This window comes from Desulfocurvus vexinensis DSM 17965, from assembly GCF_000519125.1.
GTDB lineage: Bacteria > Desulfobacterota > Desulfovibrionia > Desulfovibrionales > Desulfovibrionaceae > Desulfocurvus > Desulfocurvus vexinensis.
The window spans coordinates 1-56,439 of sequence record NZ_JAEX01000014.1; the positions used below are offsets into that span (position 1 = coordinate 1).

The following is a 56,439-nucleotide window of genomic DNA, read 5'->3' on the forward strand; positions in this document are numbered from 1 at the left end:
TACTCCACGATCTCGGAGACGACGCCCGCGCCCACGGTACGGCCACCCTCACGGATGGCGAAGCGCAGGCCGAGCTCCATGGCGATGGGAGCGATCAGCTCGACGTTGAACGTCGCGTTGTCGCCGGGCATGACCATCTCGACGCCCTCTTCCAGGGTCACCACGCCGGTCACGTCGGTGGTGCGGAAGTAGAACTGCGGACGGTACCCGCTGAAGAACGGGGTATGGCGGCCGCCCTCGTCCTTGGACAGCACGTACACCTCGGCCTTGAACTTCGTGTGCGGGGTGATCGACCCGGGGGCCGCCAGCACCTGGCCGCGCTCCACTTCGTCGCGCTTCACGCCGCGAAGCAGCGCGCCGATGTTGTCGCCAGCCTGGCCCTGGTCCAGCAGCTTGCGGAACATCTCAACGCCCGTGCAGGTCGTCTTCACCGTCGGCTTGATGCCGATGATCGCCACTTCCTCGCCCACCTTGATCACGCCGCGCTCAACGCGACCCGTGACCACGGTGCCGCGGCCCGAGATCGAGAACACGTCCTCGATGGGCATCAGGAACGGCTTGTCGATGTCGCGCTGCGGCTCGGGGATGTAGGAGTCGCACGCGGCCAGCAGGTCCAGGATCGGCTTGACCGCCGCGTCGTCCACGCTCTCGGCCTCCAGGGCCTTGAGGGCGGAGCCCTGGATCACCGGGATGTCGTCGCCCGGGAACTCGTACTTGGACAGCAGCTCGCGGACCTCGAGCTCCACCAGCTCCAGAAGCTCCGCGTCGTCCACCATGTCGCACTTGTTCAGGAACACCACCATGGACGGAACGCCCACCTGGCGCGCCAGCAGGATGTGCTCGCGGGTCTGCGGCATGGGGCCGTCGGTGGCCGCGACCACCAGGATGGCGCCGTCCATCTGGGCCGCGCCGGTGATCATGTTCTTGATATAGTCGGCGTGACCGGGGCAGTCCACGTGCGCGTAGTGACGGTTGTCCGTCTCGTACTCCACGTGCGCCGTGGCGATGGTGATGCCGCGCTCCTTCTCCTCGGGGGCCTTGTCGATCTCGTCGAAGGCCACGAAGGCGCCGCCGCCACGCATGGCGGCGATCTTGGTGATCGCAGCGGTCAGAGTGGTCTTGCCGTGGTCGATGTGACCAATGGTGCCAACGTTGACGTGAGGCTTCTTGCGCTCAAACTTCGCCTTACCCATTTCGGTCTACCCCCGTACGGTTACGGTTCGAAATAGTTACATGTTGAAATATGGAGCCCACGAGCAGAATTGAACTGCTGACCTCGTCCTTACCAAGGACGCGCTCTACCTACTGAGCTACGTGGGCCGACTCAAAAAAACTGGAGGTGGGTCTGGACGGCGGGAAATGGAGCGGGAAACGGGACTCGAACCCGCAACCCTCAGCTTGGAAGGCTGATGCTCTAGCCAATTGAGCTATTCCCGCGATGATGCAGTCCAGCGGCAGGCCCAGGGCCCGCCTCCTACAGTCTCTTTCGCGTCGCTAGTGGTGGTGGGGGGAGGATTTGAACCTCCGAAGGCGTTCGCCGACAGATTTACAGTCTGTTCCCTTTGGCCACTCGGGAACCCCACCATCGTTCATGTCAAATTGGAGCTGGCGATGGGACTCGAACCCGCAACCGGCTGATTACAAATCAGCTGCTCTGCCATTTGAGCTACGCCAGCCAGCTCGCTGCGACGACGCCGAGCGCCGCCGGGATTCGGGTAACTATACGCCCGGGATTGAAACGTCAAGCAAAAATTCCGCGGGGCGCATCCCGTCGCACCCTGGGCCGCTCCGGGCACCAGGGCCGAGGGGGAGGCTTACGCCATTTCGCAGGCCTGGGCAAGGACAATCCGCGCCCGCGCCCGGGTTTTTCCGCGCCGCGCCGCGCGGCGGGGGGTGCCACCTGCCCCATGCGCGCGGCCCTCGCGCCGGGGGCCCCAAAAACGCAGCCGCCCGCCCTCCCCTGGGGGAAGGCGGGCGGCCAGGAGCGGGCGCGCCGGGGCTCAGGCCGTGGCGACGGCGGCGGCCACGGCGCGGGCGGGCGAGGCCTCGCGCAGGCCCGCAGCCTCGGCGCCGGCCGGGGTCATGGTCCGCAGGCAGGTGGCCGCGTTGTCCATGAGCAGGCGCAGGAACTCGTTGTTGAAGGCGTGTCCCGAGCAGCGGACCTCGAAGTGCCCCCACAGGGGCAGCGGGGCCACGGCCATGTCGCCGATGAAGTCCAGCACCTTGTGGCGCACGAATTCGTCCTTGTAGCGCAGGCCTTCCTGGTTGACCACGCCGTACTCGTCCAGGACCACGGCGTTCTCCAGCGAGCCGCCCAGGGCCAGGCCGTTGCGGCGCAGGGCCTCGACGTCGGACAGGAAGCCGAAGGTCCGGGCCTTGGCCACGCGGCGCACGAAGTTCTCGGGGGTCAGGTCCAGGCGCATGGTCTGGCGCCCGATGAGCGGATGGTCGAACTCGATGAGGTAGTCCACCCGGAAGCCGTCGTGGGGCTCGACCCGGATGCGCTTGTCGCCGTCCTTGTGCTCGAAGGCCCGGGTCACGGCCAGCACGCGGCGCGGGCGGTTCTGCTCGGCCAGACCCGCCGAGCGCAGCAGATACACGAAGGACCCGGCGCTGCCGTCCATGATCGGCACCTCGCTGCCCTCGGCCTCGACCACGATGTTGTCGATGCCCAGGCCGCGGATGGCGGCCAGCAGGTGCTCCACGGTGGAGACGTTGCCGTCGCCGTTGCCCAGGGTGGTGGCCAGCCCGGTGCCGACCACATGGCCCGGGTCGGGCACCAGGCGCTTGACGCCCTGGGCGGTGTGCAAATGGAAAACGATGCCCGTGTCGGGCCCGGCGGGATGCAGCACGAGGCCGACCTTGCCCCCGCCGTGGAGGCCGACGCCGGAGCAGCGGACGGATTTTGCGATGGTGGTCTGGTTCATGCGGCCCCATAAGCAAGATATGTGCCGCACAGCAAATGTCGATAACCCATTGAAAATACGTGTTGTTAAAAAATCTCTAGAGTCCGTTTTTGTTTTCTATGCACAACAGGCGTTGTTTTCGGCCCACGTTTCGGGCCCCTGCTCTTGCGTCCGCCCCGCCAGCCTTCAGACCCGGCGGGCGGCCACCACGCGGTCCAGCCCGGCCAGGTCGGGCAGCACGCGCACTTCGGCGAAGGCCCCGGTGCCCAGCACCACGGCGCGCACCGCCGCGCCCTGCCCGCAGCCGATCTCGGCCAGCAGCGCGCCGCCGGGGCGCAGGGCCTCGGCAGCCCGGGGCGCCAGGGCCCGGTAGCACTCCAGCCCGTCGGCCCGGCCCGGGGCCTCGGGCACCAGGGCCGTGCGCGGCTCGAAATCGCGGACCTCGCGCGAGGTGTCCTGGTATTCGTCCTGGCTGACGTAGGGCGGGTTGGCCAGCACCAGGTCCAGGGACCCGGGGGCCGCGAAGGGGCGCCCGAAATCGGCGCGCAGCAGTTGCAGCCGCGCGGCCACGCCGTGCCTGCGGGCATTGGCCCGGGCCACGGCCAGGGCCGGGGCGCTGGCGTCCAGGGCCAGCCCGCGCGCCCGGGCGAAGCGGTGGGCCAGGGCCACGGCCAGGCAGCCGCTGCCCGTGCCCAGGTCGGCGAAGACCAGGGGCGCATCGCGCGCGAAAAGGGCCTCGGCCTGCTCCAGCAGATGTTCGGTTTCCGGGCGCGGCACCAAAACGGCGGGCCCCACGGCGAACTCCAGCCCGTAGAACTCGCGCACGCCGGTGATGTAGGCCACGGGCTCGCCCCCGGCCCGGCGCCGCACCAGGGCGCGCACCCGGGCGGCCTCGGCGGGTTCCAGGGGCCGCGAGCGGGCCAGCAGCAGCGCGTGGCGCTCCAGCCCCAGGGCGTGGGCGGCCAGAACCTGCGCCGACAGGCGCGGGCTGTCCACCCCCGCCGCCGCGAGCAGGTCCTCGCATTCGTGCAGCAGACGGCCCACGGTGGGGCCGCAGGAGGTCATGCGTCGGCCTGGAGCTTCAGGGCCTCGGCCTGGAAATGGGCGACCAGCGCCTCCACGAGTTCTTCCAGGTCGCCCTGGAGAATCTCGTCCAGGCAGTGCAGGGTCAGGTTGATGCGGTGGTCCGACACGCGGCTCTGGGGGAAGTTATAGGTCCGGATGCGCCCGGAACGGTCGCCGCTGCCCACCTGGGCCCGGCGCGCGTCGGACATCTCCTTGTCCGCCTTGTCCTGCTCGATCTGGAACAGGCGCGAGCGCAGCACCTTGAGGGCCTTGGCCTTGTTCTTGTGCTGGGATTTCTCGTCCTGGCAGATGACCACCAGCCCCGAAGGCATGTGGGTCACGCGGATGGCGGAGTCGGTGGTGTTCACGCTCTGGCCGCCGGGGCCCGAGGAGCGGAACACGTCGATGCGCAGATCCTCGGGGCGCAACTCCACCTCGACCTCCTCGGCCTCGGGCAGGATGGCCACGGTGACGGCGGAGGTATGGATGCGGCCCTGGGACTCGGTGGCCGGCACGCGCTGCACGCGGTGGATGCCCGACTCGTACTTGAGCTGGCTGTAGACCTTGTTGCCCGAGATGTTGGCGATGATTTCCTTGAAACCGCCGGTGCCGGTATCGCTGGAGCTCAGGACCTCCAGACGCCAGCCCTTGGTCTCGGCGAAGCGCGAATACATGCGGAACAGGTCCGCCGCGAAGAGCGCGGCCTCTTCGCCGCCGGTGCCCGCACGGATTTCGAGGATGATGTTCTTGTCGTCCAGGGGGTCCTTGGGCAGCAGCAGGATGCGCAGTTGCTCTTCGAGCCGGGGCAGGCTCGCGCGCAGTTCGTCAGCCTCGGCCCGGGCCATCTGGCGGATCTCCGGGTCGGGGTCGTCGAACATCTCGCGGTTCTCGGCGAGGTTGCGGTCCATGGTCCGGTATTCGCGGAACACGCGCACGATCTCGCCCAGATCGGCGTGGGTCTTGGTGAGCTTGCGGTAGCGCTCCTGGTCGTCGAACACCGAGGGGTCGGCGAGCTGGGCCTCCAGCTCCTCGTACTTCTTCTCGATGCTTTCCAGCTTGGCGAACATGGGTGCCCTCCGGGGCGGACTTATTTGTCCACCGCGCCCCGCAGGGCCGCGATGGCGACCTCGAGCTGCTCGTCGTCGGGCTCGAAGGTGGTCAGGCGCTGGAGCATGAGCCCGGGCCAGCACAACGCGCGGCACACCGTGCCCTCGCTGCGCCGCGCGGTGAACTTGATCAGCTCGAAGGACACCGCCGCCACGGGCACCAGCATCAGGAACTTGGCCCCGATGACGTAGGCCTGCTTGAGCACTTCGCCCTGGGGCGCGTAGAGCATGAGCAGCCCCGGGATGAGCACGGCGTGCAGCACGATGGACAGGGACAGCACGAAAAGCAGAAACGCCGTGCCGCAGCGCGGGTGCAGGCGGCTGTAGCCCCGGGCCCGCTCGGGGGTCAGCTCGCAGCCGCTCTCGTAGGCCCAGATGACCTTGTGCTCCGCGCCGTGGTACTGGAACACCCGGCGGATGTCGGGCAGCAGCGAAATGGCGCTGATGTAGGCCAGGAAGACCCCGAGCTTGAAGAAGCCGTCCCAGGCATGGAAGCTCAGGGACTCGGTGCCCCCGCCCAGGCCCAGGTAGGCCACGCCCAGGGAGAACAGGTGCGGCAGCACCACGAACAGCCCCAGGGCCAGGGCGATGGACACGCCCACCGTGAGCGCCAGGGCCCACGGCTTGATCTCGTCCTCGCCCTCGTCCAGGCTGACCTGGGCCGACCAGTTCAGGGACTTGATGCCGTTGACCAGCGTCTCCAGCAGCACCGGGAAGCCGCGCAAAAACGGGCGCTGCAACAGCGGCGCCGAGGTCAGGGAGAACCAGGGCCGCGTTTCCAGGTGGATGGAGCCGTCGGGCTTGCGCACGGCGATGGCCAGCCGTTCGCGGTTGCGGATCATGACCCCTTCCATCACCGCCTGCCCGCCCACGGCGGGTGCGGCGGCCAGGACGGGACCAAGGGCCCGCAGGGCCGCGCGGCGCAGTGCGCCGGGTCTGCCTTGGGTGGACGTATGTGCCATGGCTGTGCTTTCCTGCCCGGTCCGGGCGCGGGGCGCCCACGAAAAAACGCCCCCGCGGGACACGGGTCCGCAGGGGCGGAAATCGTGCGGGAAGGCCCCGCCGAAGGGGCTACTCGCCCTTGTCGAACTTGGCGTACTTCTTGCGGAACCGGTCGATGCGCCCGGCGGTGTCCACGAAGCGCTGCTTGCCCGTGAAGTAGGGGTGGCAGTTGGAGCAGATTTCGACCTCCACCAGGTTGCCCTTGGTGGATTTGGCCTGGATCTCGAAGCCGCACGCGCAGCGGATGGTGGACTCGAACGTCTTGGGATGGATATCGTTTTTCATGATCGTGCCTCCAAAGTATCGGAAAAGGGGGGTTACATACCCCGGTCGCCTGCCCTTGGCAAGTGTTTTCACCCGGGACCGCCCGCAAGCGGCTTTTCATGCCCGGGCAACTCGTGTACATACTGGTTCATGGCCCCTCTGGCAAGGGGCCGCTGGCCGCCCGCCGGGCGGCACATCCCGGAGGTGCCCATGCATACCCTCGTCCTCGTGCGCCACGGCCAGAGCCGCTGGAACCTCGAAAACCGCTTCACCGGCTGGACCGACGTGGACCTGACCGACCAGGGCGCCGAGGAGGCCCGGGCCGGGGCCCGGCTGCTGCTGGCCGCAGGCCTGGACTTCGACATCTGCCACACCTCGCTGCTGCGCCGGGCCATCGACACGCTGTGGATCATCCAGCGCGAGATGGACCGCATGTGGCTGCCCACGCAGCTCTGCTGGCGGCTGAACGAGCGCCACTACGGCGCCCTGCAGGGCCTGGACAAGGCCGAGACCGCCGCGCGCTACGGCAAGGAGCAGGTCTTCGCCTGGCGGCGCAGCTACGACGTGCCCCCGCCGCCGCTGGACCCCGGCGACCCGCGCGACCCCGGGCGCGACCGGCGCTACGCGGACCTCGCCCCCGGCGAGCTGCCGCGCGGCGAAAGCCTGAAGGACACCGTGGCCCGCGTGCTGCCCTACTGGGAGCAGGTCATGGCGCCGCAGGTGCGCCAGGGCCGCCGACTGCTGGTGGCGGCCCACGGCAACAGCCTGCGCGCCCTGGTCAAGCACCTGGACGGCATGGGCGAGGACGAGGTGGCGGGGCTGAACATCCCCACGGGCATTCCCCTGGTCTACGAGCTGGACGCGAACCTGGCCTCCCTGGGGCGGCGCTACCTGGGCGACCCCGAAGCGGCCCGCCGGGCGGCCCAGGCCGTGGCCGACCAGGCCGGGGGGGGCTGACGCCTTCCCTTTGGACTTCGGCGGCGTTTTCTGTATGCTGCCCGCCGACACGGGCCACTGCCCGCCCCCTCAACCCGACGTGCGACGCGCATGACAGCTTCTTCCACGCCATCCTCCCCGCCCGGCGGCGAGGCCGCAGGCCTGCTGCGCCGCCTGGGCGACATGACCGGCCGCGCCCCCCGCGAGCGCGAACGCGAGGAGATCGCGCGGCTGGCGGACGCCCTGGCGGCCCTGCCCGGCCCCGGGGGCGACGCCGCGCGCGCCGAGGCCGCCCTGCTGCTGGCCGCGCGCCACGCCGGGGCCGAGCCCGGCGCGGCGGCCCTGTATGCCGCGCTGCTGCCGCGCCTGGGCCCGGGGGCGGCGCCGCTGCTGGTCGCCGTGCTGCTGCGGTCCATGGAGGCCGACCCGCGCCACAAGCCCGACCTGCCCGAGGCCGCCGGGCCGCTGCTGCCCCACGTCCTGAACCTGCTGCTGGACGACCAGCACCCGCTGACCGAGCCCCTGCGCGGCCCCGCCCTGGCCGCCCTGCCCCTGCTGGCCGACCTGCCCGCCGAGCGGGCCGCAGCCTTCTTGGACGACATGGACGCTGCGGGCCGGGAGGTGGCCTGCGGCGTGGCCGAGATGCTGCTGGCCGGGCCGTGGGGGACGCTGGTGCGCGCCGCCCTGGACGACGGCGCCGCGCGCATCGCCCGCGGCGAACGCCCCGCCCGCGAGCTGGCGACGATCATCGCCCGCCACGCCGTGCTGGGCCGGGCCGCCTTCGCCCGCGAGCTGCTGCCCCTGCTGGACACCCGCCACGCCCCGACCCTGCTGGCGGCCCTGCCCGCCGTGCTGCGCTGCCGCCCCGGGGCCGACGCGCGCCTGGCCGTGGCCGCCGCGCGCACGGCCCTGCACCCCGACCGCCGGGTCAAGGCCTGGGCCCTGGCCGTGCTGGCCGTCTGCGCGCCCAAGGACCAGGGCAAGATCCTGGTCAGCCTGTGCGCCAAGGACGGCGCGGCGGCCACCGCCGCCCCCGCCCTGCTGCCCCTGCTGCCCCGGCGCGAATATCTGGCCTGGGCCAAGGCCGCAGGCGGCGTCCGCCAGACCGCCCCTGTGGTTTTCGCCGCCCTGGCGGCGCTGGACCCGCAGGGCGTGCGGGCGTGCCTGGGCCTGCTGGCGGGGGGCGCCCACGGCCCGGGGGCGGCCCGTCTGGCCGCCCGCCTGCCCGTGCCCGGGCCCGAGGCCGGATGCGACGCCCGGGCCGCCGCCGCCGCGTGGAAGCCTGCGGCGCCCGCCGCCGGGGGCGGCGCCAGGGCCGGGCGCGACAAGGACTCCCTGCTTGCCCGCCTGGGCGGCGGCCCGGGCCTGAGCGTGCAGTTCGACGGCCCCGGAGGCGGCGAGACGCTGCGCGGGGCCAAGGGCTCGCCCGTCTACCGCGACCGGACCCTGCGCGGGGCCGATTTTTCCGGGGCCTTCCTGGAAGGCGCGGTCTTCGAGGGCTGCACCCTGGAAGGCGTCCTGTTCACGGGCGCCCTGCTCCAGGGGGTGCGCTTCACGCGCTGCACCTTCAAAGGCGGCGACCTCGCGGGCTGCCGCCTGGACGGCTGCGAACTGCGCGACCTGCGCCTGGACCACGCCAGCCTGCGCGGCGCCCTGCTGTGCGGCTGCACCGTGGCCGGGGCCGATCTCCACGCCTGCGACCTGCGCGGGCTGACCCTGCACGACACGGCCATGAGCACCGCGCGCTTCACGGCCTGCGACCTGTCGGGCCTCGCGGTGCGCCAGGGCGCCCTGGCCGGGGTGGAGCTGGTGCTGGCGCGCATGGTCGGGGCGCGCCTGACCGGCGCCCGGCTGACCGGGCTGACCCTGGCCGCCCTGGCCGTGGCCGACACCCGGGCCGAAGGCCTGGACACCGACCACCCGGCCCTGCTGCGCCTGGAAAGCCGCCGCCTCCTGGCCCAGGCCACGGCCCTGGCCGCCCAGGACCCGCCCCCGGCGCCGGACCTGGACCCCCAGGAGGCCGTCGCCGCCGCCGCCATGGCCGAGGCCTGGTTCCAGGCCCGCGACCAGCGCGCCGCCCTGGCGGCCTTTTTGGAGAACAACCTGCGCCGCGAGGCCTGGTGCCGCCACAAGCTCGGGCCCGAGCGCTCGCGCTTCTACCGCCTGGCGCCGCTGGTGCTGCACGCCGACCTTTTCGCCCCGCCCGCCGCCCCCGCCGCAGAGGACGGGCCGCCCCCGGCCCCCGGCCCGGCGCCCTTCCGCCTGGCGGACTACGCCCCGGACTACACCACCCTGCAGGACGCCCGGGCCCTGTTCCCCGGCGCCGCCCTGGCGCAACCCGAGGCCGGGGGCGCCCCCGCCCCGGTGTCCATCGAGGGCCTGTACACCATCGGCAGCACGGGCACCGCCGCCCAGACCCCGACCTCGGACCTGGACTACTGGGTCTGCCACGACGCCCGGGGCATGACCCCGGCCCTGGCCGCCGCCCTGGCCGGGCGCCTGGAGCGCATCGAGGCCTGGGCCGCGCGGACCTTCGGCCTGGAAGTCCATTTCTTCGCCATGGACCTGGAGCGCGTGCGCCAGAACAACTTCGGGTTCAGCGACCAGGAAAGCTCGGGCTCGGCCCAGGCCATGCTGCTCAAGGAGGAGTTCTACCGCACGGCGGTGCGCGTGGCGGGCAAGGCGCCCCTGTGGTGGCTCACGCCCCCGGGCGCCGACGACCGGGCCTACGCCGCCGCCCGGCGCTTCGCCGGGGCCGGGCCCCTGGGCAGGCGGCTCATCGATCTGGGCAACCTGGTGGACATCCCGCCCGGCGAGTTCTTCGGCGCCTCCCTGTGGCAGATCGTCAAGGCCCTGAAGAGCCCCTTCAAGTCGATCATGAAATTCGGCCTGCTGGAGAAGTACATCGCCTCGGGCGCCTCGGGCCAGGGCGCCCTGCTGTGCGACCGCATCAAGGCCGGGCTGCTGGCGGGGCGCACCGCCCTGGCCGACGCCGACCCCTACGTGCTGCTGCTGCGCGAGGTCAGCGAGCACTACGCCAGGGCCGGGGAAAAGGACTCCCTGACCCTGGTGCGCCTGTCGTTCCTGCTCAAGAGCAAGGTGGCCGAGGTCTGCGCGCCGGGCGCCGTGCCCCTGCGCGAGGAGGACGCCCAGCTGCGCGAGATGTTCCAGGGCGAGCAGGCTAGGTTCGGCACGGGCGGGGGCTGGTCCTTCCGGCGCCTGGAGCACGTGGGCGGGCTGGTCAACGCCTTCATCGTGCGCACCTACACCCGCGTGCGCGAGCTGCGGCCCCAGGGCGGCGACGTGTCCATCACCCCCGAGGACCTGACCAGGCTCGGACGCAAGATCTCCTCCAGCTTCTCGCGCCGCAAGCACAAGGTCGAGCACACGCCCTTCCTGGCCATCGGCGGCAACACGTTCCGCATCCTGCACTTCCAGGCCAAGGACAGGAAGCTGGGCCGCCCCACGGACTGGGAGATCCAGGGCGCCCAGGAGGTGGCCAGCCGCGACAGGCTCCAGCTGGCGGACCTGCGCAAGGGCCCCGGGCTGGCCGAGCTGCTCGTCTGGCTGGCCTGCAACCGTCTCTTCACGCCCGGGGTGGAGGTGCGCGGCGACTATTCCATCTCCCCGGTGACGGCGCGCGACCTGGACACCCTGCTGCACCGCCTGACGGAATTCTTCCCGCCGGGGCCGACCTTCAACACCAGCATCGACGAGATGCTGCGCCCCGAGCGTATCGTGCGCGCCTTCTTCATCCTGAACCTCGTCCAGCCCCGCGAGCAGGACACCGTGCGCGAGGTCAGCCTGGTCTACAGCACCAACTGGGGCGAGCTGTTCTGCCGCACCGTGGCCGTGGACCGCGCCGACACGCTCTTCGCCGACCCGGGGCGCTTCCTGCTGCGCCATGTGGAGCAGCGCTTCGACACGCCCCCGGTCATGGACAGCTTCGTACCCGACCGCGCCAGCTGCCCGCGTCTGGCGCTGTAGCCGCCTCCGGGCCCGGCCCGGGCCGGGTTTTCCGGGCGTTGCGCGCGGGCGCCATTGCGGCTATGCGAAACCATCACCCCACCTGCACCCAGGAGGCACCATGACCCTCAAACGCGTCGGCATCCTCACCGGCGGCGGCGACTGCTCCGGGCTGAACGCCGTCATCCGCGCCGTGACCCGGGCCGCCGTCATCCAGCACGGCGCCCAGGTCGTGGGCATCCACAACGGCTTCGACGGCCTGGTCACCGGGCGGACCATGACCCTGGACACCGCCGTGACCCGCGACATCCTGACCCTGGGCGGCACCATCATCGGCACCACCAACAAGGGCAACCCCTTTGCCTACCGCGAGCTGAACGACGACGGGACCATCCGCGTGAGCGACCTCTCGGACAAGGCCGTGCAGACCGTGCGCGAGCTGGGGCTGGACTGCCTGTTCGTGGTCGGCGGCGAGGGCACCCTGGAGATCGGCTACAAGCTCCAGCAAAAGGGCGTGCCCATGATCGGCATCCCCAAGACCATCGACAACGACCTGGAAGGCACGGACTACACCTTCGGCTTCCAGACCGCCGTGCAGGTCGCCTGCGACGCCCTGGACCGCCTGCACACCACCGGGCGCAGCCACCACCGGGTGATGATCCTGGAAGTCATGGGCCGCACCGCAGGCTGGATCGCCCTGGAAGCGGGCATCGCCGGGGGCGCGCACATCATCCTGATCCCCGAGATTCCCTACGACATCCGCCACGTGGTGCGCAAAATCACCCTGCGCGCCAAGGGCGGCAGCCCGTTCACCATCCTCATGGCCGCCGAGGGCGCCGTGGCCGTGGGCGGCAGCGCCATCACCCAGGAGTCCGCCACCACGCGCCTGCAGGGCGTGCCGCAGCTGGGCGGCGTGGGCAACCACCTGGCCGGGCTCATCAAGCAGGACATCGACCTGGAGGTGCGCACCACGGTGCTCGGGCACATCCAGCGCGGCGGCTCGCCCTGCGCCTTCGACCGCGTGCTGGGCACGCGCCTGGGCGCGGCGGCGGTCAAGGCCGCAGCCGAGGGCAAGTTCGGACACATGGTCGCCCTGCGCACCCCCGACATCGTGCTCGTACCCATCGCCGAGCTGGCCGGAGTGGTGCGCACGGTGCCGCCCACCTCGCAGCTCATCGAAGCCGCCGAGGCCATCGGCATCAACATGGGCCGGGAGCGCATGTAGGCGGGCCGGGGCGAGGGCGGCAGAACCGGCACGAGACGCACAGGGGGCGGGGCCTGCGGGCCCGCGCCCCCGTGCCGTTTCCGCCCCGTCCACTTGCCGCCCCCTTGCCTTCCGGGCCGCGCCGTGTTCTTCTGCCCTGGTCCGCCCGCGCCCACCGCAACCCGCACCCCACGCCATGCCACGCACCACAGCCTCCGCCCCGGCCTTGTCCGCCTCCGCCTCCGCCGCCGCAACCCCGACTCCGGAAGCCCCCGCCGCCGCCCTGGCCGCCCTGCTGCCCTGGTTCGCCGCCCACCAGCGGCCCCTGCCCTGGCGACGCGGCTACCGGCCCTACCATGTCTGGATTTCCGAGGTCATGCTCCAGCAGACGCAGATGGACCGCGCCGTGGACTATTTCCTGCGCTGGACCGCCCGCCTGCCCGACGTGGCCGCCGTGGCCGCCGCCCGCGAGGACGAGGTGCTCAAGCTCTGGGAGGGCCTGGGCTACTACAGCCGCGCGCGCAACCTGCACGCCGCCGCCCGGGCCATGGTCGAGGGCCACGGCGCCCGGGTGCCCGAGGCCATGGACGCCCTGCTGGCCCTGCCCGGGGTGGGCCGCTACACCGCCGCCGCCGTGCGCTCCATCGCCTACGGCCACGACGAACCCCTGGTGGACGCCAACGTGGCCCGGGTCTTCTGCCGCCTGTTCGACCTCGACGCGCCCGTGGGCGAGGCCGCCACCCAGCGCGAGCTGTGGCGCCTGGCCGGGGCGCTTTTGCCCCCGGGCCGGGCCCGGGAGCACAACCAGGCGCTCATGGAGCTGGGCGCTTTGGTCTGCACGCCGCGCGGGCCGCGCTGCGCCGCCTGCCCCCTGGCCCCGGCCTGCGAGGCCCGCAGGCTGGACATCGCGCCCCACCGCCCCGTGCCCGGCAAGAAGAAGGACATCACGCCCCTGGCCCTGGCCACGGGCGTGCTGGTGCACCGGGGCCGGGTGTTCGTGCAAAAGCGCGCCCCCGGCGACGTGTGGGGCGGGCTGTGGGAGTTCCCGGGCGGCTGCGTGGAGCCCGGCGAAACGCCCGCCCAGGCCGTGGTCCGCGAGTTCATGGAGGAGACGGGCTTCGCCGTGCGCGTGGCCGCGCCGCTCACGGTCATCCGCCACGGCTACACGCGCTTTCGCGTCACCCTGCACTGCTTCGCCCTGGCCCTGGACGCCGACCCGCCCGCGCCCGTGCTCACCGAGGCCGTGGACTGGCAATGGGCCGGGGCGCGAGAGCTGGCGGCCCTGGCCTTCCCCGCCGGGCACCGCAAGCTGCTGGACTGGCTGGCCGCCGGGGGCCACCTGGAGGACCTGGCGCCCTGAGCCGCGCCCCGCGCCGCCAGCCCGCAGGCCCGGCCAGTGCGTCCGGCCAGAACAAAGGCGCCGCCCCCGGCCGGGGGCGGCGCCTTGTGCATGGCGCGGGCGGGCGCGGGTCAGCGCACGCCGCGGTCGTTCAGGTGCTTGGTGTAGCCCCGGTCCGTGCCCTGGATGTGTTCCACCAGCCAGTCCTTGAGGAACTGCATGACCTCCATGGTCAGGGCGGCCTTGCCCGAGGCGAAGCCCTTCTCGAAGTCCACCACCTGCTTCACGAAGTCGCGGTGGCGCGCCTTGTGGGCCAGCAGCCCCGGGAAGTCGTGGCTGGCCATGAGCTTCTCCTCGTGGCCGAAGTGGAAGGCCGCGTAGTCCTTGAGGCCGCGGATCATGTCTTCCAGGGCGTCCTTGCCCCGGCCCGTGCGCATGGCCTCGTTGAGGTCGTTGATCATGGCCACCAGGATCTTGTGCTGCTCGTCGATCTCGGTGACGCCGACGGACATGGCCGCGTCGCTCCACTGGATGGGGAAGCCGCCCTTGGCGGCGGGGCGGGGCGCGGCGGCGGGCTTGGCGGCGGGCCGGGGCGCGGCCTTGGCCGCAGGACGCGCAGGGGCCGGGGCCGGGCGCCGGGCGCGGGCCGGGGCGGGGGCGGCGCCGGTCATGGCACGCACGGTGGCCGACAGCTCGTCCAGCAGTTGCGCGAACTCGCGCAGCACGGTCCCGGACTCGTCCATGCCCCCGGCGGTGTCCTCGGCGATGCGCGAAACCTCGTCCACGGCGGCGGCGATCTCCTCGCTGGCGGCGGACTGCTCCTCGCTGGCCGTGGCGATGGCCTCCACGCTGCCCGAGGTCTCCACGGCCCTGGCCCGGATGCGCTCCAGGGCCTCGCGGGCCTCGCCGCTGCGGGTGTTGGCGTCGGTCACGCCGTCGATCATCTGCTCGGAAACCTCCACCCCCCGGGCGACCCCGGCCTGGATGGAGCCGATCTGGGCCTCGACCTCCTTGGTGGCGTGCATGGTCTTCTCGGCCAGCTTGCGCACCTCGTCGGCCACCACGGCGAACCCGCGCCCGGCGTCGCCCGCCCGCGCCGCCTCGATGGCCGCGTTGAGCGCGAGCAGGTTCGTCTGGTCGGCGATGTCGTTGATGGTGCTGATGACGCCGCCGATGGTCCGGGCCTGATCGCCGAGCTGCTGCATGGTCATCTGCAGGGCCGAGGTGTGGTCGGTGACGGTGGCGATAGAGGCGCGCACGCCTTCCATGACCCCGGCGCCCTCCTCGGACAGGCGCATGGTCTCCGAGGCCTTGTCGGAGGTGTCGCCCGCGTTGCGGGCCACGTCCAGGACCGTGGCGGTCATCTGCTCCATGGCCGTGGCCGTGTCGCGCATGCGGTCCTTCTGGGTTCCGGCCCCGGCGGTGGCGGCGGCGATGATCCCCTCCAGGCGCTCCATGGCCTGGGCCATGGCCCCGGCCACGTCGGTGGCCTGATGGGCGGCCTGGGTGATGGCCTCGTTGCGCGCGGCGAGGTCCTTTTCGCGGGCCTGGGCCTCGCGGTGGGCGGCCTCGGCCTCGCGGGCGCTGGCCAGGGCCTCGGCGTGGGCCTGCTCGCTCTCGGCGCAGCGGGTGGCGATGGCGGCGGTCAGGGCCTTCAGGCTCTGCTCCAGGCCCGCCAGCTCGTCGGGGGCCTGGGGGGCCTGGGCCGCGCGGGCGTCCAGCCCCCTGGCGGCGCTGTCGGCCTGCGCGGCCAGGGCCTCGATGCGCCCGGCCACGCGCCGGGCATCCAGGTTGGCCAGGATCACCGAGCCGGAAAGGATCGCAAAGGCCAGGCCCACCAGCAGGGTCTCGGCCAGGCTGGCCTGGTGGAAGGCCTCCACGCCAAGCAGCAGCAGGAGCGCCGCCACGAGCACGGCGGCCAGACTCAGGGCCAGATGCAACAGCGCCTTGTTCTTCAACGTGAGGTTCATGACGGAAGTCCCTGTGTCGCGCGAGGGGGAACGGTCGCGGCTGAATATGGGCGGAAAGGGATTACGAAAATTCGCCGGGCTAGGGCCCGGGGGCCGGGGGCGGGGTCCCGGCCAGGGCCGACAGATGAGCGGCCACGGCCTGATCCGCCGCCCGGGCCAGGGCGCCGAGCACCAGGGCCAGGGCCTCGGACGGCGGCACGCCGCCCCGGCCATGGCCGATGCCCGCCAGCCGCAGCTTGGGCAGGTGCAGGGTCGCACCGCCCGGCGCCAGGGTCAGGGTCGCGTCGTGGACCACCAGCTCGTCGATGACCAGCAATTGGACGCCGCCGGGCTCGCCGCCCCGGGCGGCCCGGGCGTCGCGGGCCAGGCGCTCGTTGCGGGCGGTCTCCAGGGCGTTGGACAGCAGGACGTCGAGGTTCGAAGCCCCGGCGGCGCCCCGCTCGTAGGTGATGGCCGGGCTCTCGACCACCAGGGTGCGCACGGCGACCACGGGGCCGGAAAAGGACTCCGGGGCCAGCTCCAGGCGCACGGCGCCCAGGCTCGCGGCCAGCGGCGCGGCAAAGCCCCCGGGGTTGCCGATCTGCAACCCGCGCAGCTCGCCCTGGCCCGAAAGGATGGACACGTCGGACTCGTCCAGGTTCACCGGCGCGGCCAGGACCACGGCCCCGCACGCCTCCACGCAGCAGCGGATGGCGGGGTTGACATGCACCACGGCCCAGGCGGCGATGCCGCCAAGGCCCAGGGCGGCGGCGAGGATACAGGTCAGCAGGAGGCCCTTCATGCGTTCTCCAGGCGGGGGGAGGCGTCCCGGGCGCGCAGGCACCCGGACAGGAGGCATTCAACCCTATTCGCGGGCACAAAGCAACTCCCGCCGCGCCCCTAGCCCCGGCGGACCAGCACCACCCCCGCCACCAGCAGCCCCGCGCCCAGCACCCGGCCCCAGCTCATGGGCTGCGCCGGGTAGCCCAAGAGGCCCCAATGGTCCAGGGCCAGGGAGGCCGCCAGCTGCCCGGCCACCACCAGGGCGAACATGGCCGTGGCGCCCAGGCGCCAGGACAGGAAGATGGTCATGGTCACGAAAAAGGCGCCCAGCACCCCGCCGCTCCACTGCCACCACGGCACCCGCGCGGGCAGCCCCGGCCAGGGGGTGCGCGTGGCCACCAGATAGCAGGCCAGGGCCAGGGTGCCGACCACGAAGGAGACCAGGGAGGCGGTCACCGCGTCTCCGGCCCAGGACTCGCGCAGGCGGGAGTTGATGCCCGCCTGCACCGGGGCCGTGGCCCCGGCCAGCAGGGCCAGGACGACGTAGAGCAGGCTTTCCATGGGGAAGAATCTCCTGACAGGGGCCGCACGGGCGGCCCGCCGGGCGCCGGGCCCGGGGTTTGGCGAACGGGAGGCGCGGGGCCTCAGGCCTTCAGGCTGCCCCGGTAGGCGTCCCAGGACTCGACGCCCAGGGTCGCGCACAGGGCGGGCAGCTCGTCCACCAGCCGGAAGGCCGCGTCGGGACGGATGAAATTGGCCGTGCCCACCTGCACCGCCGTGGCGCCCACGAGGATGAACTCCAGCACGTCCTCGGCGCTGGCGATGCCGCCGATGCCGATGACCGGGATCTTCACCGCCTGGCAGACCTGCCACACGCAGCGCAGGGCCACGGGCTTGATGGCCGGGCCGGAGAGCCCGCCGACGACGTTGGCCAGGCGCGGCCTGCGCGTGCGCGCGTCCACGGCCATGCCCGAGAGGGTGTTGATGAGCGAGAGGGCGTCGGCCCCGGCGTCCTGGGCGGCGCGGGCCATGGCCGCGATGTCCGTGACGTTGGGCGTCAGCTTGACGATGACCGGCTTGGACCCGGCGCGGCGCTTGACGGCCTCGGTGACGCGCGCGGCCAGGCGCGGGTCCTGCCCGAAAAGGATGCCGCCCTCGCTGACGTTGGGGCAGGAGATGTTCACCTCCAGGGCGGCGATACCTTCCTGCGCAGCCAGGTAGGCCGCCAGCTCGCCGAACTCCTCGGCCTCGCAGGCGTAGAGGTTGGCGATGACCGGGGTCTTGGCCCAGGGCAGGGCGGGCAGGCGCTTTTCCACGAACTCGCGGGCGCCGATGTTCTGCAGGCCGATGGCGTTGAGCATGCCCGCCGGGGTTTCGGCGATGCGCGGCATGAGGTTGCCCCGGCGCGGCTCAAGGGACAGGCCCTTGACCACCATGGCCCCCAGGCGCCCCAGGTCGCCAAAGCGCATGTACTCCACCCCGTAGCCGAAGGTGCCCGAGGCGGTGATGATCGGGTTGTCCAGGGTCAGCCCGGCGAAGGAAACGGTCATGTCCATGGCGTGGCTCCTAGAGGCTGATTTCGTCGGACCAGAACACCGGGCCGCGCGCGCACACCGACAAGGGGCCGTGCTCCTTGTGCTCGGTGACGCAGCCCAGGCAGGCGCCGACGCCGCAGGCCATGCGGTTTTCCAGGGACAGCTGGGCCCGGCCCCCGGCCTCGCCCGCCACCCGGCCCACGGTGCGCAAAAACGGCAGCGGCCCGCAGGCCAGGATCAGCCCGTCCGGGCAGTACTGCGGGATGACCTCGCCCAGCAGGGCGATGAAGGCCTGCAGGTCGTCGGGGCAGGTTTCGCGGTGCGCCTCGCAGGCGGCCAGGGCGGCCATTTCGGCGAAGGGGTAGCAGTCCAGGGGCGGGCGGTGGCCGAAAATGAGCCGCAGGTCGGCACTTGCGGAATGGCGCTTGACGTATTCCAGGAACGGGGCGATGCCTATGCCCCCGGCGAGCAGCAGCGTGGGCACCCCCGGGCGCGCGGCAAACGCGTTGCCCAGGGGCCCCCACATGGTCACCCTGTCGCCGGGGCGCAGGGCGGCCAGCTTGGCCGTGCCCCGGCCCACCACCTGGAAAAGCACGCACACGCCGTGCTCCTCGTCGGCCCGGGCGATGGAGAACGGGCGGCCCATGAGCGGGTCCATGCCGAAGCCCTCGGGGCGGACCATGACGAACTGCCCCGGGCGCCATTTGCCCCAGGCGGAGCCCTCCGCCCCCGGGAAGTCCAGGGCCAGTTCGAAGAAATCGCCCTGCGCCCCGCCCGCGCCCAGGCGGGTCAGGCGCCGTACCGTCACGTCCTGGCAAGCGTTTGCAAACATCGGCCATATTCCTTATTGGTCGCGCATTGTGCTATGATGCCCCAATCCGGGCACGATACAGACTTGGAGAACTCATGACAAGCAACCAGCCGGAAATCCTGGCCCCCGCCGGGGACCGGACGGCGTTCCTGGCCGCCCTGGCCGCCGGGGCCGACGCCATCTATGTCGGCCTCAAGCACTTTTCGGCGCGCATGCAGGCGGGCAACTTCGCGGTTTCCGAGCTGGCGGAGCTCACGGCCCTGGCCCGCGAGCGCGACTGCCGTGTGTACGTGGCCTTCAACAGCCTGGTCAAGCCCGGCGACGTGCCCGCCGCAGGGCGGCTCGTCGCGCGCCTGGCCGAGACCGTGCGGCCCCACGCCCTCATCGTGCAGGACCTGGCCCTGCTCGCCCTGGCGCGCCAGGCCGCCTTCCAGGGCGAGCTGCACCTGTCCACCCTGGCCAACGTGAGCCACCCCATGCCCCTGGCGGCCACCCAGCGCCTGGGCGTGTCACGCGTGGTGCTGCCGCGCGAGCTGAACGTGGACGAGATCCGCGCCTGCGCCCAGGCCTGCCCCCCGGGGCTCGACCTGGAAGTCTTCGTCCACGGCGCGCTGTGCTACAACGTCTCGGGCCGCTGCTACTGGTCGAGCTACATGGGCGGCAAGAGCGGCCTGCGCGGGCGCTGCGTGCAGCCCTGCCGCCGCGAATATGAGCAGAAAACGCGCAAGGAGCGCTTTTTCTCCTGCAACGACCTGGGCCTGGACGTGCTGGTCAAGCCGCTGCTGGGCCTGCCCCGGGTGCGGGCCTGGAAGATCGAGGGCCGCAAGAAGGGCCCGCACTACGTCTACTACGCCGTGGCGGCCTACCGCCTGCTGCGCGACAGCATCGACGACCCCGCGGCGCGCAAGACGGCCCAGGAGTTGCTGGAACAGGCCCTGGGCAGGCCGCGCACGCACTACGGCTTTCTGCCCCAGCGCCTGCACCACCCGGTGGAGACCGGGGGCCAGACCGGCTCGGGCCTGCCCGTGGCGACCCTGGACAAGGCGCGCGGGCGCACGCCGCACATCACGCCGCGCCTGGCGCTTTTGCCCGGCGACCTGCTGCGCGTCGGCTACGAGGACGAGCCCTGGCACCAGACCATCAAGGTCAGCCGCGCGGTGCCCAAGGGCGGGCGGCTGGACTTCGCGGCCCAGGGCCCGGCCCCGCGCCCGGGCACCACGGTCTTCCTGGTGGACCGCCGCGAACCCGAGCTGACCCGGCGCATCGCCGCCCTGGACAAGGAGCTGGCCGCGCGCCCCGGCGCCCCGGGCGAGCCCAAGGCGCCGGACTTCACCCCGGCCATGCCCCGGCCCTTCACGCGCGGCGGCGGGCGCGGCGCGGTCATCATCCAGAACGTCAACCGCCACCCGCCCAAGGCCCTGGCCAAGGGCCTGTCCCCGGCGGCGTGGCTTTCGCCCAAGTCGCAGCTGGCCGGGGCCGGGCGCAGCTGGTGGTGGCTGCCGCCGGTGATCTGGCCCGACGAGGAACGCATGTGGGCCGACACCGTGGCCCAGGCCCTGCGCGCCGGGGCCACGCGCTTCGTGCTCGGCGCGCCGTGGCAGGTCTGCCTGTTTCCCGGCGGGCAGGCCCAGGGCGCGGCCCAGGCCGACGAAGCCCGGCGCCCGGCGCCCGGGGCGCACCTGCGCCGCCCCCTGCGCGGCAGGGGCGCCAAGGGCCCCAAGCCGACGCACCGCCGCGAGGCCGAGCTGTGGGCCGGGCCGTTCTGCAACGTGTCCAACGCCCTGGCCGTGCAGGCCCTGGCGGACATGGGCCTGGCCGGGGCCATCGTCAGCCCCGAGCTGGCCCGCGAGGACGCCCTGGAGCTGCCCCGCCACAGCCCCCTGCCCCTGGGCTTCGTGACCTACGGCATGTGGCCCCTGGGCATCACGCGCATCCCGGCGGACGCCGTGAAGCCGGAAAAACCGCTGAAAAGCCCCAAGGGCGAAATCTGCTGGACCCGGCGCTACGGCCCCAACAACTGGATCTACCCCAACTGGGGCATCGACCTGCGCGCCAAGGAAGGCGAACTGGCCAGCGCGGGCTACGTGATGTTCGCGCACCTGTTCGAGTCCATCCCGCGCGAGGTGCCCAAGGCCACGCGCGCCTCGACCTTCAACTGGGACCTCAAGCTGCTCTAGCGCAAGCCGCGCACCGCACCCGCAGGGCCGGGGCGCGACCACGACAGCGGCCCCGGCCCCGGGTATTCCGGGGCCGGGGCCGTGTGCGTTGCCCCGCGCGGCACCCGGGCCTCAGCCCGGCAACAGCTCGGTGTCGTCGTGGGCGTAGGCCGGGACGCAGCAGCACAGCACGCGCAGCGGCCCGGGGCCCGTGTTGGCGATGCGGTGGGCCGTGCCCGGCGGGATGCACACCGTGTCGCCGGGACCCACGGCGAACGTCTCGCCGCCCAGAGTCATGGCCCCCGTGCCCTCGAGCACGTGGTAGAGCTCCTCGGTCGCGGGATGGCGGTGCAGGGCCGTGGCGCTGGCGGGCTCCACCGTGGCCTCGGCCAGGCTCTGGGCGGCGTTGCCGTGCACGGCGGGATGCATCAGCTCGCGGATCACCGAGCCGTCCTTGGTGACATACGGCGGAACAAGGGCATAGCTGGTTTTCATGCCGGGACCATGCCCCAAAGGCGGCCCCTTGGGAAGGCCCGGGGCGGGCAAAGGAAAAGCGGGGCCGCGAGGCCCCGCTTCCACTGTGCGGAGTCGGCCCGGAGCGGGCCGTGGGGACGAACACGCCGGGCGCGGGATGCAGCGCCCGGAGCGGGGCCGCTAGCCGGCCCCGGGCGCCTCGGCTACCCCCCCAGCAGCGACATGGCCAGGCGCGGCAGGCTGTTGGCCTGGGCCAGCATGGCCACGGCGGCCTGGGACTTGATCTGCTGGCGCACGAACTCGGTCATTTCCAGGGCCACGTCCACGTCGGAAATCCGCGACTCCGAGGCCTGCAGGTTCTCGGCCTGGATCTGCAGGTTGGAGATGGTGTTCTGCAGGCGGTTCTGGGTGGCGCCCAGGGCGGCGCGGATGTTGTCCTTGGAAATGATGGCGTCGTTCAGGGCGTCCAGGGCGTTCTGCGCGGCGGACTGGGTGGAGATGGTGTAGCCCGCGCCCGCGCCCGAGTTGTTGCCCACGCCCAGGGCCGAGGCGGTGGAGCTGTTGATGCTCACGTAGTAGTAGTCCTCGGCGCTGTCGTTGCCGGAGCCGAAGTGGATCTTCAGCGGGCCGGTGGATGTCAGGGCGGACCCGTCGTGGGTTGACTCGGCGCCGGAGAGGTTGCCGTTGAGCAGGTAGATGCCGTTGAAATCCGTGGAGTTGGCGATTCGGGTGATCTCCGAGGCCATGGCCTGATACTCGGACTCGATGATCAGGCGCTGGTCGGAGTTGTAGGTGCCCGTGGCCGCCTGCTCGGCCAGCTCCTTCATGCGGATCAGCTTTTCGTCGATGACGCCCAGGGCGCCGTCGGCGGTCTGGATCAGCGAGATGGCGTCGTTGGCGTTGCGCACGCCCTGGTTCAGGGACGCGATGTCGGCGCGCATCAGCTCGCGGATGGCCAGCCCGGCGGCGTCGTCGGCGGCGGTGTCCACGCGCAGGCCCGAGGACAGGCGCCGGGTCGAAACGCCCAGGTCGCCAAAGGCGATGGACAGGTTGCGGGCGGCGTTCTTCGCCATCAGGTTGTTGTTTATGACCAGTGACATAACCTTTCCTCCTTGAAAAGTTGAGGGCTTCCTTGCCAAGGGGCGCCGGCGCCAAAGTCCCCACTCCGCGCGGCCTGTTGCCCCTACCCACTTGCCAGCCTTATCGGCCTTTACCAGGGGGAACTTTAGGTTTTTTTTCACTCTGCCCGGAACTTTCCGCCCAGGCGCCGCGCACCCCCCGGTTTTGCTGGCCGAAACGCATCGCGCCGCGCGCACCCGCAGCGCCCTGCCCCACCCGTCCGGGCCGGGCCGCAGGCCCGGGCATCCATGGCCGCGCGCCCCGGGCCGGAGTGGGCCAGGGCGGGGCCCGGGCCGGGCCGGGGCATGCAAAAAGGCGCCGTGCCCGCAGGGGGCACGGCGCCTTGCTGGCGCGGAAGGGGCGGCGGCTACTGCTTGAGCAGGTCCTCGCCACGGGTGGTGGCCGACGGGCCGGACCCGCCGGACTCGTCGCCCTGGGCGGTTTCCGTGGGCTGGGTGCCGTCCTTGAAGGGCAGGAAGAAGGTCTTCTCGGCATAGGGCGCGGCCAGCAGGCCCGAGGCGGGGTCGATGCGCGCCATGACCACCCCCTGGGGCAGGGGGAAGTCGCGCTCGGGGTAGCCCGCCTCCACGGCCATGCGGTAGTCCACCCAGATGGGCGAGGCCGCGCGGGCGCCCGTTTCGTACTTGCCCATGGGCGCGACCTGGTCGAAGCCGACCCAGACCACCGACAGCAGGCCCGGGGTGAAGCCCACGAACCAGGCGTCCTGCTCGTCGTTGGAGGTGCCGGTCTTGCCGGCCACGGGGCGGCCCAGCTGGCGCGCGCGCCAGCCCGTGCCGTCGTTGACAACCTCCTTCATCAGCGCGGTGATGATGTAGGCCGTCTGCGGCGAGATGGCCTCGTGGACCCGGGGCTCGGACTTGAACAGCTCCTCGCCCCAGGCGCTTTCCACGCGCAGGATGAAGCGCGGCTCGATCCACGACCCGCCGCGCGCAAGCGCCGTGTAGGCCTGGGCGAGGTTCAGCGGGCTCACCGGGGCCGAGCCCAGGCTGACCGACAGGTCTTCGGGGAATTCGGCCTCCAGGCCCAGGGCCTTGGCGCGCTCGATGATCCGGCGGATGCCGATGCGCTGGGCCACGCGGATGGTCACCAGGTTGCGCGATTTGACCAGCGCCGTGCGCAGCAGGGTCGGCCCGTAGAACACGCCCTCGAAGTTCTCGGGCTTCCAGACGCGGTCGGTGGCGGCGTCGGTGTAGACGATGGGCGCGTCGAGCAGCACCGAGGACGGGGTCAGGCCGCCGTCCAGCGCCGCGGAATAGACGATGGGCTTGAAGGCCGAGCCGGGCTGGCGCCGGGCCTGGGTGGCACGGTTGAACTGGCTGGCCTCGAAGGAATAGCCGCCCACCAGGGCGCGGACCTCGCCGTTTTCCGGCTCCAGGGACACCAGGGCCCCCTGCACGTCGGGCTCGCGCTCCAGGGCCAGGGGCCAGGGCGCGGCGGCGTCCTGCTCCTGCCCTTCCCCGGCGGCGGGCACGGCCTTCACCGAAGCCCAGACCACGTCGCCCGGGCGCAGCACCGTGGTGCAGTCGGCCACGGGGGGCACCTCCTCGGTGGAGCGGGCCGGGTTGGGCGTGCGGGCCCAGGCCATGTCCTTCACGCCGATGCTGCCCCGCAGGGCGCCGAAACGCACCGTGGCCGACTCGCGCTGGACGGCCACCACCAGGGCCTCGACCCAGTCCCCGGCGGCCAGGGCCCCGGGGTCGCGCGCCGTGCGGACCAGGAATTCCTCCCACTCCCGCTCGGGCAGGTTCTGGTTGGGTCCGGTCCAGCCCCGGCGCTTGGCCGAATCGCGCAGGCCCTTGCGCAGGGCGATCTCGGCGGCGCGCTGGTGGTCCAGGTCCACCGCCGTGTAGACGTGCATGCCCGAGTTGTAGACCTGGTCCTCGCCGTAGGTCTCGATGAGGCTGCGGCGGACCTCCTCCAGGTAATAGGCGCCCAGGGTCCAGGACGGGTCCGCCATGCTGGAGAAGACCAGCTCCTCGGCCATGGCCGCCTCGTATTCCTCGGCGCTGGCCCAGCCCAGCTCGCGCATCCGGCCCAGAATCCAGACCTGGCGCTCGCGGGCGCGCTCGTCGTTGCGGAAGGGGTTGAACCGCGAGGGCGCCTTGGGCAGGCCCGCCAGCATGGCCGCCTGGGCCAGGGTCAGGTCCTTGGCGTGGACGCCGAAGTACGTCCTGGCTGCGGCCTCGATGCCGTAGGCTCGGGCGCCAAAGAAGATGTGGTTCAGGTAGATGGTCAGGATCTCGTCCTTGGTCAGGTAGCGTTCCAAGCGGTAGGCCAGGATTGCCTCGCGGATCTTGCGCTTGTAGCTCTGCTCGGGGGTCAGCAGCAGGGACTTGATGACCTGCTGGGTGATGGTGCTGCCGCCCTGGACCACATGCCCAGCCTGGAGGTTGCGTATGTGGGCGCGCAGGATGGCCGTCATATCCACGCCCTCGTGCTCGAAGAAGGCGCTGTCCTCGGCGGCCAGGAACACGCGCGAGACGTGCGGCGGCAGCTCGGCCAGCGGCACCAGGAAACGCTTTTCCTTGTAGAAATAGCCCAGCACGCGCCCGTCGCGGGCGTGGACCGTGGTCACCAGCGGCGGATTATAGTCGGTAATGCGCTTGAAGTCGGGCAGGTCCAGGGAGGCCCAGTAGTACAGGCCGCCCGCCAGGGCTGCGGCCAGCACGACGGCGCCGCCCAGCAGAATGCCAAGAATGATCGCGAACTTCTTCATTGTTTTTCTCCGGCCTGGGTCGGCGGCTGGGCCCCGGGCAGGCCCCGCTCGGGGGGCAGGCCCCAGGCCAGCCGCAACCGGCCATGGAGTTCTCTGACGCTTTTTTCCGTGGTGTCCAACAGGACCAGCAGGCGCCGCATGCCGCGCCCCTCGCGCCAGGCCAGGCAGCGCTCGGCGGCGAAGACCTGGATGGAGCGGCCCACCGGCCACAGCGGGAACAGGCGGCAATAGTGCGGCCTGGCCTCGCGCGGCAAAACACAGCCCCGGGGTCCCAGCAGGCGGCAGCGCCCGCGCCCGTCCACGGCCAGACGCATGTGGAAGCCGCGCTCGGGGAACAGCCGGGCCACCAGCTCTTCCTCGCCGGGGAACAGGGCCTTCATGTTCGCCACAAAGGCCGGGCCGTTGGCCTCGCGGGCGAAGGCCCCGGCCTCGCCGGGCAGGGCCTCGAGAATCCGGTCGCGCTCGGTTTCCGAGAGCGGAAAACAGCCCTGCTCGCTGCCGGGTTCCAGGCAGCAGCAGGTCGGGCCCAGCAGGGCGCAGCGCTGGCAGACGTGCGGATCGGCCACATCAATACCCCGAGGAGGCCGGGCGGGGCCAGCGGCCCTTGAACCCGTAGCACAGGGTGATGGTGAACTGGCGCGCCGGGCGGTCCCGGTGCATCGACTGATAGTGGATCTGCTCCGTTTTATCAAAAAGTTCCTCGACCCCCGCCTCCACGCCGCCCTTGAACTTCTGGCGCACGTAGATGGCGTCCCAGCCGGTCTTCCCCTCGGGCCCGGGCCACAGGTCGTACTGGTTCAGCCTGCGGCCCACGTTGACGCAGTAGGCGCGCTGGTGCCCGGGCACGACCCAGGCCAGCTCGGCGGTCACGTCGTAGTGGTTGCCGAACAGGAAGACCCGCCCGGGGTCGGCGAAGCGCGTGCGCCGCAGGCGGTCCACCTCCTGACCCATATCGTCCCAGCCCTTGAGGTGCAGGGCCGGATTCTCGATGGTCGCCACCCGGCCCGTGATGGGGTTCGTCAGCTCCATGCGGTAGGGCATGGGCACCAGATCGTGGACCAGCCACAGGGCGAAAATGACCGCGCCCACAGCTGGCCAGGCCCAGACCTTCCAGTGCCGCCAGCCCCGGGCCAGCACGGCCTGCTCCCACACCACGGCGGCCAGGATGAACCCCGAGGCGTAGCTCACGGCGGACCAGTTGGGGTGGACCTTGGTATGGAAGCACCACAGGGCGAAGAAACCCCACACCGGCCAGAACCCCGCCACCAGCAGCGCGCGCTGGGCGTAGTCCAGGGACGACACGGCGCGCACGGCCCGGCCCCGGCCCCCGCCCAGGGAGCGCAGCGCGCCCCAGGCGCCCACCAGGGTCATCACGAACCACCAGGGCATGAGCAGGCCGAACTGGCTGGCGTAATACTCCGCGAAGCGATCGAAGCGGATGAAGGCCTCGGCGCGGGTGCCCGCCAGCCCGCCCAGGTGGGCCACATGCTTGAACCCGGCGAAATCGTTGCCCAGGTTCCACAGCAGGATGGGCCCCAGGCCCAGGGCGGCGCCCACAGCCAGGGCGGGCCACAGCCGCCGCCAGAACAGGGGCCCGTCGAGCATCCTGCGCCGCAGCAGCACGCCGTAGAGCACGGCGGTGACGGCGAAGGCCAGCATCATGTACTTGCCCCAGGTGCCCACGGCCAGGGCCGCCGCCAGGGCCACGAAGGGCCAGCGCGCCCCGGGATCGCGCCCGGCGGCGTAGAGCGAAAACAGCGCCACCCACCAGCAGACCATGAGCGGGTTGTCCGTGGTCATCAGCGTCCCGGCGGCCATGAAGAGCAGCGAGGTGTTGAGCACCACCAGACACAAAAGCCCCAGGCGCGGGCGCCCGAACAGCCGCGACAGCCCGAGGTAGACCGTGGCCTGCATCAGCGCCGTGCCCAGCACCGCCCCCAGGCGCACGGCAAAGACCGTGTCGCCCAGAAGCCAGGTCCAGGCCCCGATGATCCAGGCGATGAGCGGGCCCTTGGTGAAATAGGAGAACTGGAAGGTGCGCGACCAGTCCCAGTACTGGGCTTCGTCCTGCACGAGGTCGAGCTGGCCCGAGGCCGCGAAGACCAGCCGGGCCAGGGTGGTCCCGAAAATGAGGACGCCGGCCCACAGGTCTGGCCGGCTGCCCCAGTGCGTGTGCCGCACCGCCGTTGCGCCCATGCTCACCGCCTCACCCCGCGAACCTGAGCAGGCCCTTGCCCAGCAGGTCGTGCAGGTGGACCATGCCCACCAGCCGGTGCGCCTCGTCCACGATGGGCACCACGGTGATGGCCTTGGCTTCCATGAGGTCCAGGACCTGGGCCGCCGAGGCTTCGGGGGTCATGCTCGCGGGGTCGGGGGTCATCAGCCCGGCCACGGGCGCCCCGGGCTCGGCCCCGCCGCGCATGAGGATGCGCCGCACGTCGCCGTCGGACACGAAGCCCGTGAGCCGCCCGCCCTCGCCGGTGACGGCCAGGGCGCCCAGGCCGCCCTCGTGCAGCCGCTCCAGGGCCTGGGCCCAGGTGGCGCCCTGGTCCACGGCGGGCACGTCGCCGGTGTGCATCAGCTCGGCCACGCGCATGGACAGCCGCTGGCCCAGGGCCCCACCGGGGTGGCAGCGCCGGAAGGCGGCGGCGTCGAAGGCGTTCCACTCGATGAGGCACACGGCCAGGGCGTCGCCCACGGCCAGGGCGGCGGTGGTGCTGGCCGTGGGGGCCAGGCCCAGGGGGCAGGCCTCGCGGGGCACCCCGGCGTCGATGACCACGTCGGCCAGGCGGCCCATGGTGGACTCGCGCTGCCCGGTGAGGGCGATGATGCGCACCCCGCTGGCCTTGAGGGTCGGCAGGATGGCGTTGAGCTCGTCGGTCTCCCCGCTGTTGGAGATGGCCAGGGCCACGTCCTCGGGGCGCAGCATGCCCAGGTCGCCGTGGGCGCCTTCCACGGGGTGCAGGAAAAAGGCGGGCGTGCCGGTGCTGGACAGGGTTGCGGCGATCTTGCGGCCCACAAGGCCGGACTTGCCGATGCCCGTGACCACCACGCGGCCCGTGCATCCGGCCAGCAGATCCAGGGCGCGCACGAAGTCCGCGTCCAGGGCGTCGCGCACCCGCGCCAGCCCGCAGGCCTCGATGTCGAGCACCTCCCGGGCCAGGGCCAACCAGTCGCGCTCCAGTGCCTTGGGTCCCACCGCCGTCCCTCCTACCAGCTGAGCGCCCGGTCCTTTTCCAGGCACATCTTGCCCGTGCCCGCGCAGGGCTCCACGGGATACTGGCCGTTGAAACAGGCCAGGCAGAAGTCCCCGGGGTGCTCCACCGACGACAGCAGGCCCTCGATGGACAGGTAGTGCAGGCTGTCCAGCCCGATGTAGCGCGCGATGTCTTCCACCGAGTGGTTGGCGGCAATGAGCTCGCCCTTGCTGGAGAAGTCGATGCCATAGAAGCACGGGGAGACGATGGCCGGGCAGGACACGCGCATATGGATCTCGCGCGCGCCCAGCTCGCGCAGCTTCTTGACCCGGGTGCGGATGGTCGTGCCGCGCACGATGGAATCCTCGACCACCACGATGCGCTTGCCCTCGACCATGCTGCGCACGGGGTTGAGCTTCATGCGCGTGGAGAAGTCGCGCATGTCCTGCGAGGGCTGGATGAAGGTCCGGCCCACGTAGTGGTTGCGGATCATGCAGTGCTCGTAGGGCAGGCCGGACTGCTGGGCGTAGCCCACGCAGGCGTAGACCCCCGAGTCGGGGAACGGCATGACGAAATCGGCGTCCACCGGCGCCTCGCGGGCCAGGGCCATGCCCATGGCCTTGCGGCGCTGGTACACGTTCTGGCCGAAGACGTAGGAGTCGGGCCGCGCGAAATAGATCAGCTCGAAGATGCACTGGCTGGTGCCGTTCTTCTCGGCGTAGCGCAGGCTGCGCTGGCCGTGGCTGTCGATGACCAGCATCTCGCCCGGGGCCACGGGCCGCAGGTATTCGGCCTCCAGCAGGTCGAAGGCGCAGGTCTCGCTGGCCAGCACGCAGGCGTCGCCCAGCCGGCCCAGGGCCAGGGGCCGGAAGCCGCTGGGGTCCTTGAGGGCGATGAGCTTGTCGCCCGCCAGGATGAGCAGGCTGAAGGAGCCGCGCACCGTGCGGCAGGCCGCGCCCACGGCCTCCTCGATGGGCATGCCCTCGACCATCATGTTGCGCGCGATGAGGTGCACGATGACTTCGGAGTCCATGGTGGTCTGGAAGATGGTGCCGTGCTTTTCCAGCTCCTCGCGCAGCTCCAGGGCGTTGACGAGGTTGCCGTTGTGGGCGATGGCCAGCTGCTGGTCGCCAAAGCGCACCAGAAGCGGCTGGGCGTTGCGGATCAGCGAGGCGCCGGTGGTGGAGTAGCGGATATGGCCCACGGCCACCTCGCCCTTGAGCTCCTTGGACAGGTGGCGCTCGCTGAAGACCTCGGCCACCAGGCCCATGCCTTTCTGCTCGCGGATGCCCGCGCCGTCCCAGGTCACGATGCCCGCGCTCTCCTGGCCGCGGTGCTGCTGGGCGAACAGGCCGAAATAGGTCATCCGGGCGGCTTCGGGATGGTTGGCGATGCCGAACAGGCCGCAGTATTCACGTTTCATGTGCTTGCCGGTGGCTGGTGTGTTGCTGGTTGTCGCGGCCTTCAGGCGTAGTATTCCTGGAGGCTTTTCACGTCCGTGCCGCCCTCGCGGCTTTCCTTGATGGCCTGGGCCATGGCCTTGGCCCCGGCCAGGGTCGTGGTGTAGGGCACGTTGTAGAGCAGCGTGGTCTGGCGGATGGCCGAGGAGTCATGCACCGTCTTCTTGCCCGAGGCGGTGTTGATGACCAGGTCGATCTCGCCGTTCTTGATGCGGTCCACGATGTTGGGGCGGCCCTCGTAGACCTTGAAGACGAACTCGCTGGGCACGCCGCGCCCGGCCAGGAACTCGCCCGTGCCGCGCGTGGCGACCACGGTGAAGCCCAGCTCGTGGAAGGTGCGCGCCACATCGGCCATGGCGGGCTTGTCGCGGTCGTTGACCGAGATGAACACCCGCCCGGACAGGGGCAGCCGCTGCCCGGCTCCCAGCTGGGCCTTGAGGAAGGCCTTGCCGAAGGTGGCGTCCACGCCCATGACCTCGCCGGTGGACTTCATCTCCGGGCCGAGCAGCACGTCCACCCCCGGGAAGCGGTTGAAGGGGAACACCGACTCCTTGACGGAGACGTGCCCGCCCCGGCGCATGGACCAGGGGTCCAGGTCGCGCACGCGCGCGCCGAGCATGACCTTGGTGGCCAGCCTGGGCAGGGGCACGCCCGTGGCCTTGGAGACGAAGGGCGCCGTGCGCGAGGCCCGGGGGTTGACCTCCAGGATGAAGATCTCCCCGTCCTTGACGGCGAACTGGATGTTCATGAGCCCGACCACGCCCAGCTCCAGGGCCAGGGCCACGGTCTGGCGCTCGATCTCGGCCACGGTGGCCGCGCCCAGGGTATGCGGCGGGATGACGCAGGCCGAGTCGCCGGAGTGGATGCCCGCCTCCTCGATATGCTCCATGATCCCGGCGACGTACACGTCGTGCCCGTCGGCCAGGGCGTCCACGTCCACCTCGATGGCGTTTTCCAGGAACTTGTCGATGAGGATGGGGTGCTCGGGGGCCACGGTGACCTCGTGGCGGAAATAGGCCCGCAGGTCCTCCTCGCCGTAGACCACCTCCATGGCCCGCCCGCCCAGCACGTAGCTCGGGCGCACCACCACGGGGTAGCCGATGGTCTGAGCCGCAGCCACGGCCTGCTCCACGCTCATGGCCGTGCCGTTGTCGGGCTGGCGCAGGCCGAGCTTTTGCAGCAGGGCCTGGAAGCGCTCGCGGTCTTCGGCGCGATCGATGGAGTCCGGCGAGGTGCCCAGGATGCGCACCCCGGCGCGCAGCAGCGGCACGGCGAGGTTCAGCGGGGTCTGCCCGCCGAACTGGACCACCACGCCCTCGGGCTGCTCGAACTCGATGATGTTGAGCACATCCTCGAGGGTCAGGGGCTCGAAATACAGGCGGTCCGAGGTGTCGTAGTCGGTGGACACCGTCTCGGGGTTGGAGTTGACCATGATGGAGGTCACGCCCAGTTCCTTGAGGGCATAGGAGGCGTGGACGCAGCAGTAGTCGAACTCGATGCCCTGGCCGATGCGGTTGGGCCCGCCGCCGAGGATGACCACCTTGCGCCCGGGCCGGGCGGTGTTCTCGCTGCCGGTCTCGTAGGTGCTGTAGTAGTAGGGCGTGTAGGCATCGAACTCGGCGGCGCAGGTGTCCACCAGGTAGTAGGTCGGCAGGACGCCCATGGCCTGGCGGATGCGCCGGATGTCCAGCTCGTCCTTCTTCCACAGGGCGGCGAGCTGGCGGTCGGAGAAGCCGTGCTCCTTGGCGCGGCGCATGAGCGCCCGGCAGGCGGACGACGAGGCGCAGACAGAGCCGGACAGCGGGAAGGCCCGCAACTCCTCCTCCACCTCCACCAGGGCGCGGATCTGGCGGATGAACCACGGGTCGATCATGGTCGCCTCGTGGATCTCGGCGTCGGTCAGCCCGCAGAGCATGGCGTAGCGCACGTGGAAGATGCGCTTGGAGTTGGGCTTGCGCAGCCGGGCCATGATCTCGTCGCGCCCGGGGCAGGTGTCGCGGGCAAAGGTCCGGCCCAGGCCGGGCATGCCGATCTCCAGGGAGCGCAGGCCCTTTTGCAGCGACTCCTTGAAGGTCCGCCCGATGGACATGGCCTCGCCCACGCTCTTCATGGCCGTGGTCAGGTAGTCCTCGGTGCCGGGGAACTTCTCGAAGGTCATGCGCGGAATCTTGGTCACCACGTAGTCGATGGTCGGCTCGAAGCTGGCCATGGTCTCGCGGGTGATGTCGTTGGGAATCTCGTCCAGGGTGTAGCCCACGGCGAGCTTGGCGGCGATCTTGGCGATGGGGAAGCCCGTGGCCTTGGAGGCCAGGGCCGAGGAGCGCGACACGCGCGGGTTCATCTCGATGACGACCATTTCGCCGTTGGCGGGGTTCACGGCAAACTGCACGTTGGACCCGCCGGTCTCCACGCCGATCTCGCGCATGATGGCCAGGGCCGCGTCGCGCATGGCCTGGTATTCCACGTCGGTGAGCGTCTGGGCCGGGGCCACGGTGATGGAGTCGCCGGTGTGCACGCCCATGGGGTCCAGGTTCTCGATGGAGCAGATGATCACGCAGTTGTCGGCCCGGTCGCGCATGACCTCCAGCTCGAATTCCTTCCAGCCCAGCACCGAGCGCTCGAGCATGACCTCGCTGGAGCGGCTGGCCGCAAGGCCCGTGGCCGCGATGGCTTCCAGCTCCTCCATGTTGTAGGCCACGCCGCCGCCCGTGCCGCCCATGGTGTAGGCCGGGCGGATGATGATCGGGAACGGAATGACCTCGGCGGTGGCGCGCACATCGGCCATGGTGCGGCAGATGCGCGACTCGGGCACCTTGAGCCCGATGTTCTCCATGGCCGTGCGGAACAGCTCGCGCGACTCGGCCTTCTCGATGACCTCGCGCGAGGCGCCGATCATCTCCACCCCGTACTTTTCGAGCACGCCCATTTCGGCCACGGCCAGGGCCGTGTTCAGCGCCGTCTGCCCGCCCAGGGTGGGCAGCAGCGCGTCGGGGCGCTCCTTGGCGATGATGCGCGCCACGGTCTCGGGCTCGATGGGCTCGATGTAGGTGCGGTCGGCCAGCTCCGGATCGGTCATGATCGTCGCCGGGTTGGAGTTGACCAGGACCACTTCGTAGCCCTCTTCCTTCAGGGCCTTGAGGGCCTGGGTGCCGGAGTAGTCGAACTCGCAGGCCTGCCCGATGACGATGGGCCCGGAGCCGATGAGCATGATCTTCTTGAGGTCGGTGCGTTTGGGCATGTGGGTCGGTCGGGGGGTTCGGGTTTCGTGTTCGTGCCGGGGGGCGGACGCCGGAAAAGCGGGAGCTGGCCGGAGGCCGGAGCGGGCGGGGGCCGGTGGCGTCCCCGGAAAAAGCACCCGGGTTTTATAGGTCAGCGCGGCGCCGGAGTAAAGGGAAAAGACCCGCCCCCGGGCCCGGGCAGGCCGCGCCCACCGGGCCTCGCGGGCTGCGGGTGCCCCGCCCTGCCCCGCCCGGGGCGCCTGGGCGGAGCCTGGCCCGGGGCGCCATGGCCGGGGCCGCCCCGGGGGCGCGCGGCAGGGGCCGGGGCTCCGTCCCGGCAAATCGCGCCCACCCCGCCCCGGACGAAGCGCCGCGCGGCCTTTCGGCCAGCCGGGAAAGGCTAGGACACCTTGGCGCCCGCAGCCACCGCCCCGCTGGCGGTAAGCAGCTCCATGCCGCCATCGCGGCGCACGGCCAGGATCATGCCGTGGCTGGTCTGCCCGCGCAGGGCGCGCGGAGCGAGGTTGGCGACCACCACCACCTGGCGGCCCACCAGATCCTCGGCCTGGAAGAACTCGCGCAGCCCCGCCACAACCTGGCGCGGCGCGGCCTCGCCCAGGTCCACCTGGACCACGAAGAGCCGGTCGGCATCCGGATGCGGCGCGGCGGCGAGCACGGTGCCCACGCGCAGGTCGAGCTTCTGGAAATCCGCGAACTCGATGACGCCGGGGTCCGGCTGGGGCGCCGGGGCGGCCTTTTTCTCGGGCTTGGCCTTGTCCTTGGCCTTGGCTTTTTCCTCAGCTGCGGGCTGGGGCGCAGGCTCCTCGCGGGGCGGGTCCACGCGCGGGAAGAGGTTCGACCCGGCGGCCAGGGCCGTGCCGGGGGCAAGCCCGCCGAAGCCCTGGGCCTCGGCGCCGAGGTCCACCCGCGCCAGGTCGAAGGCGCCGCCAAGCTGGGCGGTCATGGCCTCGGCGGTGCCGGGCATCACCGGCCACACGAACAGGGCCACCTTGCGCATCATCTCCAGCAGCGTGTAGAGCACCGCCGCCAGTTCGTCCGTGCGGCCCTGCTTGAAAAGCGCCCAGGGCGCGGCGCTGTCCACGTACTTGTTGAGGGCGCGCACCAGCTCCCACAGCGATTCCAGGGCCTGGCCGAACTCCAGGCGGGCGAACAGGGTCGTGTAGTTGGCGAAGGCGTTGCGCGCCAGCTCGCCCAGGTCGGCGTCCGCCGGGGCCGTGCGCGCGCCGGGGTCGGGCACCTGGCCGCCGAAGTACTTGTGGGTCATGGCCAGCACACGCGAGAAGAGGTTGCCCAGGTCGTTGGCCAGGTCGGCGTTGAGCCGCCCCACCAGGGCCTCCTCGGAGAAGGAGGCGTCGCGCCCGAAGCGCATCTCGCGCAGCAGGAAATAGCGGAAGGCGTCCAGCCCGTAGCGGTCGCGCATGGCCAGGGGCTCCACCACGTTGCCCAGGGACTTGGACATCTTGGTGTCCTTGATCAGCCAGTAGCCGTGGACGTTGAGGTGCCGGTAGACCGGCAGCCCGGCGGCCTTGAGCATGGTCGGCCAGAACACGGCGTGGGGCTTGAGAATGTCCTTGGCCACCAGATGGTCGGTGTGCTCCCAGAAGCGCGCGAACAGCGCGCCGTCCGGCCAGCCCATGGCCGTGACGTAGTTGATGAGCGCGTCGAACCAGACGTAGGTCACGTAGTCGGGGTCGAAGGGCAGCTCGATGCCCCAGGTCAGGCGCGTTTTGGGCCGCGAGATGCACAGGTCGTCCAGCACGCCCATGTCGAGCATGGACAGGACCTCGTTGCGGTAGCGCTCGGGGCGAATGAAGTCCGGGTTGGCCAGGATGTGCTCCTTGAGCCAGCCCTGGTACTTGGACATGCGGAAGAAATAGTTGGCCTCGCTGATTTTCGCGGGCGGCACCTTGTGGTCCGGGCAGCAGCCCTGGGCGTCGAGGTCCTTCTCGGTGAGGAACTGCTCGCAGCCGTAGCAGTACAACCCCTCGTAGTTCTTCAGATAGATATCGCCCGCGTCGTAGACCTTCTGCAGGATGGCCTGCACGACTGCCTTGTGGCGCGGCTCGGTGGTGCGGATGAAGTCGTCGTTGGTGACGCCAAGGGCGGGCCACAGGTCGCGGAACTGCGCGCTCACGGCGTCCACGTACTGCTGCGGCGTGCTGCCGGCCTTCTCGGCGGCCTGCACGATCTTGTCGCCGTGCTCGTCGGTGCCGGTGAGGAAAAACGTCTCGTCGCCGCACAGGCGGTGGAAGCGCGCCAGGCTGTCGGCCACGATGGTCGTATAGGCATGCCCCAGGTGGGGCTTGGCGTTCACGTAGTAGATGGGCGTGGTGATGGAAAAACGGCTCAAGATCGGTCCTCCTGTGGTGTCCGCTGCCGTGGATTATTCGTTGGAGCCGCCGTCGGAGCGCGGCTTGCGCCGCCGCCTGCGGCGGGAAGGCTTGGCCCCGGCGGGCCGTGCCTCGCCGGGCGCGGGGGCCTCGGGGCGGGGCTCCTTGCGGCCCGAGCCCGCGCGCGGGTGGCGCCGGGGGCGCGAGGAGCCGTCCTGCGCGCCCCCCTGGGCCTCGCGGGGTTCGCGGGCCGCAGGGGCGGCGGGCGCCTCGGGAGCCGCGTCGGCAAATTCGGCGGGCGCGGGCTCCGCCGGGGGCTGCCCCCAGGAGGCGGCGGGGGCATCCGCCCCGCCCTCGCTCCCGGAGTCGCCCGGGCCGGGGGCCGGGGCGGCATCGGGGCGCGGGCCGCGCGCCGCAGGGCCGCCGGGGGCGGCGCCGGGCCCGCGCTGACCCGGGCGGCCACCCCGGCGCGGGGGCTGGGGCGGCGCGGGCTGGGGCTCGGGCCGGGGCACCTGGGGGTCGTAGCGCCGAGGGTTCAGGGCCTGCCATTCCTCAAGGGTCAGCTCGCGCTCCTCGCCCATCTCGGTGAACACGGTGATGCCGCCGCGGAAGAAGTTGGCGCGCAGAATCTTCATCAGCCCCTGGTCGGTGTCCATGCGCTTGCCGATCTTCGGGCACTGGCGGTAGAACTCGCGGTAGTTCTCCTCCTCGAAGGACAGGCAACACAGCAGCCGCCCGCAGATGCCCGAGATCTTGGTCGGGTTCAGGAACAGGTTCTGCTCCTTGGCCATCTTGATGGTCACCGGGGCGAACTTGCGCATGAAGCGGCGGCAACAGGCCACCTGCCCGCAATTGCCCACGGCCCCGAGCATCTGCGTCTCGTGGCGCACGCCGATCTGGCGCAGCTCGATGCGCGTGCGGTAGTTGCGCACCAGGTCCTTGACCAGCTCGCGGAAGTCGATGCGCCCCGGGGCGGTGAAATAGAAGACCATCTTGCTGTGGTCGAAGAAGACCTCCACGTCCACGAGCTTCATCTCCAGCTCGCGTTCGGACACGCACTGGCGGCAGAAGCGGTAGGCCTCGCGGGCCAGGGCCGCGTTCTCGGCCTCGGCGACCAGGTCCTCCTCGATGGCCAGGCGGAAGATGGGCTTGAGATCCTGCTCGGGCACGCCCTCGGGCGCGGCCTCGCTCACGGTGAGCACCGTGCCCAGGCCCATGCCCTGGTCGGTCTTGACGATGACCCGGTCGCCCTTGGCGACCACGAAGGGGCCGGAATCGAAGAAATATATCTGGCCGTAGTCGCTGAACTTCAGGCCCAAAACATGGCTCATGTGCGTCTCGCTTGCGTTCTCGGCGTCGGTGGAACGCATCCATATAAAACAGATCGGCCCGAACAGCAAACGCCCGGGCCCGGGCCGCCCCGGGAGGGGGCCATCCCCGGCGGTTGACTTGGCGCCGCGCGGGGTTATCCTTCCCTGTGCGGGCCGCGCCCGCAAAGGAGGCCCCCATGTACACCGTCGTTCCCCTGCTTACCGGCGTGCGCAACCCGGACCAGGGCATCATGACCTACCAGCGCGACTACGGCAAACCCATCTGGCTGCCCATCTACGCCCTGCTCGTGCGCGGCAACGGGCGCACCATCCTGGTGGACACCGGGCTGGACGAGGACGAGGCCATGGTGCCCGCCGGGTTCCAGGAGCAGACCGGGCTTGCGCCCCTGCCGCTGACCGAGGCCCTGGCCGCCCACGGCGTGGCGCCCGAAGACGTGGACACCGTCATCAACACCCACCTGCACGACGACCACTGCGGCAACAACCGCCTGTTCCCCGGCGCGACGCACTACGTGCAGCGCAAGGAGCTGGAATTCCAGCGCAACCCCCACCCGCTGGACCACCGCTACGACGAGTACTTCACCGAGGGCGTCCAGTTCCAGGTGCTGGACGGCGACGCCGAGCCCGTGCCGGGCATCCGCTGCCTCTTGACCCCCGGGCACACCCCGGGCTGCCAGACGGTGGTCATCCCCACGGCCTCGGGCGACGTGGCCCTGCCCGGGCAATGCTGCAACGAGAAGAACTTCCCGGACAACGGCCCGGCCATCTGCCCCGGGGTGCACACCGACGCCCTGGCCGCCTACGACAGCATGCAGCGCATCAAGGCCCTGGACGCGCGCATCCTGCCCACCCACGGCCTGAGCTGGGCCACCCTGCGCTTCTAGCCCCGGCCGGACCGCCAGCCCGGCCAACGAACGACGCCCCCGGCGCAGCGCTGCGCCGGGGGCGTCGTGCATGTCCGCCCGGACGGCCCGGCCCGCTCAGGCCCCGGCCTCGGGGGGCAGGCCCAGGTACTGCGCGCTCAGGCCCACCAGCCGGATGCCGTGGCGCTCGGCCAGGGCCACGCTCTCTTCCAGGTCGAAGAACACCGAGCGCCCGGCCTCGATGCCGATGCACGAGCCGCCCACGGCGGCCATGGCCCGCACCGTGCCCGGTCCGGCGGCGGGCAGGTCGATGCGCGCGTCCTGCCCGGGCTTGAAGACCTTGCACAGCACGCAGCCCTTGCCCACCAGCTCCCCCGCGCGGGCAATGGCCGCGTCGGTGCCCTCGGGCCCCTCCACGGCGCCCACGACGCCCGAGCGGATGAGCAGCGACTGGCCGATGTCCATGCGGCCCAGGGCCTTGGCCATGGGCCAGGCCAGGCGCAGGTCGTCCAGGTCGGAGGCCCGGGGGGGCTTGGCCGTCAGCGGCCCCTCGGGGGTGGCCATGCCGGGCAGCAGCTCCAGGGCGCTGGACAGGTGCAGGCCCTGGCGCTCCAGCTCCCCGGCCAGGGTGCGCAGGATGGCATCGTCGCCTTTGCCCGCCAAGCGCAGCAGCAGCTTGGCCGCCAGCCAGTCGGGGCGCAGGTCCATGGCCCGGGGCTTGTTGATGGTGCCCGCGAAGACGACACGGGTCGCGCCCTGGTCCTTGAAGGTCCGCAGCAGGCGCGAGACCTGGCCCAGGTGCAGCTCGACGTAGGAGGCCGTTTCGGCGGCCAGGGCCGGGTCCGTATTGCCGGCAAAGCCCACGGCCACCACGGCGGCGCCCGCCGCGCGCCCCGCGCGGGCCACCAGGAAGGGGAACTGCCCGCCCCCGGCGATGAGCCCGATGACCTCCGCCATGCCCGTGCCCCCCGGGGCTACTCGCCCCGGTTCTGGCCGTTGCGCAGGCCGCTGTCGCAGAGCATCCCGCGCTCGCTGGAGCGGATGAACTCCAGCAGCCGGGCCACTTCGGGGATGGCGCCCAGGGTTTCCTGGACCTCGGCCAGGGCCTCCTGGCGCTCCTTGCCTGCGCGCCAGATGAGCTTGTAGGCCTTCTTCAGGCCCGAGATGGCCTCGGCGGAAAAGCCGCCCCGGCGCAGGCCGATGAGGTTCAGCCCGCGCAGCTGCGCGCGCACCCCGGCGGCCAGCACGAAGGGCGGAACGTCCTGGCTGACGCCGGACATGCCGCCCACGAAGCCGAACTCGCCCACGCGCGCGAACTGGTGCACGCCCGACATGCCGCTGATCACGGCGTGGTGGCCCAGGTCCACGTGCCCGGCCAGCATGACCCCGTTGGCCATGATCACGTTGTCGCCGATGTGGCAGTCGTGGGCCACATGGGCGTAGGCCATGATCATGCAGCCCGAGCCGATGATGGTCTCGCCGCGCCCGGTCTCGGTGCCGCGGTGCAGGGTCACGAACTCGCGCACGATGTTGTTGTCGCCCATGGTCAGGCGGGTGGTGCCGCCGCGGTACTTGATGTCCTGCGGGTCGCCGCCCACGTAGGCGTAGGAATGGATATGGTTGCCCCGGCCCATGGTGGTGTGGGCGTGGACCTGGCAGTAGGCGCCGATGGTCGTGCCTTCGCCGATGACGGTCTTGTCCTGGATCACGGAGAAGGGCCCGATGGTCACGCCCTCGCCGATCTCGGCCCCGGGGTGGACCACGGCGGAGCTGTGGATGTTCGTCGCCACGTTACATGTCCTCGCGGTTGGCGATGGCTGCGGTCATGGTACCCGAGGCGACGATCTTGCCGTCCACCAGGGCCTGCCCGCTCATCTTGACCAGGGAAAGCTTGCGCCGCACGTCGAAGACCTGCAGCTCCAGCCGGTCGCCGGGCACCACCGGGGCGCGGAAGCGCACGTTGTCGATGCCCGCGAACAGGAAGACCTTGCTGCCGTCGCACAGCGCCGGGTCGCTCATGAGGGTCAAGAGCCCCCCAGCCTGGGCCAGGGCCTCGCAGATGAGCACCCCGGGCATCACCGGCAGCCCCGGGAAGTGGCCCTGGAAGAACGGCTCGTTGAAGGTGACGTTCTTGTAGCCCTCCAGGCGCTGGCCGGGCTCGAAGGCAGTCACCCGGTCCACCATGAGGAACGGGTAGCGGTGCGGCAGCAGCTTGAGGATCTCGGCGATCATCATGGGGGTCGGCAATGCGCTCATGTGCGCCCTCCTTGCCCGGGATCGCCGCCAAGGGCCTCCAGGGCTTTCTCCAGTTGCCTGACCCGCTTGAACAGGTCGGGAATCTTCGGGGCCAGGGACAGGTTGCGCATGTAGGTGCCGTACTCCATGGCCGGAATGCCGCCCATGCGCATGCCCGCCGGGATATCGGTGCGCACGCCGCAAATGGGCCCGACGACGGCGCCGTCGCCGATGCTCACGTGATCGGCGACGCCCGCCTGCCCGGCCATGATCACGTCGCGCCCCACGGTGCAGCTGCCCGCGATGCCCACCTGGGCGACGATGGTGCAGTTTTCGCCCAGCACGCAGTTGTGGGCCACCTGCACCAGGTTGTCGATCTTGGTGCCCCGGCCGATGACGGTCTTCTCCAGCATGGCGCGGTCGATGGTCGTGTTGGCGCCGATTTCCACGTCGTCCTCTACCACCAGGGTGCCCACCTGGGGAATCTTGTCGCGCCCGCCGCCCGCCCGCGGCACGTAGCCGAAGCCGTCGGCGCCCAGCACCGCCCCGGGGTGGACCATGACCCGGTCGCCCAGCACCGTGCGGGCCATGAGGGTCACGTTGGGGTACAGGGTGCAGTCGCGGCCGATGCGGCAGTCCTCGCCCACGTAGCAGCCGGGGAAGATGCGCGACCCGGGCCCGACCTCGGCCCCGGGGCCGACATAGGCCAGGGGGAACACCGTGGCGCCCTCGGCCACGCGGGCCTGGGGGTCCACGAAGGCCCGGTCGCTCACGCCCGAGAAGCGCCCCTGGGGCGGGGAGAACAGCTCCAGCAGCCGCGCGAAATCCAGGGCCGGGTTGGCGCTGACCAGCGCGGCGTCCACGCTGCCCGCGAACTCCTCGGTGCAGATCACGGCCCCGGCACGGGTGGTCTTGAGCAGCGGGGCGTACTTGGCGGCGCTGATGAAGCTGACGTCCTGCGGGCCTGCGGATTCCAGGGGCCCGACGCCCGAGACCTGCCGGTCCGATCCCCGGAGCGGCAGGCCCAGACGTTCGGCCAGGGCCGAAAGTGCGATTTCCATGAGTGCTACTTCTTGTTCTTGGCCCGCCAGGCCTTGTTGACCTCGGCGATGATCGGGTCGGTGAGGTTGGTCTTCTCGTCAGCGTAAAGCACGCCGGAGTTGTTGCCGTCCACGATCATGGCGTAGCCGTTCTTCTTGCCGTAGGCCTGCAGGGTCTCGAAGATGACGGTGATGATCGGGCCGGAGATCTTCTCCTCCTCGGCCTTGTACTTGCGCTGGAAGCTCTGCATGGCGTCCTGCAGGTCGCGGATGCGGCGCTTGAATTCCTCTTCCTTGTCCACCTTGGCCGACTGGGAGAGCACCAGGCTCTGGTTCTGCAGGTCGGCGCGCATCTTTTCCAGCTCGGTCTTCTGCTTGTCCAGGTCCTCCTGGGTGGACTTGAACGTCTCCTGCAGGGAGGCGCGGGCCTGCTGCCCGGCTTCGCACTCCTTGATGATGCGCGGCATGTCCACGACACCCACGGGGCCCTGGGCGGCGGCGGTGGAAACCAGGAGCAGGAAGGCCAGAACCGTGAAAAGCGTTTTACGCATAGTGTGTCCTCGTGTGTTGTTCGTTGGTGTTGCGTGATCCGTCGCGGCCTAGAAGAACTGGCCGATGGTAAACTCGAGCTTGCCCTTGCTGCCCTGCTCGCGGATGGTGTCCAGGGCGTAGCCGTATTCCAGGCGCAGCGGGCCCAGGGCCGAGTACCAGCGGATGCCGACGCCCACGCTCTTCCTGGGGTCGAAATCCATGGCCTCGCCGTCGTCCCACACCTGGCCCGCGTCGAAGAACGTCACGCCCATGATGCCCATCTCCTCCATGATCGGGAAGAGATACTCGAAGTTGACGAAAGCCATCTTGTCGCCGCCGATGCGGTCGCCGGACTCTTCGTCGCGCGGGGAGATGTAGCGGCTCTTGTAGCCACGCACGCTGTTGATGCCACCCAGGTAGAACCGCTCGTAGACCGGAATTTCCTTGCCGCCGAAGTTCTCCATGACGTATCCGGCCTGGCCGTGGAAGTGGAAGATGTGGTCAAGCCACAGCGGGCGGTAGTAGTTGTGGTCGGCGATGTACTTGATGAACTCGTCATCGCCCATCATCAGCCCGCCCGCATATTCCGCGCTCAGGGAGGACTTCATGCCCTTGGAGGGGTTCAGGTAGCGGTCCAGGGTGTTGCGCACGATGTCGGCGTAGACGGCGCTGACCCAGTTGGTGCCCTCGATGTCCAGGATCTCGTCGGCGGCGTCGTCGTCCACGTTGGTGATCTCGTAGCGTTCCAGGCGGTACTGGAGGTTGGTGTACGAGAATTTCCCGATGGGGTGGCCGAAGCGCGCGCGCGCGCCGGTGCTCACGCGGTCGTAGTCGTCGTAGTCGTCGTCGTAGTGGTAGAGGTCGCCGCCCACCAGCCAGGGGGTGTCGCGGAAGTTGGGGTTGGTGAAGCGCAGGATGTAGCGCTTGTAGTCGCCGCCCCAGGCGCCTTCCAGCGAGCCCTGGTAGCCCTTGCCGAAAAGGTTGTTCTCCTTGACCGAGGCCACGAAGTACACGCCCGAGGAGCTGGAGTAGCCCGCGCCAGCGGACAGCTCGCCCGTGGACTTCTCGCGGACCTTGACCTTGAGGTCCATGAGCCCCTCGTCGGAGGTGGGGATGGTCTCGATGTCGGCCTGGTCGAAGTAGCCCAGGTTGTTCAGGTTGCGCGTGGACAGGGCCAGGTCCTCGCCGCTGAACAGGTCGCCGTCGGAGAGCAGCACCTTGCGCCGGATGACGTTGTCGCGGGTGCGGTCGTTGCCCTGGATGGTCACCCGGCGGATGTAGACCTTCTGGCGCTTGGCCATCTGGAATTCGATGTCGGCGGTGAGCGTCTCGGGGTCGGAGTGGATGACGTAGTTGGCTTCGGCAAAGGCGTAGCCGTAGTTGGAATAGTACTCCGAAAGGGCCTGGGAGTCGCTGCGCAGCACCGAGCGGTCCAGGTATTCGCCGTCGGTGCCCAGGTCGTCGGTCTGGATCAGCTCGTTGAGCTTCTCGGCGGGCTCAAGCATGTCGCCGGAGTAGGAGACGGCGCCGACCTTGAAACGGCGGCCTTCCTTGACCTCGAAGGTCACGTAGATGCCGTCGTCCTGGAACTCGACCTTGGGCTGGCCCACCTGGGCCTCGATGAAGCCGTGGTTGGCGTAATAGGCCTCCAGGGCGGCGGCGTCGCGGTTGAGGTATTCCTCCTTGAGCACGCCCGTGCCGGTGAACCAGGAGAACATGCCCCGCTCGCCCAGGGCCAGCTCGTCGCGCAGGTCGTCGGGGTCGAGCTGCTCGGCGCCGTTGATGGAAATTCCGCGGATGTAGAGCTTGTCGCCCTCCTCCACGTTGATGTTCAGCCGGGCCTGGCCCTCGTCGCTGGCGGCCACCTCGTGGGTGACCTGGGCCTTGTAGTAGCCTTCCTTGCGGTATTCTTCCTTGATCTTGCCCAGGTCGTCGGCCAGCACCTTGGGGTTCAGCACGGCGCCTGTCTTGGTGTTCATGAGCGCCAGGAGGTCATCCTTGTCCAGGGCGTCGGTGCCCAGCACGTCCACCACGCTGATGCGCGGCTTCTCGTCCACCACGAAGACGACCTTCACGCCCTCGGGCAGGTCGTCCACGCGCACCTGCACGTCGTCGAAATAGCCCAGGTCGAAGACGTTCTTGAGCTCCTCGTTCACGGCCTTGGGGTCGTACAGCTCGCCCTTGCGCACGTGGCGCAGACGCATGAGCACCACGTCCTTGTCCAGGAAGCGGTTGCCCTCCACGTCGATGGCCTCGATGCGCTCCTTGCTCATGAGCTCCAGGCGGATCTTCTCGGCCAGGTCCTCGATGGCGGGCACGGCGTTGATAAGCCCTTCCTGGACCACGAACAGCGGCTTGGGCGTCTTCACGCCGTGGGCCTCCACCAGGCGCACGTCCAGACTGATGGTCTCGCCCAGCTGGCTGAAGCTGCCGTAGACGGCGTAGGCGGCGCGGGCGAGCAGGGCCAGGTCCTTGGCCGTGGACAGATCGAGGTACTCGATGTCGTGCTCCTCGATGAGCTGGAGCACCGTCGCCTGGGGCAGCACGTCGAAGCCGCTCTGGGCCAGCCGCTCACCGAGCAGTTCGGGCAGGCTGTCCTTCAGGTAGTCCAGCTCCGGGTCGGCGTTGACCTCGAAGGGCAGCACCAGGACGGTGACCTTGTCCCCGGCGGTCTGGGCGCAGGCGGAGGTGGCGACCCAGACGGTGGTCAGCAGCGCAAGAAGCGTCAGCAGGCGGCTAGCGATTGTGCTCATACAGCTCCCCGGAACGCAGTTCCATTCTCCGGCCCATGCGGGCGGCCAGTTCGACGTTGTGAGTCACCACCACGAGGGTCATGCCCAGTTCCCTGTTCAGCTCGAACAGCAGCCCGCCGATGCGCTCTCCGGTGGCCTCGTCGAGGTTGCCGGTGGGCTCGTCGGCCAGAAGCGCCTTGGGGCGCATAAGAATCGCCCTGGCGATGGCGGCGCGCTGGCGCTCGCCGCCCGACAGGGTGGTCACCTTGTGCGACGCCCGCTGGCCCAGGGCCACCAGGTCCAGGGCCTGCGCGGCCCGCTCGAAGGCTTCGGCCCGGCCCAGCCCCGCGATGAGCCCGGGCATGGCGACGTTTTCAAGGGTGGAGAACTCGGGCAGCAGGTGATGAAACTGGAAGACGAAGCCCATTTCCCTGTTGCGCAGGTGCGCGCGCTCGGGTTCGCCCATGCGGGCCACATCGCGCCCCTCGAACAGCACCTGCCCTTCGGAGGGGATGTCCAGCCCGCCCAGCACATGCAACAAGGTGGACTTGCCCGCGCCCGAGGCTCCGAGCACGGCGACGCTCTCCCCCCGCTCCACCCGCAGGTCCAGTCCTTTCAGGATGACGAGGCTCCCTCCAGGTCCGGGGTACTCCTTACCAACACCCTGCAAATCATACAACGGGAAATTGTCCTTACTCATAGCGCAGCGCCTCGGCGGGCATCAGCCGCGCGGCCTGGCGCGCGGGGTAGATGGTGGCCAGAAAGCACAGCAGCATGGCCCCGGCGCCGATGGCCACCAGGTCCGCCCAGTTGAGCAGCACGGGCAGGTAGTCCAGGGAGTAGATGCCCTTGGGCAGGCGGATGAACTGGTATTTCTTGAGCAGCAGGCACAGGGAAAGGCCCAGGGTGAAGCCCAGGCCCGTGCCCACGGCCCCGATGAGCGTGCCCTGGAGCATGAAGATGTTGCGGATGCTGCGCCTGCGCGCGCCCATGGACATGAGGATGGCGATGTCGCGGGTCTTTTCCATGACCAGCATCACCAGGCTGGTGACGATGGAGAACGTGCCCACCAGCACGATCATGACCAGGATGACGGTGATGCCCGCCTTCTCCAGGGCCAGGGCCTCGTAGAGGCTGCGGTTCATCTCCTTCCAGTCGCGCACGTAGAGCGGGTAGCCGCCGATGCGCGTGGCCAGGTCGCGGCCCACGGCGTCGGCGCGGTCCACGTCGGCCACGCGCATCTCCACGCCCGTGACCAGATCGCCGGAAAAGCCCATCAGGCGCTGGGTTTCGGCCAGGGAGGCGTAGGCCAGGGAGGAGTCGTACTCCCACATCCCGGTCTTGAACACCCCGACCACCCGCGCGGTGATGACCTCGGGGGTGAAGCCCGCCGCCGTGCTGCGGCCCGAGGGCGTGAGCACGTGGATCAGGCTGCCCCGGCGCGCGCCCAGGCGGTTGGCGAGCTCCTGGCCGATGAGCAGCCCCGGGGGGCCCGGGGGGCCGAAGCCGTCCGCCAGGTCCTGAAGCGAGCCCTCGATCATGTCGCGGCCCACGGAGAGCACGCCCCCTGCGCTGGCGGGGTCGATGCCGCGCAGCACCACGCCCTTGCTGCCCTGGCGGGTGGAGACCATGACCTCGGCGTAGATGAACGGGGTTGCGCCCAGCACGCCCGGCACCTCGACGGCCTGCTCCACCAGGGGCCGGTAGTCGGCGATGGGGCCTTCCAGGCTGCCGATGATCAGGTGGGCGTTGACGCCCAGGATCTTGTCGCGCAGGTCCTTGCTCATGCCGTTCATGACCCCCAGAACGACGATGAGCGCGGCCACGCCTATGGCCACGCCCAGCACCGACATGAGCGAAATCACGGAGATGAAGGCCTGCTTGCGCCGCGCCAGCAGGTAGCGCAGCGAGATGAAGGACTCGAAGCTCATGCGCCTGCGCCGCCCTCCGGCTTGAGGAGGGGGAAGAGAATGACCTCGCGGATGCTGGGCGAGTCGGTGAGCAGCATGACCAGCCGGTCGATGCCCACGCCCTGGCCCGCCGCCGGGGGCATGCCGTATTCCAGGGCGCGCACGTAGTCCTCGTCCATGGCGTGGGCCTCGGCGTCGCCGGCGGCCTTCTCGGCCACCTGGGACTCGAAGCTCAGGCGCTGGTCCACGGGGTCGTTGAGCTCGGAGAACGCGTTGGCCATCTCGCGCCCGGCGATGAACAGCTCGTAGCGGTCCGACAGCGCGGGGTCGGCGTCGTTGCGCCGCGACAGGGGCGAGATGTCCGTGGGGTACATGTAAATGAAATGCGGCTGGATGAGCTTGGGCTCCACGAAGAGGTCGAAGAGCTTGGCCTGGACCTTGCCCAGCACCTCGCCCTTGAGCACCTTTTCGCCCTCGCGGCGCACCAGGGCGCAGGCCGCGTCGTAGTCGCGGTAGACCTCGGGGGCCACCCCGCCGATCCGCTCCAGGGCGTCGTGGAAGGTGATGCGCGTCCAGGCGCCGGGGGTCAGGTCGATCTCCTGGCCCTGGTAGGCGATCCGGGTGCCGCCGCAGACCTCGCGGGCGATGTGGGCGAACAGCTCCTCGGTGAGGTCCATCATGTCCTCGAAGGTGGCGTAGGCCCAGTAGAACTCGCACATGGTGAACTCGGGGTTGTGCCGTGTGCTGATGCCCTCGTTGCGGAAGTTGCGGTTGATCTCGTACACGCGCTCGAACCCGCCCACCAGCAGCCGCTTGAGGTACAGCTCCGGGGCGATGCGCATGTACAGCTTCATGTCCAGGGCGTTGTGGTGCGTCTCGAAGGGCCGGGCCGTGGCGCCGCCGGGAATGGGCTGCATCATGGGCGTTTCCACTTCCATGAAGCCGCGGTCGTTCAGGAAATTGCGGAACTCGCGCACCACCGCCGTGCGCTTGACGAAGATGTCCTTGGTGCGCTCGGTGACGATGAGGTCCACATAGCGCTGGCGGTAGCGGGTCTCCAGGTCCTTCAGGCCGTGGTACTTCTCGGGCAGCGGGCGCATGGACTTGGTGACCAGGCGCACCTGGCGCGCGGCGATGGTCAGCTCGCCGGTCTTGGTGCGGAACACGGTGCCCGCGATGCCCACGATGTCGCCCAGGTCCAGCTTCTTGAAGAGGCTGTAGGCCTCGGCGCCCATGTCGTCGCGCGCCACGTAGACCTGCATCCGGCCCGAGGCGTCCTGCAGGTGGAAGAAGGCGACCTTGCCGAAGGAGCGCAGCGAGACGATGCGCCCGGCAAGCTGGAACGAGGCGCCGCTGGCCTCCAGGGCCGCGTCGTCCAGGGGCTCGAAGCGCTCCAGAACGTCGGCCACGTGGTCCTGCTGGCGGAAATCGTTGGGGAACAGGGGCACGCCCTCGTCGAGCAGGGTGCAGGCCTTGCCCACCCGGTTCTTGAGCACCTCGTTCAGTTCCTTCTTGTCGTCCAGCGCGCGCAGCATGGGCTGGAAACGCTCCACGAACGGGGACTTCACCGGCAGCTTGATGGTCTTGTGCTGGGGCTGGTTGCCGTGCTTGGTCAAAATCGCTTCTCCCTGGGAAACTCGCATTGCCTCCGCGAACCCCGTAGCCTTAGTCGCATTGGACGCCAGCGTCAAGAAGCGCATGGGCCCGGCCCCCGCCCCGCCCCCGCGCCCCGGCGATTTCCCGGCCCGCAAATTTTCCCCTTGACCTCGGCCGGCTTTGCCCCTAATAGGTGTCTCCCGCCGGGACGCACTCCCGGCGCCACGTTCCCCAGTAGCTCAATCGGCAGAGCGGGTGACTGTTAATCACTAGGTTCGCGGTTCAAGTCCGTGCTGGGGAGCCAGATATCAAAACCGTACTTCGAGACGGTTCTTCTTTAAGGGAAAGCCCTGGGCATGCACTGCTCGGGGCTTTCGTCTTTTCTGCAAGCATATCCGCCATGTTGCGCCAGCTGCCTCTCCTTCAACAGGATTCTCCATCCAAGGCCGATGCGCCCGAGATGCAAGCGCAACCTTCGATGATCGATTCCGAAATCCCCGCTTTCTCCCCCCTGATTCTCCAATTCTCCGTTTAGCTCGGCGAGTTGTTTAACAACCCCGCCGCCATTGGCACCCAAACCGACGTTTTTCACACCCAGCCGGTATGTATGGGGTGAAGGCCGGAAACACTCCGGTCGGAACCATCAGACAGCGCCAGCGGCCGGAAGCCGGAGCACGTTGTGGATGTCGTCCGTATCGCCCTGCTCCAGGGTGATCAGCGATCCCGACGCGCCCCAGGGCCGTTCGCGCACTCGGTCGGCATCCACATCCTTTCGCCGCAGGCCAAGGAGAATCAGATGCCGGACGCAACCTCCCCTACCTTTCCCGCCGAGGACGCCATTTCAGAGATCGCAACGTTGCTTGCGAGGGGCTATCAACGCCTCCTGCGTGAAGAAGCCTCTCAACTCATTAAAACAAATGATGAATCTTCCGCAGATGGACTTGCTATTCAGCCGGAACAGAGCGTTCATGCTCCTGGCGGCCAGAGGCACGCCCCTCCCTCCGCCGCAGGAGAATCCAAGCAAGGAGAGGACACATGAACCCAGAGACGTACAAGGAGGTCCAAAGCCTCGAGCGAATGACCGTGGGCGAGTTGAAGGAGAAGTACCTCGATGTCTTCGGCGAGGAGACCCGCTCCAACAACAAGCCCTTCCTGAAAAAGCGCATCGCCTGGCGCATTCAGGCTCTGGCCGAGGGTAACCTGTCGGAACGGGCTCGCAAGCGGGCCAAGGAGCTGGCCCGGGACGCTGACCTCAGAATGCGCGCCCCGCGCGATCCGGTGAAGCCCGGCTCGGCCGAGGCCCGAGCGCGATCTGTCAAAAGCCGCTTGTCTTCAGCCCATGATCCCAGAGTGCCCCTCCCCGGCGTGCTCCTTCACAGGGAATACAAAGGGCGGGACATCGTGGTCCGGGTGCTGGACGATGGTTTCGAGTTCGAGGATCGCCGGTACAAGTCGCTCACGGCCATTGCCCGTGAGGTGACCGGCGGCAAATGGAACGGCTTCGTCTTTTTCGGTCTGAACAAGGCCTCCACGAACAAAAACAAAGGGCGCAAATGACCACTTCCGCCAAAATAGACTCTGGTGCAATCCGCTGCGCCATTTATACCCGCAAGTCCACCGATGAGGGATTGGAGCAGGAGTTCAACACCCTGGACGCCCAGCGGGAATCGGCCGAGGCCTATATCGCCAGCCAACGCCACGAGGGCTGGACATGCCTGCCGGATCGATACGATGACGGCGGCTTCTCCGGCGGCAATCTGGAGCGCCCCGCGCTCAAGCGCCTCATGGCGGACATCGAGGCCGGCGGCATCGATTGCGTCGTGGTCTACAAAGTGGACCGCCTCAGCCGCTCCCTGCTCGACTTCTCGCGCCTCATGGAGATCTTTGATCGCCACGGCGTGAGTTTCGTCTCGGTCACCCAGCAGTTCAACACCACCCACTCCATGGGCCGGCTGACCCTGAACATCCTGCTCTCCTTCGCCCAGTTCGAACGCGAGATCATCGCCGAGCGGACCAAAGACAAGATGTGGGCCGCGCGCAGAAAAGGCAAATGGGTCGGCGGCATGCCTGTCCTGGGTTACGACGTGGCCGAGGGCGGCGGCCGGCTGGAGGTCAACGAGGACGAAGCCGCACGAGTCAGGGCGATCTTCCAGCTCTACCTGGAACTGGAGTCGCTACTCCCCTCGGCACAGGAGCTTGAGCGCCGAGGCTGGAACAACAAGCGTTGGGTGACCCGCAAGGGCAAGGAGCGTGGCGGGAAGCCGTTCAACAAGAGCACGCTCTTCCGACTGCTGACCAATCCCATCTACACGGGCAAGGTGGTGTTCCAGGGGACCACCTACGAAGGCGAGCACGAAGCCATCGTGGACATGGAGACTTGGAAGAGGGTCCAGGCAATTCTGCGGCGCAATCGCCTCAACGGCGGCACCCTCGTCCGCAACAAGTACGGCGCGCTGCTCAAGGGGCTGATCTTCTGCACGCCCTGCGGAACAGGGATGACGCACTCCTGCGCCAATAAAAAGAACGGCAAGAGTTACCGATATTACGTCTGCCAGACTGCCCAGCAGCGAGGGTGGGCGAAATGCCCCACGAAATCCGTCAACGCCTACGACATTGAAAACGCGGTGGTGCAGCACATCAAGGGGTTGGGCACCAACCCGGCGGTCCTGTCGACCACACTCACCAAGGCCACGGAACAAGCCGAAGTCCGCCTGCATGAGCTGGAGATGGAGCGGAAAGCAGCGGAGCGGGAACTCAAACGGCTCCATGCCCAGGTCCGAAAACTCCTGGGCGGTAAATTACCGGCCGGGGCCTCGGAAATCGCGACCGACCGCCTGGCGGATTTGCAGGAGCGGATTCGCACCACCGAGCAGCGCATGACGGCCATCCAGGAGGAGATCATCGTGCTGGGCAAGACGACCGTCAAAGAGAACGATCTGACGCAGGCATTGGCGGATTTTGACGAGGTGTGGAACTCGCTGTCCTCCAAGGAGCAGGCGAAGATCATCCATATTCTCGTCGAACGAGTGGGGTTCGACGGCCGTGACCAGTCGGTGACGGTGACTTTCAGAAGCGAGGGTCTCAAGCAACTGTGCCAGAGAACAGCCGCCTGAACGAAGAGGAGGATTATTTCGAATGGATGAAACGAAGCTTGAAGTGCGCTTCACACTGGCCCCCAGGCGGGCTCCGCACGGCTCGCGCCAGGGAGCGGGCCAACAGCAGGATCAACAAACCTCACCTGGGCTGGTTCCTCGGGTCGCTCGACTGCTGGCCCTGGCCATGCGCTTCCAGGACATGGTCGACCGGGGCGAGGTACGCGATTTCGCCGACCTGGCCCGACTCGGGTACGTGACCCGCGCCCGGATCACCCAGATCATGGACCTCACCCTTCTGGCTCCCGATATTCAGGAGGAGATCCTGTTCCTGCCTCCGACGACCGCAGGTCGCGATCCCATCAAGGAAAAGGATGTCCGAGCCATCGCCGCTATTCCACACTGGCATCGGCAGCGGAAGGTCTGGAGCACTGTTCGCGAATCAGCGTCACTTCCTCTGTCCTGAAAAGGGCAAAACCCTTTCTTGTCCTCAGCTGCGCTTGTATTTGAAAGACGTTTTGGGCTATGAATGGGCCGTAGACATTCTGCCTACGAACGGCCAATGCAGTCTTCATGCAACAGCATTCTTTCCCGCTCGGCCATCGAGATCAGACCTGGAGGGCAGATCAATGGCGACACTCAACTTCAAGCGGTTCTCACATGTCAACGATCTGAAAGCCATTCATCACGACTCGCTGGTCAGATTCCTGGCTCCGCACGCGGCATACCTCGGTGCAAAAGGATTTGCTCTTCCATCGGAAGGCTCGTCCGACGGCTTCGACTACGAGGCGTTGACGAGTCTTTTTCTTTCCACTGACGACATGCCCCAGGACCTCGTCGAGGCGCTGTATCAAGTCAACGAGATGGCGACACACGAGGGAATGCAGGATATTCTGGAACGCTGCGAGGATGCGGGTGTAGACCTTGTCCTTGGAGAAGAACCAGCACCCACGGATGTTGCCGTACAAGCCTGGCTCCAGGCTCCAGAGATATTCGAAAGAGCGCACAACGAATATCAGCTGGACAGGCCTCGCAGTTTCGAAAGCTTCTTCAATCCCGACAGTAAAAGCGTTCCTGCAATTAAAGTCCCATCCGCCGTCACGCTGAAAGGCATGGAGGCCGCGCTTACAGAATGGTTTGACAGAAAAAAGTGCGGCAAAACAGTCACGATCCATCCTTTTGAACGCGATGACGGCCTCTGGTTCCTCATTCGACGGGGAGAGCCAATCAAGCGCCAAGGGGCCGTGCTCGACGGCAAATCGGGTAGCGTCGTCTACCGCCCGGAAAAACATGATGTGCTGGTATATACACCGGCCCTGGCGGAGCTTCGCATCAGTCCCGTGACCAAAAAGGAGCGCGAGCTCTATCTGGGTGTATTCGGCAAGCATCTGTTCGAGGATGACGAGTTCTTTTCCGAGCGCGGCAAGTACACCTTGGAACCCCTTCGCCGAGACGGTGAGGACTCCCTGGTCTGCTCCGACATCGAAGGGCTGGACGATATCGTGCTCCAGGAAGTACGCATCAAATGGGGTGGGCAACACAAGGAATTCGAAACCCGGCGTGCCGAGGACCTCTTCGCCGCCTATGAGGCCAGGGAAAAGGAGTTGCCGAGACACGCTCCGCTTGTTCTGGCCAAATTCAGAGTCACCTTCGCCAATACGAAAAAGACGAGGGTATTGGTCATCTATCCGCCCAACAAGATCAACATCAAGCGCCACGACGACAGCACCGTGCTGGACGCCTGGATGGCCAAACGTGGCTTCATCCTGAACCAGACATCCGAGGAGGACGTCGAGAACGATGTCAGCGTGGCGTGCTCTTGAGGATATTCCCGGCCTCGCCTTGGCCGCGATGGACTGGCGGCGAAGTTCCGCACTGATTCTGGCCGCTCTCGGCCGCTATCTCCGCCCCACCAACGATTTAGCCGGGTCCCTTGACTGCCCCGTTACACCCGGCGGCCTGCACAGGGTAGTGCGCCACGGCCCTGGAGACATCGTCGGGGAGTGCAGACACTGCCCTACCGAAAAGCTCTCCAAAGCCGACATCGTTATCCAACGCCTCGATGTACAATCCCTGTGCAAGGACATCGCGACGGCGCTCGGTCTTTCGCCCGGCTTTGAATCCCAGGCTCTCGGCCACTACTTCATCGGCGAACTCGTCCCTAATCCTGGTACACGGCATGGTGTTTACCTCTGCTGCCGGGGCGATCCGGAGCAACTCGAAAGCGCCGCACTCCATCTGACAAGCACCGGCAAGCGTGGTTTCATTCTCTTGACCCCGACCAATCGCTATTGGACAGCGAGGCTACGGAGCTCCATCGAGACGGCCACATCGTACCTCATGTCCCTTGAAGAGGTGGTTGACCTTGCAGACAAGGGATTCTCGGCGTCAGCTGGCTGGCGCTCCTTTCTCGACACCCGTATTCCCAGGACCACCACCAAAGCGCCTCCCACGACATTCCCCACGCCGCATGGGGCCAAATGGAACGAGTTGACCATTCGGTTCCTCACCGGTGACACGGCATCTGTCACCATCAGAGATGCCAGACTGCGGGTGAGTTATGCGGACATGGGCATGGCCAGGAGCGACAACGCCAATCGCAGTGTCCAGTGGGAGATGCTGGAGAAGTTCGCCGAAGGAAATGGATATTATGAATCTGGATTCCAGTCTCGCAAGGAAAGTGAGAAGCAGCAGGTTTCGCGGCTTAGGCAGGCTCTGAAAGCCTATTTCCAGATCGACGGCGAGCCCATTGTTCGAGACGGTCAGGGCTGGAAGACGGCCTTTCTCATCCGGCCCGAGGGGTGGGAGGAGCCTCCTGAAGAAAATTGGTAGCAACGGCTCCTTGATCTGATCCTCCTGAACAATCACGCACAAGCAGGATGATGCCCTGATTTGTCCGGAGCTACGGCGAGTCGCAGGCCCACGGCCTTCAGCACTGCCGTCAAGGTCTTCAGCGTCGGATTCCCCGTTGGGGACAAGGCCCGGTAGAGACTCTCCCTCTTGATGCCGGCCTCTCGGGCCACCTCGGCCATGCCGAAGGCTTCGGAGACATGCCGGAGCGCAATGAGGAGCACCGCCGGCTCATCGGTGTCTTCCATGGCGGCCTGGAGATATTCCGCAGCAAAGGCGGGATCGGCGCGGAGTTCGCGCACCAGCGCCTCGTCATGGCTGACGCTTGCACGGTTGGTGTTGCTCTTCATGATCGCGACCTCCTTTTGTAATCCTTCAAGCACATCACTGCCCTTTCGATATCGGCCTCCTGGGTCCGCTTGTCGCCGCCGCAAAGGAGCAGAACTATCCTCTTACCCACCTTCCCAAAATACACTCGATACCCTGGGCCATAATCAACGCGCAACTCCGACACTCCGTCCCGGACCGCCTTGCAGTCTCCAAAATTCCCAACAGCCAAACGATCTATCCTGGCAACGATTCGTGCACGAGCCCGGATGTCCTTCAGTCCCGCCAGCCATTCGGTGATGATCTCAGAGCCATTCTCATTCCGGTACCGACGGACTTCGTTCATGGGCAATATGTAACTTTTAAGTCACACCCAGTCAAGACACGTGACGTGTCACGCCCGTGTTTTCTGGCAAAACAAACTTTCTTCACCAATTAAGCATTTGAATTAACATCATGTTTTCAGTTCCAGCCAAACTTTTTTCCGTGTCCCTGTGACATGTCGCGGGAAGGGGATAAGGCTCGGCCATTGATCCCTGAACGCCTGAAGGCATCGCCGGGCCCCGTCTTCAGGCGCAGCTCCGAAAGGAGACGCGACATGAACGCATCCTCCCTCTCCCCGGCCCGGCGACAGCTTCTGCTTCGCCTCCAGTCCATCAACTTCGGCCGTATCGAAGACCTCCGCCTCCAGAACGGCGAGCCGCTGCTCGAAACGGCCACCACCGTGCGCGAGATCAAGTTCGGCGGGGACAATGCTCCGCGCCCCGAGGCCGATCTCTCGGACTTCCAGCTCAAGGCCCAGATCATCGAGCTTTTTTCCCATTTTGACCGCATCCGCGACGGTGTGGTGCGTCTGCTCGAGGTCAAGCACGGCCTGCCCTTCAAAATGAATGTGGAAGACGCCGCCTAGCTGAGGCGGTCCAACAACACACCAGACAATCGACTGGCCGCGAAGCGGAGGTCGTTGTGGGTGTCGCCGATCCGGCGATCTCGCAACACCTCCGCATTTTCATGCGGACCGGTCCGGTCGACATCCACAGCGCTCCTCCTCGGCCTCGAGGAGAGCACAATGTCCCAGAACCGTTACCACGGCATCGACGAATACACAGTCCGTTTGATCACCTTCAAAGCCAAGCAACTGACCGCCCACCCCGGCTTCTCCGATGCGGACCGTGAGGACCTGGAGCAGGAGCTGCTCCTCGACCTGCTGCGCCGTCAGCCCAAATACGATCCCGCCCGGGCTCAAAACAACACCTTCGTCGCAAGGGTCGTGGAGCACCGCGCGGCCACCCTCATCGAAGAGCGCAAGGCCGGCCTGCGCGATTACCGGCTTCAGGAGTTCTCCCTGAACGATCTCATCGAGGATGAAGACGGCGTGCGCTGCGAACGCTCGGAAACCTTTGACCAGGACGACTACCTGCTGCGCACGGGGCGACAGAGCCGTTCATCCGATGAACTGCGGGACCTGGGCATCGACGTGCGTTCGGTCGTGGATCAGTTGCCTCCTAAGCTGAGTGACCTGTGCCAGAGGCTGATGCGCGACTCCATCACCGACGTCTCGCGCGAAACCGGCATCCCGAGATCGACCCTGTACGGCATCATCGACAAGGTCCGCGTCGCATTCAAGGACGCTGGGCTGGAAGACTACCTCTAGAGCCGACGTTTCCGGCTTCACGCCGGTACGTATCCCATAGGGCCGGATGCCGCTCCGGTGTTCGGCCCTCTTCTAGTGAACTTCCACTCACCGGAGGGAATGTCATGCTCAAATTCCATTTCGCCGAGCATGTGGACATGGCCGGCGTCGAAGACACTTTGTTTCTTGCCGCACTCGCCGCCGAGAGTATCCATGGCAGGACGGGGATTCGTCTCGATGCCTGCTTCCAGCTCAAGGGACGGGTCTGCGCCATCGAGGACGACAAGGCCGTGGGGCGGACCATCGCCCAGGTCTTCACCGGATTCCTGGCCAGGGAATTTGGCGAAGATGCTTTCAACGTCGTTCGCCTCGCAGCCGGGAACATAATCTTCGAGGCGGCCTGATGAGCGGCGGACGTGGAACCGACCTTGACTTCAAGCGCATCAACGAGGCGGCCCTGGCCAATCCGGGCTTTCTGCAAGGTAGGTTGCCTCAGGCCAAACGCCAAGGCAGGGAACTGGTAGCCGGCGACATCCATGGCAACCCTGGAAAGTCGTTCAGCTGCAACACCGAGACCGGGGTCTGGTCCGATTTTGCGACCGGCGAGAGCGGCGGTGACATCATCTCCCTGGTCGCGGCCCAAGAAGAACTCGGCCAGGCCAAGGCCGCCCGGATGATCGCCGAGGAGATCGGGCTTGCACCTGTCACGCTAAAGCCCACG

49 protein-coding genes and 5 tRNA genes (1 of these 54 only partly in view) are annotated in these 56,439 nt (G+C 68.9%); 17 read left to right on the plus strand and 37 right to left on the minus strand.

Features of this window, described 5'->3' with window-relative positions:
• The 10 genes from tuf to rpmE form a co-directional block, all read right to left on the minus strand.
• The coding region (gene tuf, locus G495_RS0110355) for an elongation factor Tu (protein WP_028587764.1) at positions 1-1,193 on the minus strand (1,193 nt) is incomplete at its 3' end.
• Positions 1,194-1,244: 51 nt separating this feature from the next.
• A tRNA-Thr gene (locus G495_RS0110360) sits at positions 1,245-1,320 on the minus strand.
• A gap of 40 nt (positions 1,321-1,360) precedes the next feature.
• Positions 1,361-1,437: transfer RNA gene (locus G495_RS0110365), tRNA-Gly, on the minus strand.
• 61 nt (positions 1,438-1,498) lie between these two features.
• A tRNA-Tyr gene (locus tag G495_RS0110370) sits at positions 1,499-1,584 on the minus strand.
• Positions 1,585-1,600: 16 nt separating this feature from the next.
• Positions 1,601-1,676 (minus strand) — tRNA-Thr (locus G495_RS0110375).
• A gap of 324 nt (positions 1,677-2,000) precedes the next feature.
• Entirely contained in the window at positions 2,001-2,927 is a 927-nt protein-coding gene (gene lpxC / locus G495_RS0110380; protein WP_028587765.1) for a UDP-3-O-acyl-N-acetylglucosamine deacetylase, read from the minus strand.
• Positions 2,928-3,092: 165 nt separating this feature from the next.
• The gene (prmC, locus tag G495_RS0110385; RefSeq protein WP_051445270.1) at positions 3,093-3,971 is read right to left on the minus strand and encodes a peptide chain release factor N(5)-glutamine methyltransferase; all 879 of its coding nucleotides are present in this window, start codon (positions 3,969-3,971) and stop codon (positions 3,093-3,095) included.
• Complete coding sequence (prfA, locus tag G495_RS0110390) at positions 3,968-5,038, minus strand: peptide chain release factor 1 (protein ID WP_028587767.1); 1,071 nt, start codon at positions 5,036-5,038, stop codon at positions 3,968-3,970. The genes prmC and prfA overlap by 4 nt, the downstream gene beginning before the upstream one ends.
• A 20-nt stretch (positions 5,039-5,058) precedes the next feature.
• Positions 5,059-6,039 carry a DUF1385 domain-containing protein gene (locus G495_RS0110395; RefSeq protein WP_051445271.1) on the minus strand — a complete coding sequence of 327 codons (981 nt, stop codon included), beginning with the start codon at positions 6,037-6,039 and terminating at the stop codon, positions 5,059-5,061.
• 109 nt (positions 6,040-6,148) lie between these two features.
• A complete protein-coding gene (gene rpmE / locus G495_RS0110400; RefSeq protein ID WP_028587769.1) occupies positions 6,149-6,364 on the minus strand; it encodes a 50S ribosomal protein L31 in 216 nt (71 codons plus the stop codon).
• 189 nt (positions 6,365-6,553) lie between these two features.
• Between rpmE and gpmA the strand changes: the two genes are divergently transcribed.
• The 4 genes from gpmA to mutY all read left to right on the plus strand — a co-directional run bounded on the left by gpmA (position 6,554) and on the right by mutY (position 13,809).
• Complete coding sequence (gene gpmA, locus G495_RS0110405) at positions 6,554-7,300, plus strand: 2,3-diphosphoglycerate-dependent phosphoglycerate mutase (protein WP_028587770.1); 747 nt, start codon at positions 6,554-6,556, stop codon at positions 7,298-7,300.
• A gap of 90 nt (positions 7,301-7,390) precedes the next feature.
• On the plus strand, positions 7,391-11,266 hold the full coding sequence (locus G495_RS0110410; protein WP_156939673.1) for a class I adenylate cyclase: 3,876 nt from the start codon (positions 7,391-7,393) through the stop codon (positions 11,264-11,266).
• Between the two features lie 100 nt (positions 11,267-11,366).
• Positions 11,367-12,470, plus strand: a complete 1,104-nt coding sequence (locus tag G495_RS0110415; protein ID WP_028587772.1) for a 6-phosphofructokinase — start codon at positions 11,367-11,369, stop codon at positions 12,468-12,470.
• A gap of 175 nt (positions 12,471-12,645) precedes the next feature.
• Entirely contained in the window at positions 12,646-13,809 is a 1,164-nt protein-coding gene (gene mutY, locus G495_RS0110420) for an A/G-specific adenine glycosylase (protein WP_084458129.1), read from the plus strand.
• Between the two features lie 110 nt (positions 13,810-13,919).
• Here the strand turns inward: mutY and G495_RS18620 are convergent, their stop codons facing one another.
• The 5 genes from G495_RS18620 to G495_RS0110445 form a co-directional block, all read right to left on the minus strand.
• Entirely contained in the window at positions 13,920-15,758 is a 1,839-nt protein-coding gene (locus G495_RS18620; RefSeq protein WP_051445272.1) for a bacteriohemerythrin, read from the minus strand.
• Positions 15,759-15,837: 79 nt separating this feature from the next.
• Positions 15,838-16,539, minus strand: a complete 702-nt coding sequence (locus G495_RS0110430; RefSeq protein WP_028587774.1) for an AsmA family protein — start codon at positions 16,537-16,539, stop codon at positions 15,838-15,840.
• A gap of 98 nt (positions 16,540-16,637) precedes the next feature.
• Positions 16,638-17,081: a DMT family transporter gene (locus G495_RS0110435; protein ID WP_028587775.1), complete on the minus strand. Its 444-nt coding sequence runs from the start codon at positions 17,079-17,081 to the stop codon at positions 16,638-16,640.
• 83 nt (positions 17,082-17,164) lie between these two features.
• On the minus strand, positions 17,165-18,076 hold the full coding sequence (locus tag G495_RS0110440; RefSeq protein ID WP_028587776.1) for a dihydroorotate dehydrogenase: 912 nt from the start codon (positions 18,074-18,076) through the stop codon (positions 17,165-17,167).
• 10 nt (positions 18,077-18,086) lie between these two features.
• Positions 18,087-18,863 (minus strand): iron-sulfur cluster-binding protein, encoded by a 777-nt coding sequence (locus tag G495_RS0110445; protein ID WP_245588411.1) that lies wholly within the window; start codon positions 18,861-18,863, stop codon positions 18,087-18,089.
• A gap of 98 nt (positions 18,864-18,961) precedes the next feature.
• Here G495_RS0110445 and G495_RS0110450 point away from each other — a divergent pair, with 98 nt between their 5' ends.
• Entirely contained in the window at positions 18,962-21,043 is a 2,082-nt protein-coding gene (locus G495_RS0110450) for a peptidase U32 family protein (RefSeq protein WP_028587778.1), read from the plus strand.
• Positions 21,044-21,154: 111 nt separating this feature from the next.
• On the opposite strand, the gene G495_RS0110455 is transcribed toward G495_RS0110450, so the two are convergent.
• From G495_RS0110455 to G495_RS18625, 10 genes are all read right to left on the minus strand, one after another.
• Complete coding sequence (locus tag G495_RS0110455; protein WP_028587779.1) at positions 21,155-21,517, minus strand: cupin domain-containing protein; 363 nt, start codon at positions 21,515-21,517, stop codon at positions 21,155-21,157.
• 182 nt (positions 21,518-21,699) lie between these two features.
• Positions 21,700-22,596, minus strand: a complete 897-nt coding sequence (locus G495_RS0110460; protein WP_028587780.1) for a flagellin N-terminal helical domain-containing protein — start codon at positions 22,594-22,596, stop codon at positions 21,700-21,702.
• Positions 22,597-22,982: 386 nt separating this feature from the next.
• Positions 22,983-25,352 (minus strand): penicillin-binding protein 1A, encoded by a 2,370-nt coding sequence (locus G495_RS0110465; protein WP_028587781.1) that lies wholly within the window; start codon positions 25,350-25,352, stop codon positions 22,983-22,985.
• Positions 25,349-25,918, minus strand: coding sequence for a YkgJ family cysteine cluster protein (locus tag G495_RS0110470; protein ID WP_035251753.1), 570 nt, complete (start codon positions 25,916-25,918; stop codon positions 25,349-25,351). The genes G495_RS0110465 and G495_RS0110470 overlap by 4 nt, the downstream gene beginning before the upstream one ends.
• Position 25,919: 1 nt before the next feature.
• Complete coding sequence (locus G495_RS0110475; RefSeq protein WP_051445273.1) at positions 25,920-27,548, minus strand: ArnT family glycosyltransferase; 1,629 nt, start codon at positions 27,546-27,548, stop codon at positions 25,920-25,922.
• Positions 27,549-27,558: 10 nt separating this feature from the next.
• Positions 27,559-28,551: a KpsF/GutQ family sugar-phosphate isomerase gene (locus tag G495_RS0110480; RefSeq protein ID WP_028587784.1), complete on the minus strand. Its 993-nt coding sequence runs from the start codon at positions 28,549-28,551 to the stop codon at positions 27,559-27,561.
• Between the two features lie 11 nt (positions 28,552-28,562).
• The gene (gene purF / locus G495_RS0110485) at positions 28,563-29,972 is read right to left on the minus strand and encodes an amidophosphoribosyltransferase (protein ID WP_028587785.1); all 1,410 of its coding nucleotides are present in this window, start codon (positions 29,970-29,972) and stop codon (positions 28,563-28,565) included.
• Positions 29,973-30,013: 41 nt separating this feature from the next.
• A complete protein-coding gene (carB, locus tag G495_RS0110490) occupies positions 30,014-33,247 on the minus strand; it encodes a carbamoyl-phosphate synthase large subunit (protein ID WP_028587786.1) in 3,234 nt (1,077 codons plus the stop codon).
• Between the two features lie 380 nt (positions 33,248-33,627).
• On the minus strand, positions 33,628-35,598 hold the full coding sequence (gene metG, locus G495_RS0110495; RefSeq protein ID WP_028587787.1) for a methionine--tRNA ligase: 1,971 nt from the start codon (positions 35,596-35,598) through the stop codon (positions 33,628-33,630).
• A gap of 33 nt (positions 35,599-35,631) precedes the next feature.
• Positions 35,632-36,948, minus strand: a complete 1,317-nt coding sequence (locus tag G495_RS18625) for a PSP1 domain-containing protein (protein WP_425387612.1) — start codon at positions 36,946-36,948, stop codon at positions 35,632-35,634.
• 137 nt (positions 36,949-37,085) lie between these two features.
• Here G495_RS18625 and G495_RS0110505 point away from each other — a divergent pair, with 137 nt between their 5' ends.
• Positions 37,086-37,793 (plus strand): N-acyl homoserine lactonase family protein, encoded by a 708-nt coding sequence (locus G495_RS0110505; RefSeq protein ID WP_035251757.1) that lies wholly within the window; start codon positions 37,086-37,088, stop codon positions 37,791-37,793.
• 96 nt (positions 37,794-37,889) lie between these two features.
• On the opposite strand, the gene G495_RS0110510 is transcribed toward G495_RS0110505, so the two are convergent.
• From G495_RS0110510 to lysS, 9 genes are read right to left on the minus strand one after another with little or no spacing between them, the layout of a single operon-like run.
• Positions 37,890-38,729: an LpxI family protein gene (locus G495_RS0110510; RefSeq protein WP_028587789.1), complete on the minus strand. Its 840-nt coding sequence runs from the start codon at positions 38,727-38,729 to the stop codon at positions 37,890-37,892.
• 17 nt (positions 38,730-38,746) lie between these two features.
• Complete coding sequence (gene lpxA / locus G495_RS0110515; RefSeq protein WP_028587790.1) at positions 38,747-39,562, minus strand: acyl-ACP--UDP-N-acetylglucosamine O-acyltransferase; 816 nt, start codon at positions 39,560-39,562, stop codon at positions 38,747-38,749.
• Between the two features lies 1 nt (position 39,563).
• Positions 39,564-40,028, minus strand: a complete 465-nt coding sequence (gene fabZ / locus G495_RS0110520) for a 3-hydroxyacyl-ACP dehydratase FabZ (protein ID WP_028587791.1) — start codon at positions 40,026-40,028, stop codon at positions 39,564-39,566.
• Complete coding sequence (gene lpxD, locus G495_RS0110525) at positions 40,025-41,068, minus strand: UDP-3-O-(3-hydroxymyristoyl)glucosamine N-acyltransferase (protein WP_028587792.1); 1,044 nt, start codon at positions 41,066-41,068, stop codon at positions 40,025-40,027. Before lpxD ends, fabZ begins: the two co-directional genes overlap by 4 nt.
• A 5-nt stretch (positions 41,069-41,073) precedes the next feature.
• Complete coding sequence (locus G495_RS0110530) at positions 41,074-41,598, minus strand: OmpH/Skp family outer membrane protein (protein WP_028587793.1); 525 nt, start codon at positions 41,596-41,598, stop codon at positions 41,074-41,076.
• A gap of 48 nt (positions 41,599-41,646) precedes the next feature.
• Positions 41,647-44,331, minus strand: coding sequence for an outer membrane protein assembly factor BamA (gene bamA, locus G495_RS0110535; protein WP_028587794.1), 2,685 nt, complete (start codon positions 44,329-44,331; stop codon positions 41,647-41,649).
• Positions 44,315-45,010, minus strand: a complete 696-nt coding sequence (locus tag G495_RS0110540) for an ABC transporter ATP-binding protein (protein ID WP_028587795.1) — start codon at positions 45,008-45,010, stop codon at positions 44,315-44,317. Before G495_RS0110540 ends, bamA begins: the two co-directional genes overlap by 17 nt.
• The gene (locus G495_RS0110545) at positions 45,003-46,241 is read right to left on the minus strand and encodes a lipoprotein-releasing ABC transporter permease subunit (protein ID WP_028587796.1); all 1,239 of its coding nucleotides are present in this window, start codon (positions 46,239-46,241) and stop codon (positions 45,003-45,005) included. The genes G495_RS0110540 and G495_RS0110545 overlap by 8 nt, the downstream gene beginning before the upstream one ends.
• Positions 46,238-47,863, minus strand: a complete 1,626-nt coding sequence (gene lysS / locus G495_RS0110550; RefSeq protein WP_051445274.1) for a lysine--tRNA ligase — start codon at positions 47,861-47,863, stop codon at positions 46,238-46,240. Before lysS ends, G495_RS0110545 begins: the two co-directional genes overlap by 4 nt.
• A gap of 181 nt (positions 47,864-48,044) precedes the next feature.
• On the opposite strand from lysS, the gene G495_RS0110555 reads away from it, so the two are divergent.
• The 7 genes from G495_RS0110555 (at position 48,045) to G495_RS18630 (ending at position 53,740) form a co-directional block, all read left to right on the plus strand.
• Positions 48,045-48,120, plus strand: a tRNA-Asn gene (locus tag G495_RS0110555).
• A gap of 492 nt (positions 48,121-48,612) precedes the next feature.
• Positions 48,613-48,855, plus strand: coding sequence for a hypothetical protein (locus G495_RS21745; protein ID WP_156939674.1), 243 nt, complete (start codon positions 48,613-48,615; stop codon positions 48,853-48,855).
• Positions 48,852-49,373 carry a DUF2924 domain-containing protein gene (locus G495_RS0110560; RefSeq protein WP_027174649.1) on the plus strand — a complete coding sequence of 174 codons (522 nt, stop codon included), beginning with the start codon at positions 48,852-48,854 and terminating at the stop codon, positions 49,371-49,373. Before G495_RS21745 ends, G495_RS0110560 begins: the two co-directional genes overlap by 4 nt.
• Entirely contained in the window at positions 49,370-50,929 is a 1,560-nt protein-coding gene (locus G495_RS0110565) for a recombinase family protein (protein WP_027174648.1), read from the plus strand. The genes G495_RS0110560 and G495_RS0110565 overlap by 4 nt, the downstream gene beginning before the upstream one ends.
• A gap of 22 nt (positions 50,930-50,951) precedes the next feature.
• Entirely contained in the window at positions 50,952-51,374 is a 423-nt protein-coding gene (locus tag G495_RS0110570; RefSeq protein WP_028587798.1) for a hypothetical protein, read from the plus strand.
• A 163-nt stretch (positions 51,375-51,537) separates the two neighbouring features.
• Positions 51,538-52,731 (plus strand): hypothetical protein, encoded by a 1,194-nt coding sequence (locus tag G495_RS0110575; protein ID WP_027174646.1) that lies wholly within the window; start codon positions 51,538-51,540, stop codon positions 52,729-52,731.
• On the plus strand, positions 52,709-53,740 hold the full coding sequence (locus G495_RS18630) for a hypothetical protein (RefSeq protein ID WP_035251769.1): 1,032 nt from the start codon (positions 52,709-52,711) through the stop codon (positions 53,738-53,740). Before G495_RS0110575 ends, G495_RS18630 begins: the two co-directional genes overlap by 23 nt.
• Before the next feature lie 32 nt (positions 53,741-53,772).
• Here the strand turns inward: G495_RS18630 and G495_RS0110590 are convergent, their stop codons facing one another.
• A complete protein-coding gene (locus G495_RS0110590) occupies positions 53,773-54,108 on the minus strand; it encodes an addiction module antidote protein (protein WP_027174642.1) in 336 nt (111 codons plus the stop codon).
• Entirely contained in the window at positions 54,105-54,431 is a 327-nt protein-coding gene (locus tag G495_RS21085) for a type II toxin-antitoxin system RelE/ParE family toxin (RefSeq protein WP_034608382.1), read from the minus strand. The genes G495_RS0110590 and G495_RS21085 overlap by 4 nt, the downstream gene beginning before the upstream one ends.
• A 252-nt stretch (positions 54,432-54,683) precedes the next feature.
• Here G495_RS21085 and G495_RS0110595 point away from each other — a divergent pair, with 252 nt between their 5' ends.
• Positions 54,684-54,995 carry a hypothetical protein gene (locus G495_RS0110595; protein ID WP_027174641.1) on the plus strand — a complete coding sequence of 104 codons (312 nt, stop codon included), beginning with the start codon at positions 54,684-54,686 and terminating at the stop codon, positions 54,993-54,995.
• Here the strand turns inward: G495_RS0110595 and G495_RS22840 are convergent.
• Complete coding sequence (locus tag G495_RS22840) at positions 54,992-55,123, minus strand: hypothetical protein (RefSeq protein ID WP_281171704.1); 132 nt, start codon at positions 55,121-55,123, stop codon at positions 54,992-54,994. The two genes, G495_RS0110595 and G495_RS22840, sit on opposite strands and share 4 nt — an antisense overlap.
• Before the next feature lie 31 nt (positions 55,124-55,154).
• Between G495_RS22840 and G495_RS0110600 the strand changes: the two genes are divergently transcribed.
• The 3 genes from G495_RS0110600 to G495_RS0110610 form a co-directional block, all read left to right on the plus strand.
• A complete protein-coding gene (locus G495_RS0110600) occupies positions 55,155-55,739 on the plus strand; it encodes a sigma factor (protein WP_027174640.1) in 585 nt (194 codons plus the stop codon).
• Between the two features lie 104 nt (positions 55,740-55,843).
• Positions 55,844-56,122 carry a hypothetical protein gene (locus G495_RS18640; protein WP_051202352.1) on the plus strand — a complete coding sequence of 93 codons (279 nt, stop codon included), beginning with the start codon at positions 55,844-55,846 and terminating at the stop codon, positions 56,120-56,122.
• On the plus strand, positions 56,122-56,439 hold the beginning of the coding sequence (locus tag G495_RS0110610) for a phage/plasmid primase, P4 family (protein WP_028587801.1). Its footprint extends 1,917 nt past the window's final position; 318 of the gene's 2,235 nt are visible here — the first part of the coding sequence; it begins with the start codon at positions 56,122-56,124; the stop codon falls past the right edge of the window. Before G495_RS18640 ends, G495_RS0110610 begins: the two co-directional genes overlap by 1 nt.

What these genes read in the sequence shown, in the direction of transcription:
- lpxC (WP_028587765.1), bottom strand. Translation starts at nt 2,927, where the DNA reads ATGAACCAGACCACCATCGCAAAATCCGTCCGCTGCTCCGGCGTCGGC.
- prmC (WP_051445270.1), bottom strand. Translation starts at nt 3,971, where the DNA reads ATGACCTCCTGCGGCCCCACCGTGGGCCGTCTGCTGCACGAATGCGAG.
- prfA (WP_028587767.1), bottom strand. Translation starts at nt 5,038, where the DNA reads ATGTTCGCCAAGCTGGAAAGCATCGAGAAGAAGTACGAGGAGCTGGAG.
- G495_RS0110395 (WP_051445271.1), bottom strand. Translation starts at nt 6,039, where the DNA reads ATGGCACATACGTCCACCCAAGGCAGACCCGGCGCACTGCGCCGCGCG.
- rpmE (WP_028587769.1), bottom strand. Translation starts at nt 6,364, where the DNA reads ATGAAAAACGATATCCATCCCAAGACGTTCGAGTCCACCATCCGCTGC.
- gpmA (WP_028587770.1), top strand. Translation starts at nt 6,554, where the DNA reads ATGCATACCCTCGTCCTCGTGCGCCACGGCCAGAGCCGCTGGAACCTC.
- G495_RS0110410 (WP_156939673.1), top strand. Translation starts at nt 7,391, where the DNA reads ATGACAGCTTCTTCCACGCCATCCTCCCCGCCCGGCGGCGAGGCCGCA.
- G495_RS0110415 (WP_028587772.1), top strand. Translation starts at nt 11,367, where the DNA reads ATGACCCTCAAACGCGTCGGCATCCTCACCGGCGGCGGCGACTGCTCC.
- mutY (WP_084458129.1), top strand. Translation starts at nt 12,646, where the DNA reads ATGCCACGCACCACAGCCTCCGCCCCGGCCTTGTCCGCCTCCGCCTCC.
- G495_RS18620 (WP_051445272.1), bottom strand. Translation starts at nt 15,758, where the DNA reads ATGAACCTCACGTTGAAGAACAAGGCGCTGTTGCATCTGGCCCTGAGT.
- G495_RS0110430 (WP_028587774.1), bottom strand. Translation starts at nt 16,539, where the DNA reads ATGAAGGGCCTCCTGCTGACCTGTATCCTCGCCGCCGCCCTGGGCCTT.
- G495_RS0110435 (WP_028587775.1), bottom strand. Translation starts at nt 17,081, where the DNA reads ATGGAAAGCCTGCTCTACGTCGTCCTGGCCCTGCTGGCCGGGGCCACG.
- G495_RS0110440 (WP_028587776.1), bottom strand. Translation starts at nt 18,076, where the DNA reads ATGGACATGACCGTTTCCTTCGCCGGGCTGACCCTGGACAACCCGATC.
- G495_RS0110450 (WP_028587778.1), top strand. Translation starts at nt 18,962, where the DNA reads ATGACAAGCAACCAGCCGGAAATCCTGGCCCCCGCCGGGGACCGGACG.
- G495_RS0110455 (WP_028587779.1), bottom strand. Translation starts at nt 21,517, where the DNA reads ATGAAAACCAGCTATGCCCTTGTTCCGCCGTATGTCACCAAGGACGGC.
- G495_RS0110460 (WP_028587780.1), bottom strand. Translation starts at nt 22,596, where the DNA reads ATGTCACTGGTCATAAACAACAACCTGATGGCGAAGAACGCCGCCCGC.
- G495_RS0110465 (WP_028587781.1), bottom strand. Translation starts at nt 25,352, where the DNA reads ATGAAGAAGTTCGCGATCATTCTTGGCATTCTGCTGGGCGGCGCCGTC.
- G495_RS0110475 (WP_051445273.1), bottom strand. Translation starts at nt 27,548, where the DNA reads ATGGGCGCAACGGCGGTGCGGCACACGCACTGGGGCAGCCGGCCAGAC.
- purF (WP_028587785.1), bottom strand. Translation starts at nt 29,972, where the DNA reads ATGAAACGTGAATACTGCGGCCTGTTCGGCATCGCCAACCATCCCGAA.
- carB (WP_028587786.1), bottom strand. Translation starts at nt 33,247, where the DNA reads ATGCCCAAACGCACCGACCTCAAGAAGATCATGCTCATCGGCTCCGGG.
- G495_RS18625 (WP_425387612.1), bottom strand. Translation starts at nt 36,948, where the DNA reads ATGCGTTCCACCGACGCCGAGAACGCAAGCGAGACGCACATGAGCCAT.
- G495_RS0110505 (WP_035251757.1), top strand. Translation starts at nt 37,086, where the DNA reads ATGTACACCGTCGTTCCCCTGCTTACCGGCGTGCGCAACCCGGACCAG.
- G495_RS0110510 (WP_028587789.1), bottom strand. Translation starts at nt 38,729, where the DNA reads ATGGCGGAGGTCATCGGGCTCATCGCCGGGGGCGGGCAGTTCCCCTTC.
- fabZ (WP_028587791.1), bottom strand. Translation starts at nt 40,028, where the DNA reads ATGAGCGCATTGCCGACCCCCATGATGATCGCCGAGATCCTCAAGCTG.
- lpxD (WP_028587792.1), bottom strand. Translation starts at nt 41,068, where the DNA reads ATGGAAATCGCACTTTCGGCCCTGGCCGAACGTCTGGGCCTGCCGCTC.
- G495_RS0110530 (WP_028587793.1), bottom strand. Translation starts at nt 41,598, where the DNA reads ATGCGTAAAACGCTTTTCACGGTTCTGGCCTTCCTGCTCCTGGTTTCC.
- bamA (WP_028587794.1), bottom strand. Translation starts at nt 44,331, where the DNA reads ATGAGCACAATCGCTAGCCGCCTGCTGACGCTTCTTGCGCTGCTGACC.
- G495_RS0110540 (WP_028587795.1), bottom strand. Translation starts at nt 45,010, where the DNA reads ATGAGTAAGGACAATTTCCCGTTGTATGATTTGCAGGGTGTTGGTAAG.
- G495_RS0110545 (WP_028587796.1), bottom strand. Translation starts at nt 46,241, where the DNA reads ATGAGCTTCGAGTCCTTCATCTCGCTGCGCTACCTGCTGGCGCGGCGC.
- lysS (WP_051445274.1), bottom strand. Translation starts at nt 47,863, where the DNA reads ATGCGAGTTTCCCAGGGAGAAGCGATTTTGACCAAGCACGGCAACCAG.
- G495_RS21745 (WP_156939674.1), top strand. Translation starts at nt 48,613, where the DNA reads ATGCCGGACGCAACCTCCCCTACCTTTCCCGCCGAGGACGCCATTTCA.
- G495_RS0110560 (WP_027174649.1), top strand. Translation starts at nt 48,852, where the DNA reads ATGAACCCAGAGACGTACAAGGAGGTCCAAAGCCTCGAGCGAATGACC.
- G495_RS0110565 (WP_027174648.1), top strand. Translation starts at nt 49,370, where the DNA reads ATGACCACTTCCGCCAAAATAGACTCTGGTGCAATCCGCTGCGCCATT.
- G495_RS0110570 (WP_028587798.1), top strand. Translation starts at nt 50,952, where the DNA reads ATGGATGAAACGAAGCTTGAAGTGCGCTTCACACTGGCCCCCAGGCGG.
- G495_RS0110575 (WP_027174646.1), top strand. Translation starts at nt 51,538, where the DNA reads ATGGCGACACTCAACTTCAAGCGGTTCTCACATGTCAACGATCTGAAA.
- G495_RS18630 (WP_035251769.1), top strand. Translation starts at nt 52,709, where the DNA reads ATGTCAGCGTGGCGTGCTCTTGAGGATATTCCCGGCCTCGCCTTGGCC.
- G495_RS0110590 (WP_027174642.1), bottom strand. Translation starts at nt 54,108, where the DNA reads ATGAAGAGCAACACCAACCGTGCAAGCGTCAGCCATGACGAGGCGCTG.
- G495_RS21085 (WP_034608382.1), bottom strand. Translation starts at nt 54,431, where the DNA reads ATGAACGAAGTCCGTCGGTACCGGAATGAGAATGGCTCTGAGATCATC.
- G495_RS0110595 (WP_027174641.1), top strand. Translation starts at nt 54,684, where the DNA reads ATGAACGCATCCTCCCTCTCCCCGGCCCGGCGACAGCTTCTGCTTCGC.
- G495_RS0110600 (WP_027174640.1), top strand. Translation starts at nt 55,155, where the DNA reads ATGTCCCAGAACCGTTACCACGGCATCGACGAATACACAGTCCGTTTG.
- G495_RS18640 (WP_051202352.1), top strand. Translation starts at nt 55,844, where the DNA reads ATGCTCAAATTCCATTTCGCCGAGCATGTGGACATGGCCGGCGTCGAA.